We start from the raw sequence: 55983 nt of genomic DNA, 5'->3' as shown, positions 1-55983 counted from the left end.
GAAGCTCTTGGGGGACATGGGCGGATCGTTCAAGTCGTTCTACCTGACCATGGGCGAATGCGATATGGTGGCGGTGGTCGAAGCCCCCGATGACGCCGTGCTCGCCCGTTTTGCGCTGATGCTGGCGACCGGCGGCAACGTCAAGACGCGGACGCTGAAGGCCTTCCCGGAATTCGCCTATCGCGAAATCATCTCCTCACTCGGATAGGCGCCCGCCAGAGGCAAGATATTGCTCGACAACCGACGATCGGGCGCCGCCTGACGGCGCCCGATGTCTGCCGACGCCGACGAGAAGTGCTCCTCCCACCGACGAAGAGCTTTTTTCATCCACATCCCGAAGGCGTCCGGTTAGGATCAAGCCATGTCCGAACCGCATTCACGTTCGCATCTGTGGCCTGGGGTACCGCTCGCGCTCGGCTCCGCCGCCTTGTTCGGCGCGACGCCTCCGCTTTCCAAGCTGCTGCTCGATGCCGTCGACCCGTTCATGCTGGCCGGCCTGCTCTACCTTGGCGCCGGCATTGGCTTTGGCTTGTACACCTTGCTTCGGGGCACCGGAGGCGGCGAGGCGCAGCTGAGCTACAAGGACATGCCGTGGCTGGCACTGGCAATCGGCATGGGGGGCATCGTCGCGCCCGTCCTGCTGATGTTCGGCCTCACGCTCAACACAGCATCGAGTTCGGCGCTGCTGCTCAACCTCGAAGGGCTGGCGACGATGGCAATCGCCTGGCTGGTCTACCGCGAGAATGTCGACCGGCGCCTGCTCCTCGGAGCGTTCGCCATTCTTGCCGGCGCGGTTCTGCTGTCATGGGAAGGCAAGGGGGTTGCCTTCAACCTTGGCGCCCTACTTGTCGCCGGGGCCTGCCTCGCCTGGGGGATGGACAACAATTTCACGCGCAAGATCTCGGCAACCGACCCGGTTGTCATTGCCATGCTCAAGGGATTGGTGGCGGGCGTCGTCAATGTCGGGCTGGCCGTCATCGCCGGCGCCTCGTTTCCAGCGGCACCCATCATCGTGGCCACGGCCGCCGTCGGCTTCTTCGGCATCGGCGTCAGCCTGGTGATGTTCATCCTGGCCCTGCGCCATCTCGGCACGGCGCGGACTGGAGCCTACTATTCGATCGCTCCCTTTATCGGCGCGCTGCTGGCAATCCTTTTCCTCGGTGATCCGCTGACGCTCAAACTGGCGATTGCCGGGTTCTTGATGGGGCTCGGCCTCTGGCTCCATCTTTCGGAGCGGCACGATCACGAACACGACCACGAGGCGCTGGAACACGAGCACAACCATGTGCATGACGAACATCACCAGCATCATCACGACGGACCGGTGAGCGAGCCGCATTCACACTGGCACCAGCATGCGCCGATGCGCCACAAGCATCCTCACTATCCCGAACTGCATCACCGGCACGGCCACGGCTAGATGCTGACTGTCTGGTACAACACGCGCTGCCCGGTCTGCGATGCCGGCATTGCCAGGCAAAAACGGCGGCTGATCGAGGCGGTCAAATCTGGCCGGATCGAGTTCCGCGACATCAATCTCGAGCCGGCGGCGCTTGCCGGCCACGGCACCTCGCTGGAAGACATCCGCCGCCGTCTGTATGCAACCGACGCCGACGGCAGATTGCTGGTCGGCGCCGATGTCGCGATTGCCGTCTGGAAGGCGACGCCGGGCGAGGGCTGGCTGGCGACGCTGCTCGGCAATCCGGTTCTCCTGCCGCTGACGCGCTTTGCCTATGATCGTTTCGCCGATGTTCTCTATGCTTGGAATCGGCGCAAGGGCCGCTGGTAGCTGCGCTTTGGTCGCAAGCCCAGTCAGGCATTCTTGGCGCATATCCGTCCACTTCAATCACTGATGCCGTATTCAGATACATCGTAAGATATATCTTGACTCGATCGGCGCCGGCGCTTTAATTAAGATATATCGTAAGACATAACTCAAGGAGCAATCCATGCATAGACATCATCATTTCGGCGAGCACCCGTTGCGGGCTTTCATGCATATGGCCGGCAAGTTCGGTGGCCGTGGCGGCGGTCCGTTCGGGCACGGCATGAGGGGCGGCGGCCGCGGCGGCCCGGGCGAAATGTTCCGCGCCGGGCGCATGCTGGCCGACGGCGATCTCAAGCTGATCACGCTGTCGCTGCTGGCCGAGGCGCCGCGCCATGGCTACGACATCATCAAGGCGCTGGAAGAGCGCACCAGCGGCGTCTACAGCCCGAGCCCGGGCGTGGTCTATCCGACGCTGACCTTCTTGGAAGAGGCCGGCTATGCCACCTCCTCGGCGGAAGGCAACAAGAAGGTGTTTTCGATCACCGAGGCCGGCCAGGCGCATCTCGAGGAAAACCGCGAGATGATCGACCATGTGCTCGACCATCTCGAGCGCTTCGGTCGCAAGATGGCGAAGGCGCGTGACTGGTTCGGCTGGAACGACGACGGCGAGGAGGGTGGCCGGCGTGGCCGCCACGAAAAGCGCGATGCGTTCCGCGCCGTACGCCACCGACTGCGCGCCGCGCTTAGCGACATCGTCGATGCGCCTGAAGACACGCAGGCCCAGGCGATGAACATCCTGCAAGACGCCGCCGAAGCTCTCGAGGCGCTGTCGCGCCGCTGAAGGCGTTAGCTTCTCCATCGCCGCAAGCGAAAAAGCCCGGAGAGATCCGGGCTTTTCATTGGTCTGGTGAGTTCAGGAATGTGCGCAGGCATCATTCCTTGCCGACATATTCGCTGATCAGCTTTTCATTGCGCGCCTTTTCGATCTTGGCGGTCATTTCGGCCGAAAGGCGCTCGTCGGTGCGGTACTTGACCAGATTCACCAGGCTGCCGGTGAGCAGCAGAATGCCCATGGCCCAATAGCCCTTGGTCGACAGGTCGACAGGAGCCAGCCACAGCGACAGGCTGAGCATGAAATAGGCGGCGCCGACCGATATGCTGTTGAACATGATGTAGGTCTGATTGGCGTTCATGGTCTTTCTCCGTTTGGTTGGTGAAGAATTGGGTGTTGGTGAGGAATCGGTTTTCGTGGGTCAGTGGGTGGATTTCAGTCGGTCGAGCACATCTTGTGCCCGCACCTTGGTCGAGGGGCCGTGGCCGGCGTCCTCCAGCCTGCTGCGAATGGCTTCCTGGCTGAGACCCGCGTCGATCTCGTCCAGAATGCTTGCTTCTTCGAGCGGATCGCTGCGCTCCCTGATGCGGGCCAGCAGCGCCTCGGCCTCGTTGAGGCTCGCCGTCCGGCCGATGGACCGGTTCAGCCGGCGCTGCGCCTTCTGTTCGGCGTCGATGGCGCGTGCCGAGATCATGCCCTGGTTTAGGTCGACGATGCGCCGGTGCGCCTGTTCCAGCGACATGCGCATGCGCAAGGTCTTTTCCACCAGGCCGCGCACGGTGGCGCGGCGGACCTCGCGTTCGTTCTCCAGTTCGGCGATGGCGCCGGCGCCATCGCGGGCGAGGGGCTCATTGCTAGCGGCAAGGGCGCTGCGGGTGCGCTCCTCCAGATCGGCGATGCGGCGGTCGAGCTGGTCGAGGCTGGCCTGTTCGGCCCGCTGACGCACGATCAGCGAGGCGAGTGTCTGCTTGGCCGAAGCGAGGCCGGCTTCGGCATCGCGGATGCGCTGGGCGAGAAGATCGACCGCGAACTGGTCCTTCAGCCGGTCTTCGGCCTTGGCGCTCGCGCCGTCCAGTAATGTCCTGATAAGACTGAGCATTTGTTTGTTCCTCCGGTTATGAACGTTGTTCACAAATGCACTGTAACAGAAAATGAACAGTGTTCAAGGAGAATTTTGAACGCTGTTCACCAACGCTGGATCATGGTAAACACGAGCAGCCTTGCCGACTTGGGGCGCGGGCAGACGGGATTAGCGGAGAACAGGTTTGGCACTGGACAAGGAAGAAATCAGCGAGCGTGTCATCGCCATCGCCGAGGATCTCATCGAGGCGGGCGGGGCGGAGAACCTGAAAGCCAGGGCCATCGCCACGCAGGCCGGGATCGCGGTCGGCTCCATCTACAATCTGTTCCGCGACATCGACGATCTGCACCGCGCGGTGAACATGCGGCTGCTCGACCGGCTGGGCGAGGCCGGCGCCTCGGCAATGGCCGAGTTGGAGAAAGCCGGCGTGACCGATACGCGCCAACGCCTGCTGGCGCTGGCGCGCGCCTATGCCGGGTTCGTGGCGGCTCATCCGGCGAGCTGGCCGGCCTTGCTCGCCTTCAACCGCCGTCAGCTGCCGCACGCGGAGCCGGATGCCTACGAGGCGCGGCTCAGCGCCTTGCTGCAGATCATCGCAAGGGTGCTTGCCGATGGCCGCTTCGGCCTCGACGAAACCCGGCTGCGGATCGCCGCCCGGACCTTGTGGTCAAGCGTGCATGGCATCGTGACCAGCGGCTATGCCGCCAATTCCGCCGGCCGGCAAGCCGATGAGACCTGGGAGCAGGTCGAACTGCTGGTCGCCGTCTTCATCAAGGGGCTGGAACGCGGCGGGACATTCGATCATGCTGAGACAGCACGTCGTGAATCGTGACGGTCGGCACCGGCGATGCCATGGCGCCGGTGCGAAAGTGGAGATTTGAACCATGTCTTTTCTAAAACGACTTTTCGGCGGTGGCGGCGGTGCGGATGCGGGCGAGCCAAAGGGCGCCGCGCCGGCAAAGCAGGTCGAGCACAAGGGCTTCCTGATCAGCGCCACGCCCTACAAGGCCGAAGGCCAGTACCAGACCTGCGGCGTGGTCTCGAAAGAAGTCGACGGCGTGTTGAAGGAGCACAAATTCATCCGCGCCGACCGCTTCGCCGGGCTGGATGACGCCATCGACATCTCGATCAAGAAGGGCACCCAGCTGGTCGACGAACAGGGCGAGAGGATGTTCGGGTAGACCGTCGCTACAGCCTTGGGTCGATCGGCTCGCTTTCCAGTGCCAGCACGCCGAAGACACATTCGTGTATCCGCCGCAGTGGTTCCTTTGCGACAAACCGTTTCAGCGCCTCGTGACCAAGCGCGAACTCCCTCAGCGCCAGGCTGCGCTTGCCGCCCAAGCCACGCTCCCGCAGGCGAACGAGGTTGTCCGGCGCATCGTATTCGGGGCCATAGATGATGCGCAGATATTCCCGGCCGCGCACTTTCAAAGCCGGCTGGATGAGCCCCTTTTTGCCGCGGCTGACGAAGTCGCGCGGTTTGACCACCATGCCTTCGCCACCCGAGCCGGTCAGCGCCTCCCACCAGGCGATTGCTTCCGCACAGGCACTAGCGTCCCCCAGATCGACCGTACGCCATTGTGTGCGCGTGACCACGCCATCGTCGGCAGCCAGGCGGCCTGCAAGCGTCATGTGCCAATCATGGTCCTGGTCGAACCGGACTTGTCCTTCACTGGCGAGCAGGTGAAACGGCGCGACCTTCAGGTCGTTGATATCGGAGACTGGCCATACGTAGGGCGCCCAGGCGCTGGCATATTTGGTCGCGCGCGAAGCCCTGTCATCGAAGCGGGCATTCAGGCCGGCTGCATCGATGCCGCGCGCCATCGCCCGGGCCAACGCCTCGCGGCTGGCCTGGAAGCCGGCCGCCGAGGACGTTGCCACCGGCGCGTACTGGCTTTCAATCAAGCTGCCGGCCTTGGCCGACCAAGGCATGATCTCGGTGTCCAGCAGCAGCCAATCGCTGTTCAATTCGTTCCACAAATCGGCTGCTTCGACGCTGGCGCGGAGACGGGCAAGCAGGCCCTCCGTCATGGCGGCGTCCTTGAAGAAGGAGCGTCCCGTCCGGGTCCAGATTGCGCCGGTCTCGTCTCTTGATACACCGAAGCGGGCGCGCGCCGTCTGCGCGTTTCGGCACAGCGCGACGACTGCCCGCGAACCCATGTGCTTCTCCTCGCACACGACCTCAGCGACGCCGCGTTCGCGGAAGTATGCGAAAGCGTCTTCGGGGCGTTCCAGCCAACCGCTCTCGCTGCTGGTCTTGGATGGCGACATCGTCGGCGGCAGATAGATCAGCCATTGCGGCGACAGCGCGAAGCGGCTCATCACCTCAAGTGCTGCCGACGCGTTCTCCTCGGCCACCACGATGCGGCCCCTCAGTTCGGTATCGATCCAGCGGCGCCCGGAGACATCCTGATAGTCGAGCACGCCGTCGGCGTCGGCCTGTGCCGATTTGCCGATACCGGATCCACCCAATGGACGCACGGATTCGGACCAGGTCCGGATTGCCGGCACCTCGACAAGTTCGCGCTCGGGCCAGCGCAAGGCGGTCAGCTTGCCGCCGAACACGCAGCCGGTGTCGATGCAAAGGGTGTTGTTGACCCATTCGGCCGACAGCACAGGCGTATGCCCATAGATGACGGCCGTCTTGCCACGGTAGGCTGTCGCCCAGTCGGCGCGGACGGGCAGGCCAAATTCGTCGATCCCGCCTGTCGTCTCGCCATAGAGCGCGAATTCGCGGACTGCGCCGGAGCCGCGCCCGATCATCTCTTCCTTGAGCCCGGCATGGGCGATGGCGAGGCGTCCGTCGTCCAGCCAGACATGACTACGCAGGCTATCGAGGAAGGCCGGCAGGGCCTCTCGCAGGCCGCGATCCTGAGTGTCCAGCTGGTCGATGGTCTGCTGCAGGCCGTGAGCGACCGTGACCTTGCGGCCTTCCAACCAGCGGCCGAGTTTGCGTTCGTGGTTGCCCTGGATACAGTAAGCGGTACCCGCCGCAACCATGCTCATGACGATGCGCAGGGCGTCGGGCGAGTTGGGGCCGCGATCGATGATGTCGCCGACAAAGACGATCTTGCGGCCTGCCGGCGGTATGACGACGACCGTTCGGTCGCCGCGCTCCTCGGACCAGGCGACGTTGTAGCCGAGTTGGCCGAGCAGGGTCTGAAGTTCGTCGGCGCAGCCGTGGATGTCGCCTATGATGTCGAACGGACCGCCATCGTCCCGCTTATCGGTCCACAGCGGTTGGCGCGAGACCTTGGCCGCGTCGATGCTGGCCTCGCTGGTAAGTTTCCAGACCTGGCGAAAGCCCTCGCGTTGCAGGCCGCCGAGCCCTTTGCGGATTTCGGTCGTCATGCGTTGGGCCACGCCGGCACCGAACTGTCGGTCGGATCGAGCCGCGTTGCGTGCGACGCAGATGTCGACGCCTGGATCGATGACCACGGCGACCGGCAGAGCATGCCATTTACGGGCCAGTTCGATCCAGGCCTTGCGGTCAGCGGCTCGCACATTGGTGGCGTCGATGACGGCCAGCTTGCGATGCTTGAGCCGTTTGCCGGCGATATCGCGCACCAATTCAAAGGCGTCGGCCGAGACATCCTGATCGGTCTCGTTGTCGCAGACCAGCGCGCGGCAGCGATCCGAGGAGATGATCTCGGTCGGCAGGAAGTGCTTGGCGGCGAAGGTCGATTTGCCCGATCCCGTCGAGCCGATCAGCACGACGAGGGCGAAGTCAGGGATGGCGAGATCGGTCTTGTCGGGCTCTCTCATCGTGTGAACACCGCCATCTGCGTCGGCGCGCCGAGGATAGGGTCCACGGTCCCGATGCCGCTGAAGGCTGCGGCATAGCCATAGGTCTCGCCGATTTTGGCTGCCCAGGCTTCGAACTCAGTCCGGCTCCATTCGAAGCGATGATCGGGGTGGCGAAAAGCGCCTGGGGCCAAGCTGGGAAACAGGGCGTTGTACTCCGCGTTCGGAGTGGTCACGATCACTGACTTGGGCACCGTCTCACCAAAAACGATGCGTTCGATCAAGGGCAACCTGTCTTCGTCGAGATGCTCAATGACCTCGACCAGCACGGCGACGTCGGCTTCGGCCCAGCGGCTGTCCCGGTATGTCAGCGACCCGTGCAACAGTGCGACCCGACCCTCGGGCGGTCCGCCGAACTCGTTCAGCTTGAGACGCTTGGCGGCCCATTCCAGTTCGCGGACTGCGGGATCGAGTCCGAACAGCCTGTGGACCCATCGTTCGCGCACGAGCCGGTATAGCAGCTTGCCCTCGCCGCATCCCAAATCCGCAATGCTGGTTCCGCCAGTCGCCCGAATGGCCTCGACCACAGCGTCCAAACGCAGGTCGTTCAGTCGAATAGGCACCTCCAGAACTTCCTCAGGCGCGCTCCGGGCTTCGGGAGGCAGTGCCTCGCTGGCAGTCTCCGGGGCCAGCCGCTCAAGGGCGATACGGGCCAACGCGCCGCGATTGCGCAGGTAGCGGCGCACGATCAGGTCCTTGGCGGGATGGTTTTCCAGCCAACCCTCGCCCTTGGACAGCAGCTTGTCGATCTCGTCTTCGCCGACCCAGTAGTGCTTTGCGTCATCCAACACCGGGATCAGGACATAGAGGTGGTTCAGCAGACCACTTAGACGGCCTGTGCCGGTCAGCTTCAGATGGCCGTATCGCCGGTCGCCTGCACCAGGCCCGAGGTTCTCGATCGGCGTCAGTTCGACGGTCCATCCCAGGGGCTCGAACAGGCTGTGAACCAGACCCTCACCACCATGTATCGGCAGCGGCGTCACCACGGCCTCCAATGGTAGCTCGCTGGAGGCCAATTCTTGGCGCTCCTTCGATATGCCGGTCATTGCGGTCCGCAGTGTCTTGTTGAGCGCCACCGACAGGAAGGACGATGCCGCATAGGGCCGGTCGTTTACATACTGGTCCAGCAGGCCTTCTGCCTGGCCCTTGCCCCGCACCAGCCCGATCGGGTCGACGTCGAGGAGAAGTGCAGCCTCGCAACGCTCTTCGGTTGCCTCCGGATAGAACAGCCACGCCTTGCCGAAGGCCAGGTCGGTCTCGTGCAGACGATCGGGATGCTTGTGCAGCAGGAAGCCGAGATCTGTGGCCGGACGATGCGTGGTAGCGACGGACAGGAACATCAGCGACCGATAGCGCAGACAAGCAGAATAACCAATGGCGTTGCACGGCTATCTACTGAGTCTCGACTGGATCGCTGTTCGTCTGTTCAAGTGCGTGAAGATATCCAAAGCCAGAACTTTGACTCGAAGGCTCAGTTGCGGCAACGGGCAAGAAAAAGGCAGGCGCCGTGCTGGCGCCTGCCTTTTGTTTTCGGCCAGGGGTGGCGCGTGCGTTACGCGGCGACACGCTCGCCTGCAGTCGCCGCCACCACGGCGTCGACCTTGGCCGTCGCCTTGGCGAGAGCCTCGGTCGCCGCATCGGCGCCCATGGCGACGCCTTCGATGCGGATGACGTCGACATCGGTCATGCCGATGAAGCCGAGCACGCTGCGCAGGTAAGGAATGGCGTGATCGAACTGCACGGCCGCACCCTCGGAATAGATGCCGCCCGAAGCCAGCACGATATAGACCTTCTTGCCGGTGACGAGACCCTTGGGGCCGTTCTCGCCATAGGCAAAGCTCTTGCCGGAGCGGGCAACGTGATCGACCCAGGACTTCAGCGTCGAGGAGATGTTGAAGTTGATGAAGCCGGTGGCGAGGATCACCGTGTCGGCGGCAAACAGCTCGTCCAGCACGGCATCGGAAACACCGACGACTTCCGCCTGGCGCGGGGTGCGGGATTCAGCCGGCGTATAGATGCCGGTCGAATAGTCGGCGTCGATGTGCGGCAGCGGGTTGGCGACGAGGTCGCGCACGACCAACGTGTTGGACGGATCGGCGGCGACGAGCTTCTCGGCGAATTCGGTGGCGATACGGGTCGAGTGCGAGGCGGCGCCGCGCGGGCTTGACGTAACAAGAAGAATGGACATGGCGGTGTCTCCAGTGGAAGTGAATTGTCCCGCCAGATATGGGACTATCGATCCATTCGAAAAACTGGCATATTTTCTATATGATCCATCCATAAAGTGGATACTGCGATGCAACCCAATCCGACACTCGACCAACTTCAGATTTTTGTGACGGTCGCTGAAACCGGTAGTTTCTCGGCCGCTGGCCGCAAGCTCAACCGGGCGCAGTCCGTCATCAGTTATGGCATCGCCAATCTCGAGGCGCAGCTTGGACTGAAACTGTTCGAGCGCGAGGGTACGCGCGAGCCGCAACTGACCGAGATCGGCCGGGCGATGCTGGAGGACGCGCGGCGCATGGTCGGCGTGCTGCAGCGGATCCGCTCGCGTGTCGATGGCCATCATCAGGGGCTGGAGGCCGAAATCGCGCTGTCGGTCGACGCGACGCTGCCCTCGCCGGTGCTGGTGCGGGTGCTGAAGGCGTTCGAGGCACAGTTTCCGACCGTGATGTTGCGCCTGCATATCGGCACGCTGGGCATCATTCCCGATCATGTCCTCAGCGGGCAGGCCGATCTTGGTGTCGGCGGCATGCTGGGCGAGGCCGACGTCCATCTCGTGCGCATCGGCTTCATGTCGATCGTGCTGGCCGCTGCGCCCAGCCACCCGCTGGCCCAGCTGCCAAAACCGCTGGCGATCGAGGATGTGCGCGAACACACCCAGCTTGTCGTCACCGACCAGTCCGAACGCACCAAGGGACGCGACTTCGGTGTCTTTGCCTACCGAACCTGGCGCCTCACGGATGTGCGCACCAAGCATATTCTGATGCGCGAGGGGCTGGGCTGGGGCGGGCTGCCGCGCTGGCTGATCGCCGATGATTTGGCAAGCGGCCGGCTGGTGGAACTCGACCTTGAACCGTTCAGCGAGGCACGCTCGCCGCTGTTTGCCATGCATCGCAACGACAGCAGCCCGAAGCCGGCGGCGGCCTGGCTGATCGACCGGTTCAAGCGAGGGCTCGGCTGCTTCAACGAGTTCGAGCCGGGCGAGGTGCCGGAGGAAGAGCTGGAGACAGCCCATCGATAAGCGCGACGAGGACGCCACGATGGTCTTCGATCGAGCCTCCGGCTTCGATGGCAAGGGCTGCACGGTCGAAGGCGGATGCAAGCAGTGCGGTAAGCGCATCCACCGGTAGTCTCGTCATCGATTGCTCTCGCATCGCCGCGACGAGGCCTTCGCGCAGCGAGCGGTTGCCGTGCCGGTTGTCGATCTCGTCCATCCCGGCGCGGCCGAGCACGGCCGGCCCGTCGAGCAGCAACAGCCGCGTGCGGCCAGGCGTGCGCATGGCGGCGAGATAGGCGTCCGACCCGGCGATCAGCGCGTCGCGGGCAAACAGCGAGGGCGGCGAAGCGCGATCTACCTCTGCCGCGACGGCCTCCGCCTCCTGCTCGACGACGGCGGCGAACAGCGCCTGCTTGTCGGCGAAATGGTGGTAGAGCGCGCCGCGGGTGACGCCGGCGGCGGCGACGATCTCGGGCGTGCCGGTCTCGGCGTAGGGTTTTTCGATAAACAGTTTTCGCGCCGCTGCGATCAGGTCGGCACGCGTCGCTTCGGTTCGATCACGATTGGAGCGGCGCGCGGGTTCTCGTTGCATACATGCAGCCTGTATGTTATTTCAATTTACATGCAGACTGTATGTTATCTGCGGGAGAAAGAAAGATGAAGACGACGAGCTATTATCCGGTGCTGATGACGGGCGACGTGGCCGGCACGAAAGCCTTCTATATCAAGCACTTCAGCTTCAAGCCGCTGTTCGAGAGCGACTGGTATGTGCATCTGCAGTCGGCCGAGGATCGCCGCGTCAATCTCGGCATCGTCCAGGGCGACCACGAGACGATCCCCGAGGAGGGGCGGCGGGGGCGGACGTCGGGCCTGCTGATCAATTTCGAGGTCAGAGATCCGGACGCGGTCTATGAGCGGATCCTTGCCGCCGGCCTGCCGATCCTGTGCAGCCTGCGCGACGAACCCTTCGGCCAGCGCCATTTCATCACCAAGGACCCCAACGGGGTGCTGATCGACGTGATCAAGCCGATCCCGCTCAGCCCGGAGTTCCAGGCGCAATTTGTTGAAGGGTCGGCAGCCTAGGCGGAGAAACGAAGCGCCTCAACCTGCCCTTGCCACCGGTGTCACCGTCACTTGGCTGATGCCGGTCCGCCGCACCACGGTGCACAGCGTCTCGCGGCCGATGCGCTCGGCGTCGAGCATGCGCACGAGATCGTCGACGCCGGTGATCGGACGTCCGTCGATGGCGGCGATGATGTCGCCTTCCTTCAGGCCGGCCTTGGCCGCCGGGCCGTTCTTCTCGACGCTGCGAAGGCGCACCGCCGTATTGCTCGACACTTGCGACAGAAGGGCAGCGCGGCGCGGCAGGTTGGTGGTGTCGGCCGAGACGCCGATGAAGGCGCGGCGCACGCGGCCGAAGCGGATGATTTCGGAGATGACGAAATTGGCGGTGTTGGAGGCAACCGCGAAGGCGATGCCCTGTGCGCCGTGGATCATGGCGGTGTTGACGCCGATCACCTCGCCAGCCGAAGACACCAGCGGTCCGCCTGAGTTGCCGGGGTTCAACGCTGCGTCGGTCTGGATGACGTCGTCGATCAGCCGGCCGGTGGAGGCGCGCATCGAGCGGCCGAGCGCCGAGACGACGCCGGACGTGACGGTCCATTCGAAGCCGAGCGGATTGCCGATGGCGATCGCAATCTGGCCGCGCCGCAGATGCTTGGAATCGCCCAGCGGCGCCACATCAGCAAAGCTGCCGTCGGCGCGCACCAGCGCGATGTCGGTGTCGGGGTCGCGGCCGAGCACGCGGCCTTCGCGCGAGGCGCCGTCCGGCATCGACACGCGCACCGTCTTCGCATCGCCGACGACGTGGAAATTGGTGACGACCAGCCCGTCCAGCGCGATGACGAAGCCGGAGCCATGGCCGCCCTGACCGCCGATGCGCTCGATGCGGCAGACGGCCGGGCCGATGCGGTCGACAGCGTCGGCGACGGTTGCCGAATAGGCATCGAGAAGCGTGTCGTCGGGTTGCAGTTTCGGGGCAGGCAGGGCCATTTTCCGGGGCTCCGTGTCATCAGGCACAAGGATGACTATATGTGCGGAGCGGCCTGTTCGGCCGCGACCTGACCAGATGGCCAGTCGAACCGCCAACTAGCCGTCAGGCGAGTACCAACCCTCGCGCAAGGCAGCGATATCTGGGACATGAGAAACCCAGGAGACCAATCATGAGCGACTTCAATCTGAGCGCGTTTTCCGACGCCATCGCCGATGTCGCGGCAATTGCGGCGCCGGCCATGGCGAGCCTTGCCACGCATCACCATCGCACAGTGAGCGCCTTCCACTGGCGCGACGGCTATTTCGTTACCGCCGAGGAGGCCGTGGAGGCTGGTGAGGAGATCGAACTGACGCTGGCTTCGGGCGTGACGGTGAAGGCCGAACTGGTCGGCCGCGATCCTTCGACCGGCGTCGCGCTGCTGAAACCGGTCGAAACGGTCAACACCGCGCCGCTGGCCAAGGCCGATGCCGTGCGGCCGGGCAATCTGGCCATCACCGTCGGCAACAGCGGTGGTGCAGCACTTGCCGTGTTCGGAACGGTCGGCGAGGTCGGCCCGGCCTGGCGCTCGATGCGCGGCGGCACGATCGACCGGCGCATCAATCTCGCCGTCAATGCCGGCGGCCGCTTCGAGGGCGGCCCGGTGCTCGACGCCAAGGGCGGGCTGATCGGCATGCTTCTGTTCGGGCCGCGCCGGCGGGCATTGGTCATGCCCTATGAGACGATCGAGCGGGCGGTGTCGACGTTGCGCGAAAAGGGCCATGTCGCGCGCGGCTATCTCGGCGCCGGCCTGCATCCGGTGCACAACAGCGACACGCATGGCGCGATGGTGATGAGCCTCGACGACGGCGGTCCGGCCAAGGCCGCCGGCCTCTATGTTGGTGACATCATCGTCTCCTGGAATGGCGAGGCCGTACACGGTCCGCGCGATCTGATCCGCAAGCTCGGGCCGGACAGCGCCGGCACCTCGGTGACGCTTGGCGTGGTGCGCGGCGGTGAACAGCGCGATGTCGCGGTGACGATTGGCGAGAAGCCGCTGAGCTGAGAGGACGGATGGCAGACAGCGCAAGCCACACCATCGCGAGAGGCGACCTGGCGGGCCACCGGTTGACGGTGCTGATCGCGCTCGGCGACGCTGTGCGCGCCGAACGGCTGTCCGCGGCCCTTGCCGCGACCGGCGACCTGCTACCGGTCATGGCCGGCAGCAATTCCAGCTTGGCGGCGGATGTGGCCATCGTCGATGTGGGCAGCCTGGAAGGCGGCATCGACCTCGCGACACCTCGGGTGCTGCTGTCCCGTCAGGCTACCCAGGAGCGGGTGGCCGACAACCTGCTTGCCGTGCTGCCGACGGCGGCCGACGACCTGCTGATTGCCGCTGCCGTGCGGCTGGCGGCGGCGGGCTACCGGATTTCGGGGGGAGGCCGTGCCTTGCCCGACCGGCATGACGATTTCGCTTTCCATGACGGGGATCTGTTCGACGAGGAACCGGCGGACGTCGGCCGGCCGGCGCTGTCGCCGCGCGAGGCGGAAGTGTTGGCGCTGCTCGCCGAAGGCGCGCCCAACAAGGTGATCGCCAGGCGGCTGAACATTTCCGTGCACACGGCGAAGTTCCACGTCGCCGCGATCCTGATCAAGCTGGGTGCTGCCAACCGTACCGACGCCATCGCCATCGCGATGCGGCAGGGTCTGGTGCTCGTTTAGGGTCTATCGATATTCAGGTGATGCCGGTCTGCAAACATCAGCTTCCTGCGCTTCCGGTGCTCACGTACCCAAAAGTACGCTCCGCTCCGGTTCTCGGAACCCGCTGTTTTCGACTCGGCCTGACCTGAATCTCAACAGACCCTGGTCCGGCTTCACCAGTTTCCCGACCCTACGCAGCGTAACCAGCTTTGCATGCTTTCGGCTCTTGCGCTGCGGTTGCCTGCCGCGCAAAGGTTCGCACCTGTCGTGCTGCAAGGGAGGCGGAAAAATGTCGCTCAAGGGAAAGACGCTGTTCATCTCCGGCGGATCGCGCGGCATTGGGCTGGCAATCGCGCTGCGTGCGGCGCGTGACGGCGCCAATGTGACGATCGCCGCCAAGACCGCCGAACCGCACCCCAAGCTGCCGGGCACGATCTATACGGCTGCCGAGGAGATCGAGCAGGCCGGCGGCAAGGGGCTGCCCGTCTTGTGCGACATTCGCGAGGAAGCGCAGGTCGCCGAAGCTGTCGCCAAGACCGTCGAAAAGTTCGGCGGCATCGACATCTGCGTCAACAATGCCAGCGCCATCCAGCTCACCGGCACGCTGGAGACCGACATGAAGCGCTACGATCTGATGCACCAGATCAACACGCGCGGCACCTTTCTGGTGTCCAAAATGTGCATTCCGCACCTGAAGTTGGCTAAGAATCCTCACATCCTGAATCTGGCGCCGCCGCTCGACATGAAGGCCAAATGGTTCAAGAACCACGTCGCCTACACGATGGCCAAGTTCGGCATGTCGATGTGCACGCTGGGCATGAGCGCGGAGTTCGCCAGGGACGGCATCGCCGTCAACTCGCTGTGGCCGATCTCGACCATCGACACGGCGGCGGTGCGCAATCTGCTCGGTGGCGCGACGGTGGTGGCGATGAGCCGTTCGCCCGACATCATGGCAGATGCCGCGCATGCGATCTTCATGCGGCCGTCGCGCGAGGCGACCGGCAATTTCTACATCGACGAGGAGGTGCTGCGCGCCGAGGGCGTCAGCGATTTCTCCGTCTATTCGCCAGGGGCGACCGGACCGCTCGCCGGCGACTTTTTTGTTCCCGACGAGGTGTTCGCCCGGACCGATACCAACATCAAAAGCATCTACTGAAGGGCGCTGCGCGCCCTTATTCCGCGGCCTTCCTGGCCTTGCCCAGACCCATCAGCCGGTCGATGTAGGCCAGCATGAAGGCCGACAGCACGAAGGCGAGGTGGATGATGGTCAGCCACATCAACTGATCGGTCGTGTAGGAGACCGAGTTCAGGAAGACCTGCAGCAGGTGGATGGACGAGATGGCGACGATGGTCGAGGCGACCTTGACCTTCAGCGAGCCGACATCGATCGTGCCCAGCCAGTGCACCTCGCCGTCATTCTCATCGAAACGGCTGATTTTCGTAGCCCGAGATGATCACCATCACCACCAGCGAGGCGACAAGTGCCGCATCGATCAGGCCGAGCATCTTGAGGATGGTGTCGGTATCGCCAAGCGTGAACGCCACGGTGACGAACTCGTAGAGTTTCTTGCCGAAGGACAGGGCATAGATGGCAAGTGCCAGGCCCAGCCCGATATAGAACACGACCAGCAGCCAGCGCGTGGCGAGAATGATCGATTCGATGGCGAGTTCGAGACGTTTCATATTTGGTTCCGGTCTTTTTTGGCACTGTCGTATTTCGAGCAGGCCGCCACGGTTTGCAAGGGCGGTCGTCGAGGGAAACAAAAACCCCGCCGGAGGGGACCGGCGGGGCTCATGTGTCCCGCTGGAGTCGGGACAGGGCAGGGAACGCCCTTCCGAAATCTGAGGTTGTCAATGCGGCTATTCAATGATCTCCACCGAATCGCCGGCTACAATTCTTTTTGAGTGTGCTTCTTCGCGAGCAGGCCCATGCCATCAAAACGGGATGGGCCTGCTCTTGCCTTCGCGATTCCGGAAACCCGCTCAGGCTTCTGGAATCATGCACTAATTCGTGCTGGCCACCGGCGCCACCAGCGAGGTGATGCGGCGGATGGCGACGCGGCGGTTCTCCCTGTTGGGGCCCGATGTATCGACCTTGAGATACTCCTCGCCATAGCCCTGCGTCGTCAGATTCTCCGGCGGGATGCCGAAGGCATTGGTGAGCGCCTCGGCGACGGCTTCGGCGCGCCGGTCGGACAGAGCAAGGTTCGCTTCCGGCTTGCCGACGGCGTCGGTATGGCCTTCGATCAGGAAGGTTTCCGCCGGGTTCTTCTGCAACAGCTTCTCCATGGCGCTGGCGACGCCGTCGAGCTTCTGCACTTCGGTATCGGAGATGGAGGCCGAACCGAATTCGAAGTTCAACGTGTCGAGATCGACGCGGCGGGCAATGTCGCGCACGCGGGCCGAACGCTTGACCTCGTCGATCGAGTAGAGGCGCTGCACCCGCTCCACCGGCGGCTGTTCGAGGAAGGTGTAGTAGTCGTCCGGATCTTCGACATTCTCGGAGTCCAGGATGTACTCCTCGCGCGAGATCGTGAGTCGCATCGGCGGCAGGTCGTCGCCGGGATCGCGCCAGTCGCCATCATCCTCATAGTGCCGCTCGTCGACATAGCTCAGCACATATTCGCGGCCATCCGGCGTGATGCGCGAACGCTGGATGACGTCGCCGTAACGGTTGCGGATGGTGACGATCTGGACGCCATTGTCACGCTCGACGATTTCCCGGGTGCGATCGCCCGACAGATCCTCATAGTACACGTTCCTGGCGCCGCGGTGCATGCGCGGAGCGTCGTTGCTTTCCACGATCGTCTGGTTGTTGAACTGCAGGATGACGCGGTCGCCGAGTTCCCTGACGACGTCGACGCCTTTCGGACGCCGGCGGTCGCGGACGTTCTCATCGGGTGCACGCTCGACGCGCGTGCCCTTTTCCTCCGTCACCGGGGCGATCTTTTCAGGCTGGATTGCCTGCTGGGCCGACTTGTCGTCGGTGGGCGGCGGTCCCTGGTCGACCGGGGCGGGCTTTGGAGCCTGCGCCTGCTCGTCAGTCTGCTGGGCGGGCTGGTTGGCCTGCTCGCCACTCGCATTCTCGCCTCCCTGCTGGCCGTTCTTGCCCTTGCGCTTGCGCAGGACATCCTTCTGGCTATCGAGGATGGGAGTTGCGTTCTTGTCGGCCGGGGCTTCGCCCTGGGCCGCATTTTCACCCTGGGCCGGCTGTTCGCCGGTCACGGGCTGCTGGCCATTGGCGGGTTGTTCGGCCGTCGACGGCTGTTCTCCGGTGGCAGGCTGCTCTCCCGTCACCGGCTGTTCGATGGCAGGCTTCTTGCCGCGCTTCTTCTTGTCCTGAGGCTGTTCGCCCTCGGCAGGCGCCGCCTGCTGCTCGGGCTGAATCGGTTCGGCCTGCGGAACCGGCTCGCCGGCGGGCGCTTGCTTCTTGGCCGGCGCCTGCTCGGCGGGCGCGGCTTCGATCTGCTGATCCTGCTTGCGCTTCTTGCGCAGGGGCTGCGGGTTGTTGTCGTTCGCCGGTGCTGCCTGTTCGGCGGGCTGCTCGGCAGGTGCGGCCTCGATCTGCTGCTGCTGGTCGCGCTTCTTCCTGCGCGGCTTGATCGGCTGCTCTTCGTTTGCCGGAGCCGCTTGCTCGGCGGGCTGTTCGGCGGGTGCGGCCTCGATCTGCTGCTGCTGGTCGCGCTTCTTCCTGCGCGGCTTGATCGGCTGCTCTTCGTTTGCCGGAGCCGCCTGCTCGGCGGGCTGTTCGGCAGGTGCGGCCTCGATCTGCTGTTGCTGGTCTCGTTTCTTCCTTCGCGGCAACTGCTCCTCAGCGGCAGGCGCTGCCTGTTCGACCGGAGCCTGTTCGGTTTGCTGCTGTTGATCGCGCTTCTTCCTGCGCGGCTGCTGTTCCTGTTCGCCCTGCGCCGGCGCAGCCTGCTCCGCTGGCGCGGATTCTGTTTGCTGCTGCTGGTCGCGCTTCTTTCTCTTGGGCTGCTCCGGCTCCCCCTGCTGTTTCTGCGCGCAGGCCTCTGCCGATTCGCCCTCGGCACAGGCTGCTTGCGCCAGGATCAGCGGCGCGGCGGTGTGCTGCAAGGGGCCGAAAGCGGCGCCGCCCTGCAGCGGGTACGCGCCCAACGGCGCGGATGCCATCAGCAGGCCAATTGCTGTGCCTGCCAGAATCCGTGGTTGGCGTTTCATCTCAAATTTCTCCTTGTGGGGTCCCATCCCTGCCCAAACTTTCATCATCCGGATTGGTTCCGGCTTGCGGGCATTACTGGCAACGAAGGACGATTGACCGGCCTTTTGAAGGCAACTTCGTGTTTTTCGTATGGTGCCGGCCGCATTTGCGGCATCGCGCGGCACAAGCCGCTTTTGCGTCCATCGCGGCGCTTGACCTTGGCGTCGGTGAGGGCCACATCGGCACAATGGACGCGCCATTCTGGAAAACCAAGACGCTCGAGGCGATGACGCCGGCCGAGTGGGAATCGCTCTGCGACGGCTGCGGCAAATGCTGCCTGTCGAAGCTCGAGGACGAGGACACCGGCGAAATCTACTGGACAAGCGTCGGCTGCAGGCTGTTCGACGCCGAAAGCTGCCGTTGCGCCGACTATGCCAACCGGCTGGCGCGCGTTCCCGATTGTGTCGGGCTGACGCCGCAGAATGTGCGCACGATCACCTGGCTGCCCAGGACCTGCGCCTACCGGCTGGTGGCGGAGGGGCATGATCTCTACTGGTGGCACAGGCTGGTTTCGGGAAGTGCCGAGACCGTGCACGAAGCCGGCATCTCGATCCGCGGCCGGGTCAAGGCCACGGAGACCGACCTGGCCGAGCCGGACGATTATTTCGACTATATGCTCGACGACGAGCCCTGACACGATTTTTGCCGCAAAGCGGTAGCAAATACCACGCGCCGACCCGGCTTCGCCCGGAACCGGCAAGGCGATCGGGCGTTTGAGTTTCGATCGCCAACCGATGATTTGCCACATGAACCGAAGATGAATGGACGGTTCGCAAAGAGTTCAGACTGGCAAGCGCATTGTTCCCCCATCGGTTCACGAGGACGGGCGAGAGCCCGCAACAAGGAGAGAAAGACATGTTCAACATCAAGACGGCAGCCCTTTCGGCTCTGGTCGGTCTCGGCACGCTGGCCGCCATCCCGGTCACTGCCCATGCCGATAGCATCTATCTCGGCTTCGGCAACAACAATGAACCTCGCATCGGTGTCTACAGCGGGGATGAAGATGGCTATCGCCGTCAACGCGACTGGCGCCGCCGTGGCTGTTCGCCGGACCGCGCCCTCGACAAGGCCGAGCGCATGGGCCTGCACCGTGTCCGCATCGCCGATATCAGCCGCCGCACCGTGAAAGTTGCGGGCCGCCAGTATGGCGACCGCGTGGTGGTCGTGTTCGCCAACGAGCGCGGTTGCCCGGTCATCTATCGCTAGGTTCCGGCCGAAGATCGGCTTGGGCATGATCTTCTGCGAAGATCAGCCTTGAAGCACGATCTTCTACGAAAGATCTGCGAAGATCAGCCTTGAGTAGCAGAGCCCCTTTCCGTGAGAACGGACGGGCGCGGCTCAAAAAACCCCGGAGGATCAGTCCCCCGGGGTTTTTCATGTCTTGCACCGATCCGAACTGATCAGCCCGCGACCTGGCCACCACGGATCAGGCGGGGTCGGGTGGCGCTCACTTCAGCTCGAAGGTGACGGTGACCTGCACCGCATAGGAATTTTCGCCGGCCTGCACCGGAACCGCCGCGCCCGCGGCATCGAAGGCCTTGGCGTTGATCGGCATCGGTGGCGGGGCGATGTTCTGGTCGGTGATCTCCAGCACCCGCCCGATGCTGACGCCCGCGGCTTCAGCCAGGGTCTTGGCCTTGGTCACGGCGTTGGCGACCGCCTTCTTGCGGGCCTCGGTCACGGCGGCGGACGGATCCTCGTTGGAGAAGGCGATGCCGCCGCCCTGGTTGACACCGAGCGACACCGCCTTGTCGAGGATATCGCCGGTCTTGTCGATGTCGCGGATACGCACCGACAGCGTGTTGGTCACCTGGTAGGCGACGAGCTCGGCCTCTTGGCTGCCGTCCGGCTTGTTGGTGTAGTTGTAGCGCGGGTTGATCTGGATGCCGGCCGTCTGCAGGTCGCGATCCTTGATGCCGGCCGATTTCATCGCCGCGATCACCGCGGCCATGGCACCGTTGTTGGCATCGAGTGCGGCGCGCGCCGTCTTGGCCTCGCGCATGACGCTGAGCGTCAGCAGCGCCAGATCGGGCGCCGCGGTCGCCTGGCCTTCGCCCGATACGATGATGCGGGGCGCAGGCTGCGAATCGGCGGCGCCGGCCATCGCCGGAAAAGCAAGCGCGGCGGCGAGCGCCAAGGGCATGAGTGTCAGCGGCAAAAGATGTCTGGTCATCAAAATCTCCTCGGTCTGCGATCCAGTCGCATCTGGCAACTAGGGCGCGAATATGGGCTGATTTGGGCGATCGCGGCCAGCCCGCCCGGAAAGCCTTGTGCCGGCCGGGGAAAAACACTAATCCAGCCGCGTGGGGCCTGTAGCTCAATGGTTAGAGCCGGCGGCTCATAACCGCTTGGTTGGGGGTTCGAGTCCCTCCGGGCCCACCATTATCGTTATTTATCAATGACTTAGCGCCATTTCCGCCCTTCGGTTAGCCAAGCCCCGGTGGCGAACCTCCGCGCATCGCTTTGATTTTGTTGACTTACGGTGGGCCGCTGAGGACTGTCGGTTGCAACGGAGGCGGAATGCACCGCAGGCGCCAAGAGGCGCGCTGAGATCAAAAGCTCGATCGCGATGGGGTCTGAAGCTTCCCTTGGCTAGCGGTCCACTAGCGCGCGGCTTGCATCGATTGGCGGGGCAAAGATTGGCTGCTTGCTAGTGCGGACCTCTTGAGTGTCTGTTTGGAATGACCGCAATGGGGCCGGAAGCAGACGGGCAGCTTTGAGGCTCGGATTTTTAGAAGCGGACCTTCAGGCTCGTCGCGCGCATCGACTTGATCTGACCCGAACCGGTCATTGCCACTGCACGACGGCAGCGTCGCTAAAGCGTGAAAAAGCGAACATCTGGAAAGTCCGCTTCCGGCCCGCCGAAATTGTGCCACGATCCCATTTTCAGGGAACTGGGTCTTCAGGCATCCAGGCCGATCGCTGGCCAAACCATCGACCAAACATTGGAGTGGGTGGCGATGCTTCCCCCGGAAAGTCACTTCCGCAGTGTCGCTATAGATTCCTCGAGCAACTTGATTGCTTCAGCTCGGCTATCGCTATCCAGGGTGGCGACATCAACCTCAAGCCGAAGTCCCTTCTGGATGTGGCGAACCACTCCGGCGCCACTGGGTTGATCGTCGCGGATGCCAAGCACCCGATAGGATGGCACGAGATGTGAGAAGCCCTTGATGGCCAAGGGCGGCAGTTCTTCAGCCTCTATTTCATCTTTGACGAGTGCATAGGTTTCATGCGCCAGCAGAATGCCTCCCAGATCGGCATGTGCCTGAAGGCGCGACGCAAGATTCACTTCGCCGCCAATAATCGTGTAGTCCATCCGATCCTCACTGCCGAAATTGCCGACAGTGCAGTAGCCGGTATTGATGCCCATGCGGAGATGGAACGGCAGTTCGGCGCCAGCGTTGGCCCATTCTGCGTGCAGCCCCTGCATCCGCCTCTGCATTGCGATCGCCATCCTGACGCATGCAAGCGCATCTTCCTTGGTGCCCTTTGACTCGGGATCGCCGAAAAACGCCAAGATAGCGTCGCCAATGTACTTGTCGACCGTTGCGCCGTGCTCTAGCGCGATCTTCGCCATCTCGGTCAGATAATGATTGAGCAATCCCGTCAATTCTTCTGACTCGAGCTTGTCGGTCGTTGCGGTAAAATCAGCGATGTCCGAAAAAAACACCGTGAGCTTCTTTCGCTTCGATGATATCTCGACATTCTGCCTGCCCGAGAAGATGGACGCGTAAACCTGCGGAGAAAGATATTTCGACAGCTTGCTGGACAAGGATTCGAGCATCCGGTTTTGCTCGCCCACACGTTTGCTCGCCTCCTCTGCTAGCTGCTTGGCCGCCTCCGTTGCCATGTGCAGCCGGGCGTTCTCCAATGCGATCGAGGCGAGTTGTCCGAAACGCTTCAACAGCTCGACCTCTTCCTCACCGAATTCGAGAGCGGAAGCGTCGTCATACGCAATTCCAAGCACTCCGACGACCATCTCGCCAGACTTGAGTGGCACGCCCATGATTGCCCTGATAGTCACGTCCAGCTGAGCCGCCGCGGCGGCGCGCCCAGACCAGTTTTGATAATCATTGATCAGAAGCGCTTCCCCTGTATGCCAAACCGCACCAGCCACTCCCTCACTCCTGCTTAGCTTCTGTCCGATGTGGGTTGTGTACACGCCCACCCCGACCATACGTTCGAGAGCCTCACCCGACTCGTCAACGAGATAAACGTAGCCATGCTCAGTCCCGAGCAATTGAGCAGCTCGAGCCGTGAGGTCCGATAAAAGTTCTGCGAGGTCCAGCCTAGCGATAAGGCCGAGCGACGTGTCGTGCAAGGCACCGAGATAATCGCTTTGACGGCGAAATCGCCGGGCCAGATTCTCCTGCTCCTTGCGACGGTTCTCCAGATCTCCGAGATTCGCACCCAGCTGCACGGTCATGCTGTTGAACGTCGTTGCCAGTGTTCCGATCTCGTCTCCAGATTCGATCTGCGCGCGCGCCGCAAGATCGCCCCTGCGCACCCGATCAGCCACATTCGTCAATCGCTGCACGGGTCCGGCAATACTCTCTCGAAATATCAAGCCAAGGAGCAACCCCAGCAGGACCGCCGCTGCGCCGACGGACAGTATTATCCTTTGTGCTCCTTCGAGCTGGTCCCTCCCGCTCCCAAGATCGATCTGCAGGCGCCGCTGCTCCTGGGTGGCAACCTTGTCCAATAGTGCAAGCATTCTTTCGGCAATCGGGACAGCTTGCGTGCGGAAAAGATAAAGATCCTCACGGGCATGCTCGCCTTCCACCGCCTCGAACATTCGAGCTGGAAGCTCCAGGAAAGCGGCGCGGCTTTTGGTGATCTTTTCGATCAATGCATTCTGGTTGGGCGAAAGTACTGTGCTGCTCTTGGCGATGTCGGACCATGCCGTTTCGTTGATGGTCAGGTTGGCTTCGTACTCGTATTTGAAACTGTCCCTTCCGGTTGTCACGTAGCCGCGCAATCCGGCTACCATTGCGTAAAAAGAGCTCTGAAACGACGCCAACTCGACGAGAAGCGCCGTGTTTGCTGGGCTTGGCTCCTTGTTTTGCTGGGCCAGCATCACCCCCTTGGCCGACGCCACGATATTGCCGATGAGCGGGTTGGCATCCATCACAAGAATCTTGAGCGCCGGCTCTCTGCGCAGCTGATCATCGCGCAAGTCGAAGAGTTGCTCGGGCAGTGGTTGCCATGCCGAGAATTGCTCGCCGATTTCCTGCATGCCCAGCTCAGCACTGCTGCTCCCGGTGATGGCCACCGACTCGCCTTTTGCGTGCAACAGAACGTCTAGTTCATGCATGTCAGACAGGAACGCTTCATTGGCCGAGCGGTAGCCGTCCCGATAAGATTCATCGCCCAGGGCCAGGTAGCCCCTGACTTCGCCCAGCATGCGCAGCAGATTCGCTTGCGCCCGTGCCGATGCAACCGCGCTCGGTGCGCTCAAATTCGTCGTTCTGTTTATGTTGAGGACGGCTTCTATGCTGCCCAGATAGTTCAACCCGACGACGAGCAGCATCAACGCAACAAGAATACCAAAGCCAACGGTCAGCTTTCCGCCAATGTTGAGCTTTCGTAAGGCCGGCGCGACAGCTTGAGTCAGCTTCTGCCAGGGGGCAAGGTACACTGGGTGACTCTTTGCAATCACCGGATCCTCAGAGGTCATGCCCTCTACCTCCTCCGGGCGCGGCTGCTCACTTCTTACGATGCCAGTTCGCGATATTCCACGTTTCGGCATCCCAAGGCGTGGGATCGTAGCCGACAATATCGTTACCCAAGCCTGAAACATACGCCCACTCGACCAGCGGAACGACCGCGGCGTCGCTGATCAACAGATCGTTCATCGCAACGAAGAGTCGGCGGCGTTTCTCCGGATCGACCTCGGTCGCCGACGCCTGGAACAGCGCATCGTAGTCAGCGTTGCAATAGCGGGCCCAATTCGACCCCGACCAGTTGTTCTGCTTCTGGGCGGCTTCGGCGCAGGTCCAGCCGACCATGTAGCTGCCAGGGTCAGGGCTCTTGCCTCCATAGGCAAATTCCTCGATGTCGGAATAAAAATGTCGCCTGGTGTTGGTATTATCCGGGGTCGATCCCAGGAAAATGCTGGAGTCGATCAACTTGCTTTCCATCCGAACTCCAATCGCTGCGAGGTCAACCTTGATAATTTCCTGGGTTGCCTCGCGCACCGTGTTCAGACTCGTCTGAAACGCCAACGTCAGCGGGACACCACCCTTGTCGCGCATGGTGTCGCCGTCGCTGTCCCGCCAGCCAGCCTCATCGAGCAACGCGCGAGCCTTGTCCAGATTGAATTCCCATTTCGTATTTTGCGAAACGAAGGGAGCCGGCGCCACCAGGAGGTTAGCCGAGGGGCGGCCGGTTCTACCGTAAAGCTCGGCAATTTTCTGGCGGTCGATCGCGGCGGCCAGGGCCTGCCGGACACGCCTGTCAGTCAAGATCGGATGAGGGAACTGCGTGCTCGAGCGTTCACCATCGGCCGTCTCCCTGCCGGGATCGGTGAAGTTGAGCATGACGCGCTCAACATAGGACCCCCAGTACAGGAAGACCTTCCCGACGCCTTTGGTTTCAAGCCTTTCTAGATCGGCCTCGCCCACCTGGAGGTTCCAAGCGTAGTCGACGATCCCTTCGCTCAAGACGGCATTGGCCGCGGTTCTGGCGTCGCCTCCGCCTTGCAGCGTCACCTCCTTGAATTCCAGGCCGTCACGATCGCGATATTCCGGGTTTGGCTCGAAGATAATCTTGACCGTGTTGACGACATCTTCGCCAATGAGCAGAACATCCTCCGTGCGGAATTCCTTGAGGCGGTAAGGGCCCGTACCTACCGGCGCTAGGTTGACTGGAGCGTCGGCGGCGTTCTTGTTGTTGTATGGAGCAAATACGTGTTCCGAGATAATCATCCCCTGCACGCCGACAAAGGGAAGTGACCATGCGGGATTGACGTTCTTGAACGTGACCTTCACCGTCAGGTCGTCAAGCGCTTCGACCTTCTCGACCGACTTGTACGACCCGGCGCTCGACGAACCTACGTCCTTGTCGACGATATAGGCGTAAGTGAACAGGACATCCTTCGCCGTGAAGGGTACGCCGTCGGACCATTTGACATCCGGCCTGAGCTTCCACGTCACCGACCTACCGTCGGGAGCGACCTGCCCATTCTCGATCGACGGAATCTCGGCAGCCAGAAAGGGAACCAGGTTGCCCCCGATATCAAAACTCGCCAGCGGCTCATAGACTATGCGACTGGCAGTCTGATCCTTGATGCCGGGTGCCAAATGCGGGTTGAGGGTGCTCGGCGCTTGCCACAACAACAATCTCAGCGTTTCGTTGCTCAACTCCGCCGGCAGTGCATGTTGGGGGACATTGACAAGGAGAGCCGCGACTATCGCCAAGAACAACGCGCGTATCGAATTCAACGCGTGCGGCGACGCTACCCGCTGCTGGGATACTTCTTGCATTTGCTCCTCCCACCCTAATGGCTTCCAGCCGCAGTTCTGAAGCCGCCTGCAGGCCCCTTCCTTACTCCCCCACGGCGCAAGTTGATCCCAATGCGAGCTCTTGGCAACATCAATTGAGGCTGCACCTGAAGCCCACTCGAATGCGGTAGTTCGCCGGCAGGAGGAAGAGTGGCAGCTCTTGGCGCAACTGGGCCGTTTCGAAAGCCACGGCTCGGCGCCACCCCCCGGAGCTGGCGTCTGTTGCGGTCCAGCAGCCGGGCATGCAGCGGCCCCCATGCGCCAGCGGCCGATACTGCCTGTGCGCGCTATCCGGGCGATTAGCGGTCAGGGCGGATGGACTTTGATGTCGCCGTAGGATGCCCCAGTCGGACGCTCGCAACGTGCTCCAGCGCCCAGCGAGCCTCTCCCCGTGGAGGGACCAGACCTTCAGCGACGCGACGCTGTGAGAGGTGGGGGGAGACGGTTAGCATCCGCTTTTGCGCCATGACGAAGCGTTGCGGCAGGCAATAACCGAGAAGCCGATCGTCGCCGAGGGCAATCGCTCAGATGACGAGTAACGTGATTGGCGCCGGCACACGATGGTAGGGTAGCGCCCGGGGAACACGTCGCATCCGAAGTCGCATAGTCTGCGAATGGGATCTTGATCGCTCATAGCTCGCCCGCAATGGCCAACTGACGTCGTCGTGGGCCTCAGTGGTTTTGAACGGCCGAGATGGATTCTTAGGCAGGGCAGGGTTCACCGTGGGATTTTCGGATCGGTCGGGGCCGGATCGTGCTCGACGATTCTCTACTCGCAGAGAAGCGACCTCGCTGCGGCGGCGGCCACCGGAGGCGAAAGCGGTGAGCAGTAGAGTGGCCTTGCCCCTGCTGCAGCCAAAAAGCCAAGCCTGCAAAGCGTCCTCTTTATCGCTGCGGAGATTGTATACAAAAACAAAGAAAGATGTTGACAATCTTGTGATCTAGGTTTCCCCTAGGGTATCCGCGCAGCCGACGAGCAAAACACAAAGCGCGATAACCAGAAGGGGAAATGCCAGAATGATCAACCGACGCTCGACTCTCAAATCGATGGTGCTTGGCGCCGTCTCCGCTCTCGCTATGACCGCCGCGGGCATGCCGTCCGCGCAGGCCCAGAACAAGGAACTCAAGATCGGTTTCGTTGGCGTCACCAGTGGTCCGGCTGCCGCCTGGGGCACCTCGAACGTGCGTTCAATGCAGACGCGCGCCGCCTGGATCAACGAGACTGGCGGCGTCAAGATCGGTGACGCCACCTACGACATCAACATCGTCACCTTCGACGATCAGAAAGACCCTAAGCGCGCCATCGCCGGCATGGAGAAGATGGCGCAGGAAGGCATCCACTATGTTGTTGGGCCGAATGTCGATGACGGTGCTGCCGCCGTGCGTCCGGTCGCCGAGGCCAACGGCATCATCTATTTCCCTTACGCCTTCCCGAAGTCGCTCTACGAGAAGCCTGCTTCGAATGCCGTGCTCGGCATGATCGCCAACTATCAGTCTGGCCCGGCGATCTACAAATACCTCAAGGAAAACAAGGGCGTGAAGACGATAGCCTTCGTCGCCGCCAATGAATCGGATCCGTTGAGCCAGCGCGACGGCGGCGTCGAGGCGGCCAAGGCGCTCGGCCTCGAGATCGTCGCCCAGAACGACACTTACCAGAACGATACCCGCGACTTCACGCCGGTGCTCACGCCGATCGTTGCACTGAAGCCCGACCTGCTGGTGCTGTCCGGCGTCGCGCCAGCCAACGCGCCGTTGCTCATCCGTGCCGCCCGAGAGCTTGGTTTCGAGGGCCTGATCTCGACCGAAACGGCGCAGGACGCCAAGGTTCTGGAGGAAGGCGCCGGCGAGTACGCCAACGGCTTCATCTCCGTCGGTGGCGCCTCCACGCCGGAGATCGCCTCGGACGCGATGAAGGAATTCGTCGATCGCTACACCAAGATGTTCGGCGAATACAATGACGAGTCCAACACAAAGGTCTACGCGCTCGAATACATCATCGAAACGCTGAAGGCCAACCCGGCTGCGATCGACAATGTCGATGAGTTCAAGAAGACCATCGACACCTTCTCGGCGCCCAACCCCTACCTGAATGGCGACGCCAAGCTGAGCTATGTCGGCACGACCTCCTTCGGCCAGAAGCGCCAGCTCGCGGTGCCCATGGTGGTCAACGAGTACAAGGACGGCGCCTTCCAGACCCTCTTCGTCGGCACGGTCGACTAGGGTTAGGTTCCAGCGGTTATTTCCTCCCGCGTTGCCGGGGGCCCGGGGCATGTTTCCGGGTCCCTCGGAAGATCGAAGGCGTCCATGGAACAGGTCATTGCTAACGGATTCTACCTCGGCGCCCAATATGCGCTGATCGCATTGGGGCTCACACTCATCTTCGCCTTGATGAATGTCCTCAACTTTGCCCACGGGCAGATGTATGTGCTGGGCGGCTTCATCACCTACACAATATACGGCCAGCTCGGGCTGCCCTTCGTGGTCGCCCTGCTGGCGTCCGGCGTCACTCTCGCCGTCATCGGCGCGCTGATGGAGAAATATCTTTTCCGAACCGTCATCAAGCGAAGTCTGCGCGAGGAAAGCACAATGCTGCTGGCAGCTGCGACGGCCTTCTTCTTCGACGCCGTCATCCTGCTCATCTTCGGCGAAAAGCAGCGCGGCGTACCCAAGATCGTCAAAGGCGTTTTCAACGAGGGCGGCATCATCATGCCCTATGACCGTATGGTCGTCGGCGTGCTCGCACTGGTCTTCATTGCGGCCTTCGTCCTCTACATGCAGTACAGCAGGGTCGGGCGAGCCATGCGGGCGCTGGCCCAGGATCGGGTCGCCGCGCAATTGATGGGCGTCCACGTCGACCGCTATTCGATGATCGGCTTCGCCATGGGCGCCATGCTGGCCGGCATCGTCGGCGGCCTTTTGGTCACCATCACCGGCGTCAATTCCGGCATCGGTGGGCCGATCTCGATCAAGGCCTTCATGATGGTGATGATCGGCGGTGCCGGCGTCGTCGGCGGTGCGATCGCCGGCGGCTTCATCCTCGGTATGATGGAGTCAGTCGGCCTCACCATGCTGCGCGAATATGGCGACGTCACTTACCTCGTCATCTTCGCCGCGCTGATGGTGTTCCTCTCAATCCGCCCCAACGGGCTGATGGGCAAGCCGTGGGGTTGATGGTGCCATGACGCGTAGCATGAAAATCGCCTCGGTTGCCGCCTTTCTGGCGATCGTCTTCGTCGCCGTGCCGGTTCTGATCTCGACGAGCGGTCGGACTGACCTTTTTTATACGTTCACCTCGGTGGCGCTGCTCAGCATCGCCAGTGCCGGCGTGTGGCTTACCTTCTACATCGGCCGGATTAACATCGGCCAAGGCGCCTATGCGCTGATGGGTGGCTACGTCTCGGCCATACTTGTGGTGACCCATGGCTGGTCGTTCTGGCCGACGCTGCCGGTCGCCGGTCTGTTCTGCGCGGCGGCAAGCGTCCTTATCGGCCTGCCGATCCTGCGCCTGCGCGGCGTCTACTTCGCCATGGTGACACTGGTGCTGACCGAGGTCGCGCGGCTTCTGGCTCTGGCGCTGCCGATCACCAACGGTGCCAAGGGCATGGTCAGCATCCCGCTGCCCGGGGCGCTGTCGGCCTTCGGCCTCACCATCATCCCGGATTTCGCCACCTTGCATAATCCTCGGCTGGCTTTCTACCTACTGGCGGTCGCGCTCATGGTGGTCTGCTTCGCGGTGGTGTACCGGCTGGTTCATTCGCGCGTCGGGAAGCTCTGCCAGTCGCTCCAGCAGAACGAGGAGCTGGCCTCGTCGATCGGCGTCAGCATCGCCTATCTGCGCGTCATCGCCTATGCCGTCTCGTCCTTCTTTGGCGGCGTAGCCGGCGCGATCTTCGCGGCCATCTCGCAGTCGATCTATCCGTCGAGCTTCACGGTCATCGACTCTGTCAATTTCATGCTGAACTGCTTCCTCGGCGGGCTCGGCTACGTATTCGGACCGATGCTCGGCACGCTGGTGCTCTATTTCGGCTGGGACCTCCTGTTCCAGACCGGCCGGTTTCAGCTGCTGATCTACTCGACCTTGATGATCGTGCTGATGCTGTTCTTGCCCAATGGGCTACTCAGCCTCGCCGCCACGACCCGGAAGAAGGGGTGAGCCATGGCCGATCTGCTCGAAGTCTCGGCTCTGACGAAACGCTTCGGCGGTCTCGTCGCGGTCAACAATATTTCCTTCTCGGTGCGCGAGAAGGAGATTCTGTCGGTCATCGGTCCCAACGGAGCCGGCAAGTCCACACTTTTCAAGCTGATCTCGTCGTTCCTCAGGCCGACATCGGGCGAAGTGCGCTTAAAGGGTGAGCGCATCTCCGACCTCGCGCCGCACATCGCCGCGCGCAAAGGCGTCGTCCGGACGTTTCAGGAAACGACGATCTTTAGGAACATGAGTGTGCGCGAGAACGTCATCATCGCACACCATCTGCGCTCCACGGCGAGCCTGCTCGGCTTCTTCCTCGGCACCGGCGCGGCCAAGGCCGACGAGGCAGCCTTCGGCATGTCGGCCGACGAGATTCTGGCGCTGCTTGGCCTCTCGTCGCTCGCCGGCGAGACCGCCCGAAACTTGCCGCATGGTCACTTGCGGGCCCTCGGCATTGCCATTGGCCTCGCCACGAACCCGTCGATCCTGCTGCTTGACGAGCCTTTCGCCGGGATGAACCACGAAGAGACGATGAGAATGGTGGCGATGGTTAGACGGTTGCGCGAGCTCGGCCTCACCATCCTTCTGGTCGAGCACGACATGCCTGCCGTCATGAAGATTTCTGATCGCATCGTCGTCTTGAATTTCGGCGAGAAGATCGCAGAGGGAACGCCGGCGGAAATCCAGAATAACGACAAGGTGATCGAGGCTTATCTCGGCAGCGAAGACGAGGCTATCGGCCTATGAACCAGATCCTGAAATTCGCTAATGTCGAACTCTACTACGATCACGTCTACGCGCTGAAAGGCGTATCGCTGGAGGTCAACGAGGGCGAGACTGTCGCGCTGATCGGCGCCAACGGCGCCGGTAAGTCATCGATCCTTCGCGCCATCACCGGCCTGCGCAAGATCAAGTCCGGCGAGATCCACTACAGCGGCCGACGCATCGACGGTGCCGCCCCCGATGCCATCGTCAAGATGGGCATCGCCATGGTGCCGGAGGGACGCCGCGTCTTCCCCTACATGTCGGTCAAGGACAATCTGCTCATGGGCGCCTTCACCCGCTCCGACAAGGCCGAGGTCGCCGCCTCGCTGGAGATGGTGCTCGGCCGCTTCCCCCGCCTCAAGGAGCGATATTCGCAAGCCGCCGGTACGATGAGCGGCGGCGAGCAGCAGATGCTGGTAATCGGCCGCGCGTTGATGGCCAAGCCGCGCCTGCTGCTGCTCGACGAGCCGTCGCTGGGCGTCGCGCCGAAGCTCGTCCAGGACATTGCCCGCTCGATCGTAGCGATCAATCGCGACGAGAAGGTCAGCGTTCTGCTGGTCGAGCAGAACTCCCGCATGGCGCTGCGCATTTCCCAACGCGCCTATGCTCTGACGACCGGCAGCGTCGCGCTGAATGGGAACTCCGCTGATTTGCTGACCGACGAACGGGTCAAGCATCTTTATCTCGGCGGCGAGATTTGAGGCTGATCGCATGCGCATACTCGTCATCAATCCCAACACGACCGCGTCGATGACCGCCAAAATCGGCAAGGTCGCAGCGAGCGTCGCTTCTGCCGGGACCGAAATCATTTCGGTGAACCCCGTCGACGGTCCGCCGAGCATCGAAGGCTATTTCGACGAAGTCTTCGCCATTCCTGGGATCATCGCCGAAATGAACAAGGCGGCGGCCGTCGACGCCTATGTCATCGCGTGTTTCGACGACACCGGGCTGGACGCGGCACGTTGCGCCGCCGAGGCGCCGGTCATCGGCATCGGCGAGGCCGCCTTCCACCTTGCCAGCCTCGTCGCCGGCAAGTTCAGTGTCGTGACGACGCTCGCCCGCTCCGTTCCAGCGATCGAGCACAATCTGGCGAAATACGGCCTCGCGTCGCGCTGCGCCAAAGTCAGGTCGTCGGAGGTTGCCGTGCTCGATCTCGAACTGCCGGGCTCGGACGCCAGGTGCAGAATCTCGGACGAGATCGCGCGCGCCATCAGCGAAGACAGGGCGGAGGCGATCGTTCTTGGCTGCGCGGGCATGGCCGATCTGGCAAGCAGCCTGTCACAGGAACACGGCGTTCCCGTACTCGACGGTGTCGCCTGCGCGGTCGTCTTGGCAGAGAGCTTGTTCAGAGTTGGTTTGCGGACGTCGAAAGTCGGCGGCTACGCTGCTCCCCGCGGCAAACGGTTCTCGGGCATCTACGAATCGCTGTCCCCGGCCGGCGCTGCCGAAGCTGTTGTTTCGCCGACCGGGCCTGGCCTTACGAATTGAGGTCCTGTGTCCCGGGATTGACCGCCGCGCAAGCCATACTAGATTGCAGCGACCGTTAGGCGGTTTGGGATAGATCTGGCACGGTCGTGCCTGCGCGTTGAAGAGCATGCTGACAGTACTCAGGGAAGAAGACCGCGACGAAAAACCGGCAGCCCGCTGGTCGCCGATATACTATGGCCTGAGAGATGCCATTGTCAGCCATCGTCTCGCTCCTGGCACCAAGCTGCCGGAAGATGAGTTGGCGTCGATCTATTCGGTGAGCCGCACCGTCATTCGTGCCGCTCTGCAAGCTCTGGCTCATGACCGGTTGGCGCGGCTGGAGCCAAACCGCGGCGCCTTCGTGGCCCAGCCGTCGAAGGTGGAAGCGCGCGAGGTATTCGAGGCACGGGCGCTGATCGAACCCAAGGTGGCTTGGCTCGCCGCGAAGGCAGCAGTGTCATCCGACATTGCGCAGTTGCGGCGGCATCTCGAGAAGGAACATGAGGCGCTTCACGCCGGCCGGGACAGTGAGGCGATCATGCTGTCGGCACGTTTCCACGTCGGCATCGCCGAGATCGCCGCACACTCGGTGTACACCAACTTCGTTCGCGACCTTGTCTCTCATTCTTCCCTCATCATAGCGCTCTATTGGAAAAGGCGCGACGCGACCTGTGAGAAACACGCCCATCACGCGCTGGTCGATGCAATCGAAGCAGGGCGCAGTTCCCAAGCGGCCGAGCTGATGACCAGCCATCTGGTCGACCTCCTGTCGGGGCTCGACCTTACAGACAAAATAGAAAAATCAGACAACCTCTCGGATTTGCTTCGTCCGTAGAGCGGGAGCAATGCTGCACCCGAGCAGCCGCCGATGTCCGCAACTGCGCCGCTACTGACCAATATGCGACGCGACCGACATCATCGCCTCAGAGTTCGGGTGGGCGCCCAAGCCGCCATCGAAAACCTCGGAGAACGTCCAGCGAACGACGCCGTTGCGGTCGAGCAGGAACTGGCCCATGAGCTGGCCCACGCCGGTCGCCATCATTTGCTGGTCCGCTTCAGTGATATCGTAATTGTCTTTTTTGTTCAGATATTCGAGCGTGGCAAACGGATCCATCGGCTCCGGCATCTCGCCCGGCACGTTGACCCGCATCGCCTTCACATCGCTCATCGAAACCTTTTGCGGCCATGCGCTCTCGTCTTCGGTGATCTGCATATTCGGCAATCCAAAGGCGCGGTGTGAAGTCCGCTCCGGATCGGATGCAGCAAGCAAACCAACCATCGGATGGTACCGGAGATAAAGGCGCGCCCGCTCGATGGGCGTGTTCACCACCGTGAGGCTTTCGATGCCCTTTGCGTTAAGGGCTGGTGTGAGCAGCGAAACCGTCGCGATATGACGCCTGCAAAACGGACAATGCAGACCTCGATACAGCCCAACCAGCACTGGCTTCTCGCCGCGGAAATCGTCGATAGCTATCTTGCCCTCGCGGGTAATCGCGTCGAGTACGAAATTGGGCGCCGTTTCGCCAAGTTGCAGCGGGCCTATGTCGAGACGTTCTGACATGCTGATCCCTCCTCGCGGGTCAATCCGCAACGGATGTGCGGGCGGGTGGCTTGAGCCCATGTTGCGGCACATATGTCCTTGGGCATGCTGAAATGGCGGTCGGCCTTAGGACGGCGTCGAGGTCAGCTTCGATAGTCCATTTATAGCACGGAGGGCAACGCTTTACACTAAACAGATTGACCGCTTACGGCCCAAACCAGCCTCGCTCATACCCTTATGGTCGACAAGCGTTCATCGACCCCTTTTTGTGGGAAAACGAGACACCACTTGCATGGAAAATTAGTCCTCCTCTTGATCCTTAGGTTCGCCAGACCATACGAGAGAATACGAAGTAAATGGGTTGGCGAACCATCCGCTAACGTATTGATTTCCTATAAGAAATGCTGACCCTCAGCGACCAACATAATCGTTATCCGTCAATAGCTTACGAAGCGGTTCGCCAAGGTCGATGGGGAGCTGGTTCAGCCGCTCACCGAAGGGTATTTATCTTAGACCGAATGGCAGCTTCGCGCCGCATGTCGGTCGTCGAGTAGGCCATAGCCGCATCCCAAAAGCAGATGAGGTGGATGGCTCCCGCTCCCGGCATCACAGTGCCACAGTGGGTTTGCTGTCAGGCAACCCGAGCCAAGGAGCCATCCGCCATGCAGATTACCACCGTGGGCCTTGATCTGGCCAAGCGCATTTTTCAAGTTCACGCCGTCGACGCGTCTGGAGACGTTGTCGTTCGCAAGGCACTGCGCCGATCGCAAGTTCTGCCGTTCTTCACCAAGTTGCCGCCCTCACTGATCGGCATGGAGGCGTGCGGCACATCGCATCATTGGGCTCGAGAGTTGACGGAGCTCGGCCATGAAGTCCGCCTGATGCCACCGTCCTACGTGAAGCCCTATGTGAAGCGCGGAAAGAATGATGCGGTGGACGCGGAAGCGATTTGCGAAGCGGTGACACGCCCGACCATGCGTTTTCGTCGTGATGAAGTCAGCCGAGCAGCAAGCGGCCCTATCGCTTCACCGCGCCCGTAATCTTCTGGTCAAGCAGCGTACGCAACTGGTGAATATGATCCGCGGCCTGTTGGCCGAGTTCGGCATCGATATTCCCGAAGGTTTGGAGCGGGCGCTTAGGCTGGCGCGCCAGATAGCCGCGAAGAAATCCACATTGGACGTACCGGCAATGGCACTGCAGATTCTGTGTCTCCTGTGCGAGCAGGTGCTCGACACCCATGCCCGGCTCCAGACCATTGACCGGTCGATCCTTGCCCAGCAAAGAACGAATGAAGTGGCACGGCGTCTATCGACCATACCTGGCATTGGCCCGATCGGTGCCACTGCGTTGGCGGCCTCGGTTGCTGATCCGAGTCGGTTCCGCTCGGGTCGAGAGTTTGCCGCCTGGCTCGGGCTGACACCTTCGCAAAACTCGAGCGGCGGAAAGGACCGTCTCGGGCACATCACCAAGATGGGCGACCGGTACCTGAGAAAGCTCCTTGTGATCGGCGCGACCTCTCTGATCCGACGGGCAAGGCATAAGCCCGAGGCTGCGGATCCGCGCCTCCTCGCGTTGCTCGCCAGGAAGCCAGCGCGCGTGGCGAGCGTAGCCATGGCAAACAAGATGGCCCGCGTGGTGTGGGCTATCATGGCGCGCGGCGAAACCTATCAAGCGCGTCATGCTCCGAACCTTGCAGCGTAAGTTGCGCAGAAGATGAGACACTGAAGCAGAAATCAGATCGAGCCGATCAATCGGCTCTATGAGGTTGTAAGAGCGACGCGATGTGATGGCGAGACCGGTCAGGTCGGGAACAGGGATAACCCATGCGATGTCGGAGGCATCATAGCCTGCAAAGCAGATTGGGACCTTGTTCGCCGACCCCATCAGGGCCAGCAGCTTCGAACGGCTGCATAAACAGGCCGGACAGAAGACTGCACCCGACCAATGCGCCAGAACAGCGAATTACCTCTTGCAATGTGGGAGCCATCCACAGAAGACATCCGAGTGAACAGGCGAGCTCGTTGCGCCAGAGGCTGCCATTGGTTTACCGCTTGCCGCCCGCCGTCCTTGCGGCAACCGGCAAGCGCCGCAGCGATAGCATCGCTGCGGCACCGATAAGCGGACCGGGAGCAAGCAGCAGGAACGCCCAGCGCCAGCCGCCAAGCAAGGCCGCGACGTGCGGCACCGACCAGATGGCAAGCACGGTCAAGGCAAAGCCGAGCCCAAGCTGCACCGACACTGCGGTGCCGACGAAGCGCCTGTCGCCAAGCTCCGTCACCGCCGCCGAAAACTGCGCGGAATCGCCTATGACCGAAACACCCCAGACCACGATGACCAGGACGAACAGCCAGAGCGGTCCGTCGAAGACGAAACCGACGGCCATCGCGCAAAGACCCGATACCATCATCATCCCGGCAGTCGTCAGGCTGCGGCCGAAGCGGTCGGACAGCACGCCGCCGAGCAGGCAGCCGCCGACACCGGCAGCGATGGCCAGGAACGTCAGCAGCGACGCCAAGGCAGGCGAAGCGTGCTGCTGCGCCTCGAGCCCGGCGCGCGCATAGGCGAGCAGCCAGGCCCACATGGCGTAGAGCTCCTACATGTGGCCAAGATAGCCGATATTGACCAGCATCAGCGACCGGTCGCGGAAGATGGCGCCGATCTGGCGTGAGTCGAACACGGCCTTGCCGAACGGATACGGCCCCTCGTGGGCGAAGAACCAGAAAAGGAAGGAGCCGACGACGGTCGCAGCTGTTGCGGCCAGCACTACCAGTCGCCAGTCGAACGAGCCGGTCAGCGCCCGGAACAGATGCGGCAACGCGGACCCCAGCGTCAGCGCGCCGATGACGGCGCCGAGCGCCAGCCCTCGGCTGCGCACGAACCATGTCGAGACGAGCTTCAGTGCCGGCGGATAGACGCCGGCCAGCGCGACGCCGGTGACGATGCGCGCGGCGACGAGGCCGGCCGGGGACGGCTGCAGCAGCAGGCTGGCATTGGCCGCCGCCGCCAGCAGGGCGGACATCGCCATCAGCCGGTTCAGCCTGACGATATCGGGCAGATTGACCAGGCTGGACGCCAGCGCGCCTGCGACGAAGCCGATCTGCACACCATTGGTCAGCCAGGCATCGATGGCCCCGGATAGGCGCTCACCGGCGCTGGCGCACATTCTTATAGCGCCGGCGACGCTACCTATTACAGATATTCAGGGGTGCGGCTGGGAAGGCTCCGCCTGTTCGAGAAAGACGAGCTTCCCGTCCAGTTGCGAGATGACGACAGCGCCATTGTCGAGGGGGAGCACATCGACCGGGCGGGTCAGCCCATCGAGAAGCACCTGCCTTTTTCCTGAGACGAGGTCTAACCCGAGAAGCCTGCCGCTGCCAGAAGCCCAGCCATCCGACTGATCGAAAGTGCCGTGCTCGAGGACCAGCATCTCGCCCTTTGCATCGAAGACGACATCGACCGGAGCATTCAAGCCGACCGCCTCGATGCGGGCGCTGCTGGCCTGGGCGGCCCGCGGCAGCGAGACGATACGGCCGCTGCCGGCAACGAAGGGAAATCCGCCGAACAGGGAAACGTAAAGCCTGCCGCCGTGCACGGCGAGGCCGGTCGGAACCGCGTCGAACTCGTATTTTTGCTTGTCGCCGAACTCGGTCGGCGACAGGGCGGTGAGGACCTGGCCGCTGGTGCTCAGCCGAGCAAAGGCGAAGAGCTGCGTCCGGCCGCTCCCGTCGGCCAGAAGGCGTTCGACGGAGTTCCGCGCGGCGTCGACGACATAGAGCGTGTCGCCCGACAAGGCGAAGTCGTACGGGTTCCAGAAGTCGTTGCTGACGACCCGCGTGACGGCGCCCTCGTCGACCTCGAGCATCGCGTGGTCGTTGGGGTCCTCGTCATGGTCCGCCGGCGTCCAGCCCTGGGCGACGAGATAGCCGCTGCCATGGCGCTCGACCCGATAGGGCCCGGTCGGGTCGCCCATGACGTCGGTGCCATGCGTCAGGACCGGCCCGAAAGCGGTGAAACGGCCGTTCGGGGTGCGCCTGTAGAGGCGGCCGTCGGCGAGGTCCGTGACCAGAAGCGCATCGCCGTCGCGTGCAAGACCGGCGAAGATCGCCCCCGGCTTTCGCACGATTTCGACTTCGTATCCCGACGCTGCCTTCGGCTCCGCCGACCCTTGCGTTGCGATCGCCATAAGCGAAAGGGCAATCAATCCGGTGAGCGCACGCATCGAAAGCCTCCGTTGGCGGCGAAGCGAAAATCAGGGTCGTAGGCAAGCCGGTGGGTGGTGCTCAGGCGGGTGGGGTCGCTGTTCCACGCGCCACCGCGAAGCACTCGATACTTTCCGGCGATCTCGGGCGGTGCTTCGCCGCCGTAAGGCGCATAGAAGTCGCGGGTCCATTCCCACACGTTGCCGACGAGGTTGAGCAGGCCCTCCCTGCTCGCCCCTAGCGCAAATGACCGGGCGGGTACCGTCATGTCATGGCCGTCGCTGGCGTCACGTCCATAATTGGCGCGTGTCGCGTCGACCGGCGCATCGCCCCAGGGAAAGCGCGCTCCTTGCGGCCCGCGCGCCGCGCGTTCGTATTCCTGCTCGGATGGCGGCTTCAGGCCATAGTGCGCGCAAAACGCCACTGCATCGGCAAAGCTGACGCCGACGACCGGGTGGTCGGGCAGGCCGAGGACCGGATGCCGGTCGTAGAAAGCGGCGCGATGTCCCGTAGCCGCGACGAAGCGGCGGTATTGCGCGTTGGTGATCTCGGTCTGGTTCATGGCGAAGGCCAGGCCTTCGACGACGTGTCGCGGCCGCTCGTTTTCATCACCCGTGTCGTTGCCGAAGGCGAACGGGCCTCCCGGTATTTCGACAAGCGGGTTGTCCGCAATAATATCCTCGCCGGCCACGGCACCTGCGGTCCACAGGGGTGCCGCGACAGCGAGAAGCATCCTAGAAGTCAACACGGTCCTGGCTCTGGCGATCAAACAGGAACACCCGTCCGGGCGCAAAGCCGACCTCCACCATCTGATCGAAGTCGCCTACAAAGTCCTTGTCGGCGCGAACAGTGACCAAGGCCGCTCCTGCGCGCAGGGTGACCAGCGTGCTTTCGCCGGTCAGTTCGACCGAATAGATCGGAGCCACGATATTGGTCTTTTCGCTTCCGGCAGGAAGGACGTGGATGTCCTCCGGGCGAGCGCCCAGTACAGCGCTCGCAACGTTCGCGCTCCCGAGGCCGTCGACCCTGACGCCGCCGAGGCTCGTGAAGACCCCGTCCTTGACCTCACCGTCGATCAGGTTCATCGGCGGCGAACCGATGAAGCCCGCGACGAAAAGAGTCCGCGGGTCGTTGTAGATCTCCTTCGGCGTGCCGAGCTGCTCGATCACGCCGTTGTTCATCACCGCCACCCGGTGAGCGAGGGTCATCGCCTCGATTTGGTCGTGGGTGACGTAGATCGTCGTCACCTGCAGTTCGTGCTGGAGGTGCTTGAGTTCGGCTCGCATCTGGACCCGCAGCTTGGCGTCGAGATTGGACAGCGGTTCGTCCATCAAGAAGACCTTTGGTGTGCGGATGATGGCGCGGGCCAGCGCGACGCGCTGGCGCTGCCCGCCGGAGAGTTGCTTCGGCAGCCGGTCGAGCAAGCCGTCGAGCTCGACGCGGCGCGCCACCTCCATGACCATCCGGCGCCGCTTGTCCTGCGGCACCTTGCGGATCTTCAAGGGGTAGCCGATGTTATCGGCGACGCTGAGGTGGGGGTAGAGCGCGTAGGACTGGAAGACCATCGCGACGTCGCGATATTTCGGCAGCACGTCGTTGACCCGGTCGCTGCCGATGAAGATCTCTCCGGCCGTAACCTCCTCGAGGCCGGCGACCATGCGCATGGTCGTGGTCTTGCCGCAGCCCGAAGGTCCGAGCAGGACGAGGAACTCCTTGTCGCGCACCTCAAGATTGAGCTCGCTAACCGCGGTGAAGGTGCCGAATTTCTTGACCACGTCCTGGAAGATGACCGAGGCCATGGCTCACCCCTTGACCGCGCCGAACGAGATGCCGCGAACCAGATGCTTCTGGACGACGAAGGCGAAGATCATGATCGGGATGCAGGCAGTGAAGCCGGCGGCGCTGATTTCTCCCCAATAGGTGTTGTACTGGGTGACGCGCCCGGCAATGCCGATCGGCAGCGTCTGTGACCGTTCGGTCAGGGTCAGGATGAGGGCGAGCAGGAACTCGTTCCACGAAATGATCAGGCAAAAGATGGCTGTGGCCGCCAGCCCGGGACGGGCGAGCGGCAAAGCGACATGCAGGAACGCGCCCCATTGAGTGTCGCCGTCGACCATCGCCGCCTCCTCGAGCTCGACCGGCAGGTCCTGGAAGTAGCTCTTCATCATCCAGGTTGCGAAAGGCAGGTTGAACGCCGTATAGGCGATGATCACCGCAGGCTTCGTGTTCAGCATGCCGAGATGGTTGAAGGCGATGTAGAGCGGAATGATCGTCACGATGGGCGGCATCATGCGCGTCGACAGGATCCAGAAGGAGATCTGGTAGCGCCATCTGCCCGGATATTGGAAACGGGCGAGCGCATAGCCGGCCAGGGAGCCGAAGACGACCGAGACGAGCGTCGTCGAAACTGCGATGATCAGGCTGTTCAATGCATAGATGAGGAAGGGCCGCTCGACGAAAGCGGCGTGGTAATGTTTCGATGTCGGATTGGCGGGGATCCATTGCGGCGGTATCGAGAAGATGTCGATGTCGTATTTGAACGAGTTGGCCGCGATCCAGTAGACCGGGAAGAGGGTGACCACTAGCGCAACGGCGATCGTCGCATAGGCGGCGATGCGCTGGATTCCGATGCTCTTTCGGCGGTGCGCCATAGGTCCTCTAGTCGGCTAGCCGCATGCGCTTGATAAACCAGGTGCTGAACGCGACGGTCGTGAACAGCACGAAGAGCGAGATGGCGGCCGCGTAGCTGGGGTCGGCGAAGCGGTACGCCACTTGGTAAATGTAGAGACTGAGCGTCTTGGTTCGGTCCGCGGGGCCGCCGCCGGTCAAGATGAAGACGAGGTCGAAGAGCCGCAGAGCGTCCATGATGCGCAACAGCAGCGCGATGGCGATGACCGGCTTCAGGAACGGCAGCGTCAGATCCCAGAACTGCCGCCAGGCGGAGGCGCCGTCAATGGCTGCTGCCTCGTAGGGCTCGTCCGGCAGGCTGGCGAGCCCGGCAAGCATCAGCAGGAACATGAACGGCGTCCATTGCCAGACGTCGGCGACGATCACGGCGAACATGGCGAGCCTGACGTCGCCGGCCCAGGCCTGGAGAGGCAGGCCGACCCGGAACATGATCTCGTTCAGCACGCCGAATTGCGGCTCGTAGATGAGCTTCCAGGTGATCGCGACCGCAACCGGCGGCAGCATCATCGGCAGCATCAGGACCGTTTTCAGGAAATTCAGGCGCCGGATGTATCGGTCGAGCAGCAAGGCGAGGCCGAGGCCGAGAAGGAACTCGGCGCCGACGGCGAAGACGGTGAACACTAGCGTGTTCCACAGGCCGACATGAAACTGCTCGTCGGTGAGCAGCCGCAGAAAATTGTCGGCGCCGGCGAATTGCCAGGGCAGGTCGGGGTTCGGGCTGATCCGCGTTGCCGCCGCAATGATCATGTAGATCGACGGGAATATGGTGAGCGTCAGGAGCAGGATCATGGCCGGCGCAAGCATCAGCACGCGCAGGTGGTGCTCAAACCACCGCTCGAACGAATTTTCGAACTTCGCACCGACGGAGACGGTCATCGGAAGTTCTATCCGTCACATTGGGTCCATCATAGCATGGCGAACCCTGGAGCCAAACCCGGCGCGGCCCGCGATTGTGATCGTTCGAACTGAACCCGCAAGATGGAGCGGCATCTGCGGATACCGCTCCACTTCAATAACCATGCGGCCGGCTACTTGATGCCGGTTATCTCTTCGACCGCGGCCTGGGATCTCTTCAGCGCCTCCTCTGGTGTCTCCGTACCGGCTACGGCTTTGGAAAGCTCGATCCCGAACGCGTTCTCGATCTCAGGCCATTTCGGATGACGCGGACGCGGCGTCGAGGCCTCGATCGCTTGCATGAGCACGGGATAATGCCGGAATTTTTCCTGGCTGGTCAGGCTGGGATCGGTGAAGATCGATTTGCGCACCGGTGGGTTGCCGCGCTGGGCCGAGATTTTCATCTGTTCCGGTGAGGTCGCCCACAGCATGAAGTCGAAGGCCTCCTGCTTGTTCTTCGCCGCGGCCATGATACCCATCGTCCAGTGGCCAATTTCCGAGCTGCCCGGTTTGGTGCCCGCCGGGATCGGCGAGTAGGAGATCTTGCCGACCATCTTCGACTGGCTGGGGTCTTCGAAGGTCGCGACCCAGTTCGGCCAGTTGATCGACGAGGCTGCGGTGCCCGCCGCCAGGGCCTGGCCGACCTCGTTGGCGTTGTAGCTCTCGACACCCTTAGGCGAGACGTCGCGCAGCGCCATGAAGGTCTTCATCGCAGCGGCGCCATCGGGCGTGTCGATCGTCACTTTTGTCCGGTCAGCGTTGAACATGTCGGCGCCATAGGACCAGAAGATCGGCATGAAGTCGGCGACGACGGGGTTGCCTTGGCCGCCCCGGAAGACGTAACCGAAATAACGACCGCCGCCTTTTGCGGAGAGTGCCTTGGCTGCCTTCAGCACATCGTCCCAGGTCTTCGGTGCCTCAACGCCGGCTTCCTTGAACTTGGCAGCATCATAGAAGAACATCTGCGCGTTTCCGACATAGGGCAGGCACACATAGGGGCCCGTATTGTAAGGATTGCGGCAGATCGCCAGGGATTTCGACAGGAAGTCGCTGTCCGGTCCTTCGAGCCCTGCCTTCTTGAAATAGGGCGTCAGGTCCTCAAGATGCGCGTTTTCCGCGAAGAACGGAATCCACGGATCGTCCATCAGAACGATGTCGAAGGTGCCCGATTTTGTCTGGCCGGCATTGGCCGCCTGTTCGAAGACGTTGCTGTAGGGAGCCTGGACGATCTCGACTTTGGTGCCCTTCAGCTTTGCATAGTCGGCAGCGGCCGCTCTCAGGCCGTCGCCCTCGCTTCCCGAGGGAACGAGCACGGTTATGTCAGCCCACGTGTTCGTCGCCATCAGCGACGACAGGGCGAAGATTACAGAGAAGATAAATTTTCTGACCATCGTATTCCTCCCTTTTCCGCTCCAGCCTGTCGGACGGGCCGATGCCAGAACCGCTCGCACGCGTTTGACCGTTCACGAAGCGCGCGAACGCTCCGTCGCAATCGGCAACGTTTGAAAGGAGTGTGTGCGAACGGGGCAGGGGGCCACTTGGACCGCCAAAGCATCAATACAGCGGGCAACTCGTGGGTCGTCACAACCCACATCTCCCGCAGGTGCACCGAGGTGCGCTACCGCTATCTTATCAGCTTGGCGGCTTCAATTGAAGGGGATGCGGGTGAAGGGGATGCGGGGCTCCACGGTGTGACGAATGTGCCCCCGTCGGGTCAGTATGAGATTGTCGGTCCCTGCTGTGGCGGCACTGGCCAGGAGCGCAAACTCAACTCGCTCCCGAACTGTCGCCCGGCGATGTCGTCATTCTCGACAATGTCGGCTTCCACTGGAACGAGCGTGCCGCACAACCGGTTCGCCAAAGGGGCGCCTGGCTCCTGTTCCTGCCGCCATACTCACCAGATCTCAATCCGATCGAGATGGCCTACTCAAAACTCAAGGCACGGCTGCGAAAGAAGGCGGCCAGAACCTTCGATGCACTCTGCCAGGCTCTCGGCCATATCTGCCATCTGTTCGAGTCAGCCGAATGCAGGAACTTCTTCAAAGCTGCCGGATATGAGGCCAATTAATCGCGACACGCTTTAGTTCCCAGCCAGGGGTCTGGGACAGATAGCCCTCGGCTGCCTCCTGCGTTAGCGGCGCGACGCCGCCGCGGCAGGGCGTACAGGTTTTCCGAGCAATATCATCGGTCATGGCAACCTCCCTTCGTGCTCATTCCGGATGGGCCGACAGCATCGCTGCCCCACGAACAGGTTCCAGTGCCATCGCCTCGATATAGCGCGGCCCTAAGAACCTCTCAATCCGGTCACTTGACGATTGCCAAGGCTGCTCCAGAATCACGGCATGGCGCAGGACATAGGCATTGGCGATGAGGTGATGCTCACTGTCACCATTTTGAAACTACTCGGGAACGGCCGAGCGAGCGTTAGCATTCCCTCGTATAGTTTCCCTTTCTCGATCGAGCCGCCACCCAAGGCCAAGCGAGGCGACAAACTGCAGATCACTGGCGAAGTCACCCACGTTGACCACGATGCCGACAAGGTGACGGTCAAGATCGGCGGCGTGGTTAAGGTAGACGCCGACAGGGTCATCCTCCTAAAGAAATATCGCCCACCACTGCGTCGAACGCCGCTGGGCGATCGGCCGGATTGACCATCCAAGCCGGGTCGCGAAGCTACCCGCCCTCCCGATCGAATTTGACCGATACGCCGCGCACCGCCGCCTTTTTAACGATAAGGCCCTCTAGTCTAGACACAGGCGCGATAGATAGCAGGCTTGTGCAACAGCTTGTTGCACATTTGCGGTCCTCAATTCAGCGCTCTGCGGAGAATTGAGGTGGCAATCTCCGCAATTGTGCGGACATTATCTCTTGTGTTTGCGGAGAATAAGTCCGATATTCTCCGCATGGTGTGCGGATAATGAACTCCTATGTCCACGAGCAACCGGACTGGCCACGGTTCCGGTGGAGCCATGACGTGCTCGCGGCGCCGTTGGCAGCGGTGCGTCACAACCAGGGCCGGCTGATCGGCCGCATGGAGGGGCTGGGCTTCCAACTCCGGGCCGAGGCCGTTCTGCAATCCCTGACTGAAGAGGTCCTCAAGTCCAGCGAAATCGAAGGCGAACGGCTCGATCCCGATCAGGTTCGCTCATCGATCGCGAGGCGGCTGGGCATGGATATTGGGGCCCTTACACCTGCCGATCGCAATGTCGAAGGGGTGGTCGAGATGATGCTCGACGCGACGCAGAACTATCGCGCCGCCCTGACCGAGGAGCGCCTGTTCGGCTGGCATGCGGCACTCTTCCCGACCGGCCGCAGCGGCATGACCAAGATCACCGTCGGCGCATGGCGCACGGGAGAATCCGGGCCGATGCAGGTCGTTTCGGGTCCGGTCGGGCGCGAGCACGTCCACTTCGAAGCGCCGAGCGCCGAGCGTCTCCCGGCGGAGACGCGGGCCTTCCTGTCGTGGTTCAACGAGACGGACGGCATCGACCCGGTCATCTTCGCCGCCGTCGCTCATCTTTGGTTCGTCACGATCCACCCATTCGAGGATGGAAACGGCCGCATCGCGCGTGCCATAGCCGACATGGCCCTGGCGCGTTCGGAGGGGAGCCCGCGGCGGTTCTACAGCATGTCTTCCCAGATACGGGTTGAACGGAAGGCTTATTACGAAACCCTCGAGCGGACCCAGAAGGGCGACCTCGACATCACGCCGTGGATCGCCTGGTTCCTGGAGTGCTTGGATCGCGCCTTCGAGGGTGCAGAGACGATCCTCGCCTCGGTTTTGCGCAAGGCCCGGTTCTGGGACGCCCACACCGGGGCTGCGCTCAACGACCGCCAGCGCCTGGTCATCAACCGTTTGCTCGGCGGGTTCGAGGGGAAGCTAACCTCATCCAAGTACGCAGCCCTTGCTAAGTGCTCGCAGGATACGGCCGCGCGTGACCTTGACGACCTATCCCGCCAAGGCATTCTCGCTCGCGATCCGGCAGGTGGGCGGAGCACTAGCTACAGTCTTATCGCCAGCACAGCCGACGCATTGGGTGCGATCGCGCGCTGGACCCTGGCCTATGCTGATATGGCCGTGAGAGATGGACCAAAAATGCTCAGTCCGGAGGAGGGCCGCATCCGAACCGAGCGCATCCAGGCTATAGGCGAGGAAATTCAGGAGCTCGGTCGAGACCCCAATGCACCGCCGACTTACGCGGACTTTGAGGCGCGGTTGCGGGCCCTGCAGGAATTCGGCTTCCATCCCGATGGGCGTCTGGTCTCTGCGGTGGCGCAGGCCATCCACCGGGGGCTCTAGCTGTGAGCATTCGATAGGTTGTCCATTCGGACCGAACCGAGGAGACTGGAGTTACCAGGCTTCAGCACTCACCGGAGGGTCCGAATGAACATCCACAAGAATGCCCGTTGACGCCGTTGCGTCGAGAGGAGATGGCTCTTTCGGTCATTGAGGGCCGTCTTTCCCAAGCCCTTGCTGCGCGGGTCCATGGTGTGTCGGCCAAGATCGTGGCGCGGTGGGGGGAGCGGTTCAAATCCGCGGGCCGGGCCGGCATGGTCGATCGCTCGTCGCGACCCAGGAAGCTTTACCGTCCGACCGAGGCCGCCACTGTCGGAGCGTATTGTCGCGCTGCGGAGCCAGCGCCTGACCGGCAAGCACATCGTGGGGTCTCGCCGGCCACCGTCAGCCGGGTGCTGAAGCGGACTGGCCTGTCGCGGCTGAAGGATATCGAGCCGGCCGAGCCGGTGCGCCGCTACGAGTGAGCCCATCCAGTCGAACTCATCCATCTCGATATCAAGACGCTCGGCCGTTTCGAAGCGGTCGGTCACCGCATCACCGGCGACAGAACCAGGCAAAGTTCGAGGCGAGGCAACAGGTGGGGCGCTGGATGGGAACATGTCCATGTCTGCATCGACGACGCCTCACGTATCGCCTTCACCGACATCATGCCCGACCAAACCGCCCTCGGCGCGGTCGCCTTCCTCAAAGCAGCTGTTGCCTACTATGCTAGCCTTGACGTCACCGTCTCGCGCGTCATGACCGACAATGGCCCCTGCTACACATCCTTCGCCTTCCGCGACGCTTGCCGGGAACTCGGCCTCAGGCCACATCCGCACCAGACCATACACGCCAAAGACCAACGGAAAGGCCGAGCGCTTCATCCAGACCGCCCTTAGAGAGTGGGCTTACGCACGCGCCTATGAAACCTCAGATCGGCGTGCCAAAGACCTTCCAGTCTGGACCACATGTACAATTGGCACAGGCCCCATGGCAGCCTAGGCTCAAAGCCGCCGATCAGTCGCCTCGTTCACAATCAGGACAACCTGTTGAGGCTCCACATCTAGCCATGGGCAAGTTGAGCAGCACCTCTCGCGCCGGCCTATCAAGCCCATATCGCCGTTGTGGTGATTATCCTTGCGCACATTCGAGTCGATACGGATGGCTAGGTATCCGCTGACATGCCGATTGTACAAGGCAAGTGAAAAAACTACCGGGCAATCAAAGCAGACATTTCTGGACTGTTTGCCGACCGAGGCAACGCATAGTCAGCTGGATAAAGGCCCCCGGCGCTAATTCTGGTCGGCCATGTCAACCAAGTCATCCGGTCTATCTTGTCAGTAGGATGCCGCCCTGAGGCTGGCTGGAAAGGTTTTCTTTCTCCTACCCGTCGCGCGGAGGGCGGGAAGGCAAAAGTGAAACTCGCGAAGCCACTCATTTCAGAGGGTATATTGGTCTGAGCGTGCCTAGGCATGATCCAAAATGCCCGTGGGTACTGCGCGGGATTGTTGTGCATCAAAAACACGATGGAAAAAATCGTCATATCTATCAGATACTTGGGCGCCCATGGTGGAGTGCTGGGGCTGCTAACTGGGGTATGTAGAAAGTGACTGCTCATGAATTTCCACGCTTGGGCATGATCGCATCTGCTCAGTACTCCGACGTCCCGATCAACCACGGATTCCGAACGCTCATCTTTCTCGCTGGCGCCCCTCGGAACGGCTGAACGGCCGCTCTGCTACTCTGGCGGAGACGCCGTTTCGAAGATGCACGCAAGGCAGGCTGGCGGAAATCCAGGGTCTGAGCTGCGCCGATGGCGCTTGCAAGGACGACGGGAGAACACCATCTAAAGGTTGATAGCGAACAAGCTGGAAACGTCGGTTCGAGTCCGGCGGCCCGGACCAATCAGGGTTTCGTCTAGGGGTTAGGACGCCACACTTGATAAACGCCGCTCCCTTCCGGTCGAGCGGCGTTTTCGTATGTTCTGTAAAAAGCGAACGAACGGCCCGCCTTGTGAAAGGGCGAGCCGTTCTTTTCGGATTTGTCATTCCCTGACGGCTGGGTAGGGTCAACTTGGCCTGCTGCCCTGTCCACTGAACCGGCAGCAGGCCAGAGAGACGCACTCCGGCGGGCTTTTTTTGCGCGACTTCGATAAACGACGGATGAACCTGCGATTGTAGGCCTATCTTCCAGCAGCCGAGATGTGCAACTCGGCTTAACGATCGATCTCTCCGAACACGATGTCGAGCGAACCAATGATCGCGGAGACATCGGCGATCATGTGGCCCCGACACAAGAAATCCATTGCCTGCAGATGGGCGAAGGAGGGTGCTCGGATCTTGCACCGGTACGGAACATTGCTGCCATCGGAAATCAGATAAACGCCGAACTCACCCTTCGGTGCTTCAACCGCAGCGTATGCCTCTCCGGCGGGCACGTGATGCCCTTCCGTGTAAAGTTTGAAATGATGGATCGTCGCTTCCATCGAGCGTTTCATCTCGGCACGCGACGGTGGCGTGATCTTTTGATTTGGAAGTGCGACCGGGCCCCGGCCTTCCGGCGACCGTAATTTTTCCAGGCATTGCTTCATGACCCGCACCGACTGGCGCATTTCCTCCATGCGGACGAGATAGCGGTCATAGCAGTCCCCGTTCTTGCCGATGGGAATGTCGAAATCCATCTCGGGGTAACATTCATATGGCTGCGCCTTGCGCAAATCCCAGGCTGCGCCCGATCCGCGTACCATCACGCCGGAGAAGCCCCAAGCCCAGGCATCGTCAAGACCGATCACGCCGATATCGACGTTGCGTTGCTTGAAGATGCGGTTGTCTGTGAGCAGCACTTCGAGATTGTCGCAGACCTTGAGGAACGGGTCACAGAAATCCCAGATGTCGTCCAGAAGCTTCGGAGGCAGATCCTGATGCACGCCGCCGACCCGGAAATAATTCGCGTGCATGCGGGCGCCTGAAGCGCGCTCGTAGAAGACCATCAGCTTCTCGCGCTCGGCAAAACCCCAGAGCGGCGGGGTCAGCGCGCCGATATCCATGGCTTGCGTCGTCACATTGAGAAGGTGCGACAGAAGTCGGCCGATTTCGCAAAAAAGGACACGGATGAGCTGTCCGCGCCGCGGAACCGATATTTCGAGCAGCTTCTCGGCGGCGAGGCAGAATGCATGCTCCTGATTCATCGGCGCGACGTAGTCGAGCCGGTCGAAATAGGGCAGGGCCTGCAGATAGTTCTTGTGCTCTATTAGCTTCTCGGTCCCGCGATGGAGCAGGCCGATATGCGGATCGACGCGCTTGACGACCTCGCCATCGAGTTCAAGCACGAGCCGCAAGACACCATGCGCGGCCGGATGCTGCGGTCCGAAATTGATGGTGAAGTTGCGAATTGCGGCCTCGGCCATGGCGATCCTTCCGGCCTCGTAGTTCGCAGTCGATCTCGAATGCCCGATGCAAAGTGCGGCGCCTGACCGACGATCAAATCAAGTCAGTCGTCTGGGCCATCGTCACCGATGTTGGCAGCGACCACATGCGACGAATCCAGCCCGACCGCTGCCGACACCGACACGGCAGGTGGCGTCGCATCGATCGAACTTTGCAGGATATACCACTCTTCCGAGCTCGTTTGGGTAATCACGGCATCGACCTCCGATCTAATTTCCTGAGGCAAATCCTCGATGTCGATGACCGCTACGCTCGTGAAGTCTGATCACACAAAGTTGCCGGAGCCTGGGTTACATCTGGGGGAAGTTGCGCGCCCGGGGATTGAGCGTAAACTGGCGACGCCACGCCGAGTGCCAAAAGGACGGCGATTGTCGTCAGCATGCGCATGATCTTTCCGTTCCCGTTTGCTCGAAGGAGGATCATCTTGATGGCAACAAAGAGAATCCCTTAGTTGTGGCCCTCGGGCTGCTACAGATATGGCCAAATGGTGAAGCCGTGCCTCGGAGCTGTTGCCTTGGACATGTAAATCGTGAGACCGGTAATTTTGCTGGGGTAGTGTCTACAGGGATTGGCAGCAAGGTCCGATCCAACACGGTCGTTTTCGTCATGGACGCGACGATCGAATGGATTACCTCGATCAAGGGGCGGAATTTACCCCAGCAAAATTACCGGTCTCCCCCCGAGGATGGGCCGAACGCCCTGCCAGGAAACTCAGGCTCTGATGAGATAGCAGGGCTCCGAAAGCTCACGGCTTCGGAGCAGGTAAGGTACCGATCCGCATCGGCGCCACTCCATTCACCGCACGGGCGCCAACCGGCGCCCCCCTTATCCCTCCACTTGGACTTCTTTCCATGCTCGTTGCGCAGATTAGCGACTTCCATGTCCATCCCGTTGGCCAAATGGTATATGCTGGCATCGACACCAATGCCATGACGCGGCGCGCCATTGCCACGATCGCTGCCCTGGACCCTGTTCCCGATTGCGTCCTCGTCACGGGCGATCTTGCCGATAGCGGGGGCCTGGACGAGTACGGTCTCGTGGTTGATATCTTGTCCCGCCTGGCAATGCCGGTATTCGTCATTCCGGGCAATCACGACCGGCGCGAGACGATGCGCGACGGCCTCGCCGCGGCCTATCCCTATCTGCGCCAAGCTGAGGATTTTCTGCATTACGTTGTCGAGGATTTTCCAGTTCGGCTCATCGGCCTCGACACCGTGGTGCCGGGAAAGGTCGGCGGTGCTATCTGCGCCGCACGAGCGGCTTGGTTTGCCGATCGTCTCGCTGAAGGCGACGGTCGCCCGACGCTGGTCTTCATGCATCACCCACCCTTCGTTACCGGTGTCAGCGGGATGGACGCGACGATGTGCCGAACCGACAGCGCATTCGCGGGGCTTGTCGAAAGCCATCCTGAAATTGAATGCGTGGTCGCCGGCCATCACCATCGCCCCATCATCCGTCGCTGGGCCGGCACGGTCGGCTTCGTTGTGCCCGGAGTGGCGCATCAGCTGGCGCTTGATCTTCGCCCGGGCCAGCCCATCCGATTTATCCTCGAGCCTCCGGGCTTTGCGCTCCACGCCTGGTCGCCCGAGACCGGCTTGGTCTCGCATGTCGCGCCAATCGGCGACTACGGACCGAGTCGCGATTTTTGAATTCCGGTTGTCCGTGGAAGCTCGAGAGATGAGCCGCTACTGCTGGCCTCGGCGGAAGCGGAGGCCGGAACGCGCATCCAAACAGCGCCGTAGTGACGGTCCGGAGGCGGCGTAAATGCAACGGAGGCGCCGCGCCGGCTGTGCCGGCGTTCGCCCTCGCCTCGCCTGCAGCGGGAATAGCGCTGCTGGCTCGCCCGGGTTCGGTCATCGTCAATTACCAGATCACGCACGATCAGCACGGGAAGGAGCCGGTGAGCGACAGCGCAGCGTTCGGCGTCGTTTTGGTCTTCGGCCTATTGGTGCTCAACTGGCTGGCGATCCGCTATATCGATGTTGTCGCCTGGCTGGCGAGCTTCTGATGCGCACGCCGTTCCACCCCCCGGTGCGAGGAACGGGAGAGCACCAAGGACGGCGACGAAATAGCAGGGCGGTACAACCCGCCCCAACCGAAGCCGCGTTCTCGACGACATGGTTACTGTGACAAGACGAACAGGGTATAGGCTATCAGGCAGCAGACTGGTCGCGGAAAGCCCCAGCGTCATGAAGCCGATGAACGAAGAGCACCTCGCGGTTCTACGCAGGCACATGGTCGAGATGATTGCGATCCATGCCGACCTTGCAAGCGAAGAACTCGGCAAGGCAACGCTCGATGAGCGGGTGATGGCAGCGATGCGGCGGGTCCCGCGGCATCTCTTCGTGCCAGCCCCGGTCGCGCCTTATGCCTACCAGGACATGCCGCTGCCGATCGGCTTCAATAAGACTGTCTCGCAGCCCTTCATTGTCGCTCTGATGACCGATCTCCTTGCTCCCCAACCGCACGAGGCAGTGCTCGAGATCGGCACCGGCCTGGGCTATCAAACCGCAATCCTCGCGGAACTCGCCGAGCAAGTTTGGAGCGTCGAGATCATCGAGGAATTCGCAAGCCATGCCGAGGCTCTCCTGCAAGGCCTCGGCTCCTCCAATGTGGGCATTCGTGTCGGAGACGGGTCTCGCGGCTGGCCTGAGCACGCCCCATTCGACAAGATCCTGGTCACCGTGGCGGCTGAGCGGGCGCCGCCTGCTTTGCTTGGGCAGCTCATACCAGGGGGGCGCCTGGTGCTGCCTGTGGGATCTGAAGAAGTGCAGTTGCTGACGGTCATCGACAAGGATGCGGCAGGGCAACTCAAGGCTCGGAAACTCATCCCGGTTCGGTTCAGTCGGCTCGAAACGGTCTAATGAGGGGTGCGGCTGCGCGGAGCCGTGCCGGAAGATCAGGATAACGCGCGCCGCATCGATCACACGGGCGCTGGATGGCATCGCCGATCTTTTGACATCCATGCCGCAACGCTACTCGTCGAGCACGCCTGCAGCCGCCGGTCGCAGCCGCTGGCGATCATGCCGGCGCGGTCGTATTGCGCGCTTCTCAAAGACCCTTATCCAGCCTACTGTGTGCCTACCAGAGGGCGGGTCGCTCATCTGGGAAATGACGGCCAAAGGCTCAAGGAATTCGCCCAGTGGCAAACACGTAGCGGGCAGGAGGTAACGATGGATCTCAAGGACAGGCGCCTCTGGTACGGCGTGGTAGCCGTGATCGTGGTATTGGTCGTGATTGCGTATGCGGCTGGTTGGTTTGGCGGCACACCGATACCAGCGCCGCAGCAGTGAGAGCGATCGTCATTCTCGCTTGGCGGCAGCTGACTGCTCAGTCTCTAAAGGTCGAAGGAAGGGACACCTGATTGGCTGTTTCGCTGGTTCGGCTACCATCCTGACGACGCACAGCCTGGACCGTTTTTGAGATGGCTTCCGCTCAATTTGTTGGAGGACCGGTCCTTGGATCGCGCGCAATCCGCAACACTCCGCCATTGGGCCGGGTAACTTCGATAGTGGTTTCGACACGGACAAACTGCGATCCTACGGAGTAGCCAGGCGCCAGGTCGTGCCGGAAGTCGTACACTGGAGCCACAAGGGCCTAACGACCAGGCGGAGAACTCGCATCGGCCCGGGCCTTCGGCGGTTTCGAAGCTAACTGCCACTCCCTTGATCCCGCTGCCCGGCCAGCAATGGAGCCGGGCTACTCCAGCACAGACTCTGCCCGTCGATCACCTCGATCACACGGACTCCAGACCAACATCGTCGAACAGCCGCGCATTTGACCGCGTTCGCCAAATTAATGGCCGGATCTTTGCGAAGCCTCCACATCTGCGTGAACGAAGCCCTCCAGGCATCATCGTGATTGGACTTCACGATCCGTTGGAGTCACGCTGGCCTCAGGGTATAAGTAGGAAATGGGTGGACCAACTATTGTTCGAATAGGAGGCCAACATGAAGCACCAGACGATCGAGCAACTGCAGATCGTCGCCGAGATTGATCAGGGCTACCCGCGCCAAGCCATGTCGCGCAGCGAACGTCTTGAACGCTGGGCAGAGCTCCTCGAACGGAACCCTGACCGGCGTCTCTCGACACTGCCTCAGACCGAGTATCAGCCGGTTAGAGCACGCGTGGCCATGCGCGGCGACGGCTCGCCGATCTCAGTCGCTTTGGAGGATCCTGTCCTCCGCGCCGCCGGGTTGGAAAACGACAACTACGGCGAAGCGAAGCGGTTCTTCGAACTGACCGACAGGCAATTGCATGAGATCATCTGCTATTGTCATTTTGGCGCAACGGTGACCGCCGCAACGGCCGCCCGTCACATCCGTGCGGTGCGTACCGGGAGACAGCCCGGCATGTTCGCTCGGTTGCGCGACGCGTTCGTCGGATAAAGCCAGCGCCGTTTCGCAGCATCATTTTTGAAGCGGCTCGCATGGAAAGCCGCCGCCGCAGCGCAGGCAAGCGCTCCCCACGCGGGGAGGCTGCGTTGCATGAGGGATGGTGCGGTCATGATTATCCAAGGTCCTTTTCGCGAGCGGCGTCGAGGTCTGCTGGGCTGAGCTGCACCGTTGCGCCGAACTCTGCAGGGCGATTGCCGGCAGGTGAATGAACGCGCCGACGCGTCGCCAGGCAAGCCTGGAGGATCCCCTCAATCGATTCCTCGTCGTGATCAACGCGGTAGTCTCCTGCAGGTTGCCACGCCTCAAAACCCGGCAGCCGGAACGCGACGGTCTGCGTGGTGCGAGTGGCCATGGGTGCGGCTTTTCGCAGGAGCACGCCGACGCCCCTCCTGCATCTTTTCCATCCGAACCGGAAAGATCCCAATGCCAGTACATCCGTGGTCAGCGCTGCCAATACATCCGTGGCCAGCGCCGTGGTTCAAAGGCTCGAACAGAGCGACATGCGCGCCGGATAAGCGCTATACATTCGCTGTCGAAAATTCGGTGCTTCATGGCGGGTCGAAGGTCGCGGACCTATGTCGATCGGGACCGCGAAAGCAAAATCGGCCAAATCCTCACGATCAGTATATATGTCTCGGTGCACATTCAATCGAGACTCAATAGGTTTGGTTCGTAATTGCGCATTAATATAGTCTGTTGTCGGAAAAATTAAGAGGGATGAATTACAATAAAATTGCTTATAGCTCCCCCTTTCTGATGGCCAAAAGTGCCGGTACCAATGACTGATTTACATTTCAAATATTTTAGGTTTGAGGAATTAAAAATTTGGCACTCCTATCAATCGAGTGCCAAAGGGGCTATGTTAAGTGTTGCAGTCGCTCTATGTGCGGCGGCAGAAAGAACCCCCAATGAAATTCCGACCACTCCACGACCGCGTCGTCATTCGGCGCGCTGAAGGCGACAACAAATCCAAGGGCGGAATCATCATTCCCGACACCGCTAAGGAAAAGCCTCAGGAAGGCGAAGTGATCGCCGTCGGCCCAGGCTCACGTGACGAAAGCGGCAAGCTGATCCCGCTCGACGTCAAGGCCGGCGACTTCATCCTGTTCGGCAAATGGTCCGGCACCGAGGTCAAGATCGACGGCGAGGATCTCCTGATCATGAAGGAGAGCGACATTATGGGCATCGTCGAGAAGACCAAAGCGGCCAAGAAAGCCGCCTGACCGGGCGATTTCCGATCCCGCAATTTCAAGACTGAACTGGACGTAAAATCGTGTCTGCCAAGGAAATCAAATTCGCTACCGATGCCCGCGACCGGATGCTGCGCGGCGTCGAGATTCTGAATAACGCCGTCAAGGTGACGCTCGGCCCGAAGGGCCGCAACGTCGTCATCGACAAGGCCTATGGCGCGCCGCGTATTACCAAGGACGGCGTTGCCGTCGCCAAGGAAATCGAGCTTGCTGACAAGTTCGAGAACATGGGCGCGCAAATGGTGCGTGAGGTTGCTTCGAAAACCAACGACATCGCCGGCGACGGCACCACGACCGCGACCGTGCTTGCCGCGTCCATCCTGCGTGAAGGAACGAAGTTCGTGGCCGCCGGTATGAATCCGATGGATTTGAAACGCGGCATCGACCTCGCTGTTGCCGCAGTGGTCAAGGACATCCAAGCCCGCGCCAAGAAGGTCAAGTCATCGGACGAGATCGCCCAAGTCGGTACGATCGCCGCCAATGGCGACGCAACGGTTGGCGAGATGATCGCCAACGCGATGAAGAAGGTCGGCAATGAAGGCGTCATTACGGTGGAGGAAGCCAAGACCGCCGACACCGAACTCGACGTCGTCGAGGGCATGCAGTTCGACCGTGGCTATCTCTCGCCCTACTTCGTCACCAATGCCGAAAAGATGCGCGTCGAGATGGAGGACCCTTACGTCCTCATCCATGAAAAGAAGCTCGGCAACCTG

Annotated in this window: 51 protein-coding genes, 1 tRNA gene and 5 pseudogenes (2 of these 57 running past the window's edge); 33 read left to right on the top strand and 24 right to left on the bottom strand. The window is 61.9% G+C overall.

The window, feature by feature from the left end:
- From ACSQ3Z_RS19665 to ACSQ3Z_RS19650, 4 genes are all read left to right on the top strand, one after another.
- Positions 1 to 208: the 3' portion of a GYD domain-containing protein gene (locus tag ACSQ3Z_RS19665; RefSeq protein ID WP_120014599.1), read on the top strand. Its footprint begins 86 nt before the window's first position; the window shows 208 of its 294 coding nt (coding positions 87-294); its start codon lies beyond the left edge, outside the window; it ends in the stop codon at positions 206 to 208.
- A 153-nt stretch (positions 209 to 361) separates the two neighbouring features.
- The gene (locus ACSQ3Z_RS19660; RefSeq protein WP_436172958.1) at positions 362 to 1420 is read left to right on the top strand and encodes a DMT family transporter; all 1059 of its coding nucleotides are present in this window, start codon (positions 362 to 364) and stop codon (positions 1418 to 1420) included.
- Positions 1421 to 1789 carry a thiol-disulfide oxidoreductase DCC family protein gene (locus ACSQ3Z_RS19655; protein ID WP_436172957.1) on the top strand — a complete coding sequence of 123 codons (369 nt, stop codon included), beginning with the start codon at positions 1421 to 1423 and terminating at the stop codon, positions 1787 to 1789.
- Positions 1790 to 1949: 160 nt separating this feature from the next.
- Positions 1950 to 2609: a PadR family transcriptional regulator gene (locus ACSQ3Z_RS19650; RefSeq protein WP_436172956.1), complete on the top strand. Its 660-nt coding sequence runs from the start codon at positions 1950 to 1952 to the stop codon at positions 2607 to 2609.
- A gap of 91 nt (positions 2610 to 2700) precedes the next feature.
- Here the strand turns inward: ACSQ3Z_RS19650 and ACSQ3Z_RS19645 are convergent, their stop codons facing one another.
- Together ACSQ3Z_RS19645 and ACSQ3Z_RS19640 are read right to left on the bottom strand one after the other, a co-directional pair.
- Positions 2701 to 2961: a YiaA/YiaB family inner membrane protein gene (locus tag ACSQ3Z_RS19645; RefSeq protein WP_436172955.1), complete on the bottom strand. Its 261-nt coding sequence runs from the start codon at positions 2959 to 2961 to the stop codon at positions 2701 to 2703.
- Positions 2962 to 3021: 60 nt separating this feature from the next.
- Positions 3022 to 3699, bottom strand: a complete 678-nt coding sequence (locus ACSQ3Z_RS19640; protein WP_436172954.1) for a PspA/IM30 family protein — start codon at positions 3697 to 3699, stop codon at positions 3022 to 3024.
- A gap of 166 nt (positions 3700 to 3865) precedes the next feature.
- On the opposite strand from ACSQ3Z_RS19640, the gene ACSQ3Z_RS19635 reads away from it, so the two are divergent.
- On the top strand, positions 3866 to 4513 hold the full coding sequence (locus tag ACSQ3Z_RS19635) for a TetR/AcrR family transcriptional regulator (protein WP_436172953.1): 648 nt from the start codon (positions 3866 to 3868) through the stop codon (positions 4511 to 4513).
- Between the two features lie 52 nt (positions 4514 to 4565).
- Positions 4566 to 4862: an HlyU family transcriptional regulator gene (locus tag ACSQ3Z_RS19630; RefSeq protein WP_436172952.1), complete on the top strand. Its 297-nt coding sequence runs from the start codon at positions 4566 to 4568 to the stop codon at positions 4860 to 4862.
- A gap of 7 nt (positions 4863 to 4869) precedes the next feature.
- On the opposite strand, the gene ACSQ3Z_RS19625 is transcribed toward ACSQ3Z_RS19630, so the two are convergent.
- From ACSQ3Z_RS19625 to ACSQ3Z_RS19615, 3 genes are all read right to left on the bottom strand, one after another.
- A complete protein-coding gene (locus ACSQ3Z_RS19625) occupies positions 4870 to 7446 on the bottom strand; it encodes a polynucleotide kinase-phosphatase (RefSeq protein WP_436172951.1) in 2577 nt (858 codons plus the stop codon).
- Positions 7443 to 8825 (bottom strand): 3' terminal RNA ribose 2'-O-methyltransferase Hen1, encoded by a 1383-nt coding sequence (locus ACSQ3Z_RS19620; RefSeq protein WP_436172950.1) that lies wholly within the window; start codon positions 8823 to 8825, stop codon positions 7443 to 7445. The genes ACSQ3Z_RS19625 and ACSQ3Z_RS19620 overlap by 4 nt, the downstream gene beginning before the upstream one ends.
- Positions 8826 to 9037: 212 nt before the next feature.
- Positions 9038 to 9673, bottom strand: coding sequence for an FMN-dependent NADH-azoreductase (locus ACSQ3Z_RS19615; protein WP_436172949.1), 636 nt, complete (start codon positions 9671 to 9673; stop codon positions 9038 to 9040).
- Between the two features lie 108 nt (positions 9674 to 9781).
- Between ACSQ3Z_RS19615 and ACSQ3Z_RS19610 the strand changes: the two genes are divergently transcribed.
- On the top strand, positions 9782 to 10729 hold the full coding sequence (locus tag ACSQ3Z_RS19610; protein WP_436172948.1) for a LysR family transcriptional regulator: 948 nt from the start codon (positions 9782 to 9784) through the stop codon (positions 10727 to 10729).
- Here the strand turns inward: ACSQ3Z_RS19610 and ACSQ3Z_RS19605 are convergent.
- The gene (locus tag ACSQ3Z_RS19605; RefSeq protein WP_436172947.1) at positions 10671 to 11297 is read right to left on the bottom strand and encodes a helix-turn-helix domain-containing protein; all 627 of its coding nucleotides are present in this window, start codon (positions 11295 to 11297) and stop codon (positions 10671 to 10673) included. The genes ACSQ3Z_RS19610 and ACSQ3Z_RS19605 overlap by 59 nt on opposite strands.
- Before the next feature lie 65 nt (positions 11298 to 11362).
- Between ACSQ3Z_RS19605 and ACSQ3Z_RS19600 the strand changes: the two genes are divergently transcribed.
- Entirely contained in the window at positions 11363 to 11788 is a 426-nt protein-coding gene (locus ACSQ3Z_RS19600; protein ID WP_436172946.1) for a VOC family protein, read from the top strand.
- An 18-nt stretch (positions 11789 to 11806) separates the two neighbouring features.
- On the opposite strand, the gene ACSQ3Z_RS19595 is transcribed toward ACSQ3Z_RS19600, so the two are convergent.
- On the bottom strand, positions 11807 to 12757 hold the full coding sequence (locus tag ACSQ3Z_RS19595; RefSeq protein WP_436172945.1) for a S1C family serine protease: 951 nt from the start codon (positions 12755 to 12757) through the stop codon (positions 11807 to 11809).
- Positions 12758 to 12927: 170 nt separating this feature from the next.
- Here ACSQ3Z_RS19595 and ACSQ3Z_RS19590 point away from each other — a divergent pair, with 170 nt between their 5' ends.
- The 3 genes from ACSQ3Z_RS19590 to ACSQ3Z_RS19580 all read left to right on the top strand — a co-directional run bounded on the left by ACSQ3Z_RS19590 (position 12928) and on the right by ACSQ3Z_RS19580 (position 15591).
- The gene (locus ACSQ3Z_RS19590) at positions 12928 to 13800 is read left to right on the top strand and encodes a S1C family serine protease (protein WP_436172944.1); all 873 of its coding nucleotides are present in this window, start codon (positions 12928 to 12930) and stop codon (positions 13798 to 13800) included.
- A gap of 8 nt (positions 13801 to 13808) precedes the next feature.
- The gene (locus tag ACSQ3Z_RS19585; protein WP_436172943.1) at positions 13809 to 14456 is read left to right on the top strand and encodes a response regulator transcription factor; all 648 of its coding nucleotides are present in this window, start codon (positions 13809 to 13811) and stop codon (positions 14454 to 14456) included.
- 268 nt (positions 14457 to 14724) lie between these two features.
- Positions 14725 to 15591 (top strand): SDR family oxidoreductase, encoded by an 867-nt coding sequence (locus ACSQ3Z_RS19580; protein ID WP_436172942.1) that lies wholly within the window; start codon positions 14725 to 14727, stop codon positions 15589 to 15591.
- A gap of 16 nt (positions 15592 to 15607) precedes the next feature.
- Here the strand turns inward: ACSQ3Z_RS19580 and ACSQ3Z_RS19575 are convergent.
- A pseudogene (locus ACSQ3Z_RS19575) lies at positions 15608 to 16118 on the bottom strand (TIGR00645 family protein).
- A gap of 321 nt (positions 16119 to 16439) precedes the next feature.
- Positions 16440 to 18617 carry an OmpA family protein gene (locus tag ACSQ3Z_RS19570; protein WP_436172941.1) on the bottom strand — a complete coding sequence of 726 codons (2178 nt, stop codon included), beginning with the start codon at positions 18615 to 18617 and terminating at the stop codon, positions 16440 to 16442.
- Between the two features lie 227 nt (positions 18618 to 18844).
- Here ACSQ3Z_RS19570 and ACSQ3Z_RS19565 point away from each other — a divergent pair, with 227 nt between their 5' ends.
- Complete coding sequence (locus ACSQ3Z_RS19565) at positions 18845 to 19291, top strand: YcgN family cysteine cluster protein (RefSeq protein ID WP_436173944.1); 447 nt, start codon at positions 18845 to 18847, stop codon at positions 19289 to 19291.
- A gap of 221 nt (positions 19292 to 19512) precedes the next feature.
- Complete coding sequence (locus ACSQ3Z_RS19560) at positions 19513 to 19863, top strand: hypothetical protein (RefSeq protein WP_436172940.1); 351 nt, start codon at positions 19513 to 19515, stop codon at positions 19861 to 19863.
- 241 nt (positions 19864 to 20104) lie between these two features.
- Here the strand turns inward: ACSQ3Z_RS19560 and ACSQ3Z_RS19555 are convergent, their stop codons facing one another.
- Positions 20105 to 20830, bottom strand: a complete 726-nt coding sequence (locus tag ACSQ3Z_RS19555) for an SIMPL domain-containing protein (RefSeq protein ID WP_436172939.1) — start codon at positions 20828 to 20830, stop codon at positions 20105 to 20107.
- A 133-nt stretch (positions 20831 to 20963) separates the two neighbouring features.
- Between ACSQ3Z_RS19555 and ACSQ3Z_RS19550 the strand changes: the two genes are divergently transcribed.
- A tRNA-Ile gene (locus ACSQ3Z_RS19550) sits at positions 20964 to 21039 on the top strand.
- A gap of 595 nt (positions 21040 to 21634) precedes the next feature.
- Here the strand turns inward: ACSQ3Z_RS19550 and ACSQ3Z_RS19545 are convergent.
- Positions 21635 to 24334: an adenylate/guanylate cyclase domain-containing protein gene (locus ACSQ3Z_RS19545; protein ID WP_436172938.1), complete on the bottom strand. Its 2700-nt coding sequence runs from the start codon at positions 24332 to 24334 to the stop codon at positions 21635 to 21637.
- Between the two features lie 28 nt (positions 24335 to 24362).
- Positions 24363 to 26141 carry a peptide ABC transporter substrate-binding protein gene (locus ACSQ3Z_RS19540; RefSeq protein WP_436172937.1) on the bottom strand — a complete coding sequence of 593 codons (1779 nt, stop codon included), beginning with the start codon at positions 26139 to 26141 and terminating at the stop codon, positions 24363 to 24365.
- Between the two features lie 1035 nt (positions 26142 to 27176).
- Here ACSQ3Z_RS19540 and ACSQ3Z_RS19535 point away from each other — a divergent pair.
- The 7 genes from ACSQ3Z_RS19535 (at position 27177) to ACSQ3Z_RS19505 (ending at position 33415) form a co-directional block, all read left to right on the top strand.
- Positions 27177 to 28379, top strand: coding sequence for an ABC transporter substrate-binding protein (locus ACSQ3Z_RS19535; RefSeq protein ID WP_436172936.1), 1203 nt, complete (start codon positions 27177 to 27179; stop codon positions 28377 to 28379).
- Positions 28380 to 28463: 84 nt separating this feature from the next.
- Positions 28464 to 29330 carry a branched-chain amino acid ABC transporter permease gene (locus ACSQ3Z_RS19530; protein WP_436172935.1) on the top strand — a complete coding sequence of 289 codons (867 nt, stop codon included), beginning with the start codon at positions 28464 to 28466 and terminating at the stop codon, positions 29328 to 29330.
- A 19-nt stretch (positions 29331 to 29349) separates the two neighbouring features.
- The gene (locus tag ACSQ3Z_RS19525; RefSeq protein ID WP_436172934.1) at positions 29350 to 30312 is read left to right on the top strand and encodes a branched-chain amino acid ABC transporter permease; all 963 of its coding nucleotides are present in this window, start codon (positions 29350 to 29352) and stop codon (positions 30310 to 30312) included.
- 3 nt (positions 30313 to 30315) lie between these two features.
- Positions 30316 to 31095 carry an ABC transporter ATP-binding protein gene (locus ACSQ3Z_RS19520; protein ID WP_436172933.1) on the top strand — a complete coding sequence of 260 codons (780 nt, stop codon included), beginning with the start codon at positions 30316 to 30318 and terminating at the stop codon, positions 31093 to 31095.
- Entirely contained in the window at positions 31092 to 31814 is a 723-nt protein-coding gene (locus ACSQ3Z_RS19515) for an ABC transporter ATP-binding protein (RefSeq protein ID WP_436172932.1), read from the top strand. The genes ACSQ3Z_RS19520 and ACSQ3Z_RS19515 overlap by 4 nt, the downstream gene beginning before the upstream one ends.
- 10 nt (positions 31815 to 31824) lie before the next feature.
- A complete protein-coding gene (locus ACSQ3Z_RS19510) occupies positions 31825 to 32601 on the top strand; it encodes an aspartate/glutamate racemase family protein (RefSeq protein WP_436172931.1) in 777 nt (258 codons plus the stop codon).
- A gap of 106 nt (positions 32602 to 32707) precedes the next feature.
- Positions 32708 to 33415, top strand: coding sequence for a GntR family transcriptional regulator (locus tag ACSQ3Z_RS19505; RefSeq protein ID WP_404284981.1), 708 nt, complete (start codon positions 32708 to 32710; stop codon positions 33413 to 33415).
- Positions 33416 to 33466: 51 nt separating this feature from the next.
- On the opposite strand, the gene ACSQ3Z_RS19500 is transcribed toward ACSQ3Z_RS19505, so the two are convergent.
- Positions 33467 to 34141, bottom strand: a complete 675-nt coding sequence (locus ACSQ3Z_RS19500; RefSeq protein ID WP_436172930.1) for a peroxiredoxin-like family protein — start codon at positions 34139 to 34141, stop codon at positions 33467 to 33469.
- Between the two features lie 641 nt (positions 34142 to 34782).
- Between ACSQ3Z_RS19500 and ACSQ3Z_RS19495 the strand changes: the two are divergent.
- Positions 34783 to 35821: pseudogene (locus ACSQ3Z_RS19495) on the top strand (IS110 family transposase).
- A gap of 343 nt (positions 35822 to 36164) precedes the next feature.
- On the opposite strand, the gene ACSQ3Z_RS19490 reads toward ACSQ3Z_RS19495, so the two are convergent.
- From ACSQ3Z_RS19490 to ACSQ3Z_RS19455, 8 genes are all read right to left on the bottom strand, one after another.
- The gene (locus ACSQ3Z_RS19490; RefSeq protein ID WP_436172929.1) at positions 36165 to 36701 is read right to left on the bottom strand and encodes an MFS transporter; all 537 of its coding nucleotides are present in this window, start codon (positions 36699 to 36701) and stop codon (positions 36165 to 36167) included.
- 12 nt (positions 36702 to 36713) lie between these two features.
- On the bottom strand, positions 36714 to 37283 hold the full coding sequence (locus ACSQ3Z_RS19485; protein ID WP_436172928.1) for an MFS transporter: 570 nt from the start codon (positions 37281 to 37283) through the stop codon (positions 36714 to 36716).
- Between the two features lie 36 nt (positions 37284 to 37319).
- A complete protein-coding gene (locus ACSQ3Z_RS19480; protein ID WP_436172927.1) occupies positions 37320 to 38339 on the bottom strand; it encodes a ScyD/ScyE family protein in 1020 nt (339 codons plus the stop codon).
- Positions 38318 to 39052: a formylglycine-generating enzyme family protein gene (locus ACSQ3Z_RS19475; RefSeq protein ID WP_436172926.1), complete on the bottom strand. Its 735-nt coding sequence runs from the start codon at positions 39050 to 39052 to the stop codon at positions 38318 to 38320. Before ACSQ3Z_RS19475 ends, ACSQ3Z_RS19480 begins: the two co-directional genes overlap by 22 nt.
- Before the next feature lies 1 nt (position 39053).
- The gene (locus ACSQ3Z_RS19470; protein ID WP_436172925.1) at positions 39054 to 40118 is read right to left on the bottom strand and encodes an ABC transporter ATP-binding protein; all 1065 of its coding nucleotides are present in this window, start codon (positions 40116 to 40118) and stop codon (positions 39054 to 39056) included.
- Between the two features lie 3 nt (positions 40119 to 40121).
- Complete coding sequence (locus ACSQ3Z_RS19465; RefSeq protein ID WP_436172924.1) at positions 40122 to 40970, bottom strand: carbohydrate ABC transporter permease; 849 nt, start codon at positions 40968 to 40970, stop codon at positions 40122 to 40124.
- 7 nt (positions 40971 to 40977) lie between these two features.
- Positions 40978 to 41883 (bottom strand): carbohydrate ABC transporter permease, encoded by a 906-nt coding sequence (locus ACSQ3Z_RS19460; protein WP_436172923.1) that lies wholly within the window; start codon positions 41881 to 41883, stop codon positions 40978 to 40980.
- 152 nt (positions 41884 to 42035) lie between these two features.
- Complete coding sequence (locus ACSQ3Z_RS19455) at positions 42036 to 43292, bottom strand: ABC transporter substrate-binding protein (protein ID WP_436172922.1); 1257 nt, start codon at positions 43290 to 43292, stop codon at positions 42036 to 42038.
- 371 nt (positions 43293 to 43663) lie between these two features.
- Between ACSQ3Z_RS19455 and ACSQ3Z_RS19450 the strand changes: the two are divergent.
- From ACSQ3Z_RS19450 to ACSQ3Z_RS19435, 4 genes and pseudogenes are all read left to right on the top strand, one after another.
- Positions 43664 to 43969: pseudogene (locus ACSQ3Z_RS19450) on the top strand (transposase); the annotation flags it as partial.
- A gap of 274 nt (positions 43970 to 44243) precedes the next feature.
- On the top strand, positions 44244 to 44552 hold the full coding sequence (locus ACSQ3Z_RS19445; RefSeq protein ID WP_436172921.1) for a hypothetical protein: 309 nt from the start codon (positions 44244 to 44246) through the stop codon (positions 44550 to 44552).
- A 266-nt stretch (positions 44553 to 44818) separates the two neighbouring features.
- Positions 44819 to 46201: a Fic family protein gene (locus ACSQ3Z_RS19440; protein WP_436172920.1), complete on the top strand. Its 1383-nt coding sequence runs from the start codon at positions 44819 to 44821 to the stop codon at positions 46199 to 46201.
- An 84-nt stretch (positions 46202 to 46285) separates the two neighbouring features.
- Positions 46286 to 47244, top strand: a pseudogene (locus tag ACSQ3Z_RS19435) (IS481 family transposase).
- 1148 nt (positions 47245 to 48392) lie between these two features.
- Here ACSQ3Z_RS19435 and ACSQ3Z_RS19430 read toward each other — a convergent pair.
- Entirely contained in the window at positions 48393 to 49583 is a 1191-nt protein-coding gene (locus ACSQ3Z_RS19430) for an NADH-quinone oxidoreductase subunit D (protein WP_436172919.1), read from the bottom strand.
- A gap of 83 nt (positions 49584 to 49666) precedes the next feature.
- Complete coding sequence (locus tag ACSQ3Z_RS19425) at positions 49667 to 49816, bottom strand: hypothetical protein (RefSeq protein ID WP_436172918.1); 150 nt, start codon at positions 49814 to 49816, stop codon at positions 49667 to 49669.
- Between the two features lie 658 nt (positions 49817 to 50474).
- Here ACSQ3Z_RS19425 and ACSQ3Z_RS19420 point away from each other — a divergent pair.
- The 5 genes and pseudogenes from ACSQ3Z_RS19420 to ACSQ3Z_RS19400 all read left to right on the top strand — a co-directional run bounded on the left by ACSQ3Z_RS19420 (position 50475) and on the right by ACSQ3Z_RS19400 (position 54011).
- The gene (locus tag ACSQ3Z_RS19420; protein ID WP_436172917.1) at positions 50475 to 51272 is read left to right on the top strand and encodes a phosphodiesterase; all 798 of its coding nucleotides are present in this window, start codon (positions 50475 to 50477) and stop codon (positions 51270 to 51272) included.
- Between the two features lie 140 nt (positions 51273 to 51412).
- Positions 51413 to 51631, top strand: a complete 219-nt coding sequence (locus tag ACSQ3Z_RS19415) for a hypothetical protein (protein WP_436172916.1) — start codon at positions 51413 to 51415, stop codon at positions 51629 to 51631.
- A gap of 181 nt (positions 51632 to 51812) precedes the next feature.
- Positions 51813 to 52487 (top strand): protein-L-isoaspartate(D-aspartate) O-methyltransferase, encoded by a 675-nt coding sequence (locus ACSQ3Z_RS19410; protein ID WP_436172915.1) that lies wholly within the window; start codon positions 51813 to 51815, stop codon positions 52485 to 52487.
- Positions 52488 to 53145: 658 nt separating this feature from the next.
- Positions 53146 to 53252 (top strand): annotated as a pseudogene (locus ACSQ3Z_RS19405) (IS6 family transposase); the annotation flags it as partial.
- A 321-nt stretch (positions 53253 to 53573) separates the two neighbouring features.
- Positions 53574 to 54011, top strand: coding sequence for a hypothetical protein (locus ACSQ3Z_RS19400; protein ID WP_436172914.1), 438 nt, complete (start codon positions 53574 to 53576; stop codon positions 54009 to 54011).
- Between the two features lie 121 nt (positions 54012 to 54132).
- Here ACSQ3Z_RS19400 and ACSQ3Z_RS19395 read toward each other — a convergent pair whose 3' ends face one another.
- Positions 54133 to 54372 (bottom strand): hypothetical protein, encoded by a 240-nt coding sequence (locus ACSQ3Z_RS19395; protein ID WP_436172913.1) that lies wholly within the window; start codon positions 54370 to 54372, stop codon positions 54133 to 54135.
- 556 nt (positions 54373 to 54928) lie between these two features.
- Between ACSQ3Z_RS19395 and ACSQ3Z_RS19390 the strand changes: the two genes are divergently transcribed.
- Together ACSQ3Z_RS19390 and groL are read left to right on the top strand one after the other, a co-directional pair.
- Positions 54929 to 55243 carry a co-chaperone GroES gene (locus ACSQ3Z_RS19390; RefSeq protein WP_436172912.1) on the top strand — a complete coding sequence of 105 codons (315 nt, stop codon included), beginning with the start codon at positions 54929 to 54931 and terminating at the stop codon, positions 55241 to 55243.
- A 50-nt stretch (positions 55244 to 55293) separates the two neighbouring features.
- Positions 55294 to 55983, top strand: the start of a protein-coding gene (gene groL, locus ACSQ3Z_RS19385; protein WP_436172911.1) for a chaperonin GroEL. The gene runs 954 nt beyond the window's last position; 690 of the gene's 1644 nt are visible here — the first part of the coding sequence; its start codon is at positions 55294 to 55296; its stop codon lies off the right edge, out of view.

Origin of the sequence: Mesorhizobium sp. LjNodule214 (assembly GCF_964252735.1) — a bacterium.
Taxonomy (GTDB): Bacteria; Pseudomonadota; Alphaproteobacteria; order Rhizobiales; family Rhizobiaceae; genus Mesorhizobium.
Note: the sequence above shows the minus strand (reverse complement) of the source record. Positions and strands in the feature narration are given on the sequence as shown.

Coding starts and splice junctions, on each gene's coding strand:
- ACSQ3Z_RS19595 (WP_436172945.1), bottom strand. CDS start 12,757: ATGGCCCTGCCTGCCCCGAAACTGCAACCCGACGACACGCTTCTCGAT.
- ACSQ3Z_RS19440 (WP_436172920.1), top strand. CDS start 44,819: ATGAACTCCTATGTCCACGAGCAACCGGACTGGCCACGGTTCCGGTGG.
- ACSQ3Z_RS19605 (WP_436172947.1), bottom strand. CDS start 11,297: ATGCAACGAGAACCCGCGCGCCGCTCCAATCGTGATCGAACCGAAGCG.
- ACSQ3Z_RS19610 (WP_436172948.1), top strand. CDS start 9,782: ATGCAACCCAATCCGACACTCGACCAACTTCAGATTTTTGTGACGGTC.
- ACSQ3Z_RS19615 (WP_436172949.1), bottom strand. CDS start 9,673: ATGTCCATTCTTCTTGTTACGTCAAGCCCGCGCGGCGCCGCCTCGCAC.
- ACSQ3Z_RS19410 (WP_436172915.1), top strand. CDS start 51,813: ATGAAGCCGATGAACGAAGAGCACCTCGCGGTTCTACGCAGGCACATG.
- ACSQ3Z_RS19510 (WP_436172931.1), top strand. CDS start 31,825: ATGCGCATACTCGTCATCAATCCCAACACGACCGCGTCGATGACCGCC.
- ACSQ3Z_RS19530 (WP_436172935.1), top strand. CDS start 28,464: ATGGAACAGGTCATTGCTAACGGATTCTACCTCGGCGCCCAATATGCG.
- ACSQ3Z_RS19420 (WP_436172917.1), top strand. CDS start 50,475: ATGCTCGTTGCGCAGATTAGCGACTTCCATGTCCATCCCGTTGGCCAA.
- ACSQ3Z_RS19505 (WP_404284981.1), top strand. CDS start 32,708: ATGCTGACAGTACTCAGGGAAGAAGACCGCGACGAAAAACCGGCAGCC.
- ACSQ3Z_RS19580 (WP_436172942.1), top strand. CDS start 14,725: ATGTCGCTCAAGGGAAAGACGCTGTTCATCTCCGGCGGATCGCGCGGC.
- ACSQ3Z_RS19485 (WP_436172928.1), bottom strand. CDS start 37,283: ATGTGCGCCAGCGCCGGTGAGCGCCTATCCGGGGCCATCGATGCCTGG.
- ACSQ3Z_RS19540 (WP_436172937.1), bottom strand. CDS start 26,141: ATGCAAGAAGTATCCCAGCAGCGGGTAGCGTCGCCGCACGCGTTGAAT.
- ACSQ3Z_RS19480 (WP_436172927.1), bottom strand. CDS start 38,339: ATGCGTGCGCTCACCGGATTGATTGCCCTTTCGCTTATGGCGATCGCA.
- ACSQ3Z_RS19660 (WP_436172958.1), top strand. CDS start 362: ATGTCCGAACCGCATTCACGTTCGCATCTGTGGCCTGGGGTACCGCTC.
- ACSQ3Z_RS19570 (WP_436172941.1), bottom strand. CDS start 18,617: ATGAAACGCCAACCACGGATTCTGGCAGGCACAGCAATTGGCCTGCTG.
- ACSQ3Z_RS19535 (WP_436172936.1), top strand. CDS start 27,177: ATGATCAACCGACGCTCGACTCTCAAATCGATGGTGCTTGGCGCCGTC.
- ACSQ3Z_RS19520 (WP_436172933.1), top strand. CDS start 30,316: ATGGCCGATCTGCTCGAAGTCTCGGCTCTGACGAAACGCTTCGGCGGT.
- ACSQ3Z_RS19655 (WP_436172957.1), top strand. CDS start 1,421: ATGCTGACTGTCTGGTACAACACGCGCTGCCCGGTCTGCGATGCCGGC.
- ACSQ3Z_RS19460 (WP_436172923.1), bottom strand. CDS start 41,883: ATGACCGTCTCCGTCGGTGCGAAGTTCGAAAATTCGTTCGAGCGGTGG.
- ACSQ3Z_RS19590 (WP_436172944.1), top strand. CDS start 12,928: ATGAGCGACTTCAATCTGAGCGCGTTTTCCGACGCCATCGCCGATGTC.
- ACSQ3Z_RS19475 (WP_436172926.1), bottom strand. CDS start 39,052: ATGCTTCTCGCTGTCGCGGCACCCCTGTGGACCGCAGGTGCCGTGGCC.
- ACSQ3Z_RS19525 (WP_436172934.1), top strand. CDS start 29,350: ATGAAAATCGCCTCGGTTGCCGCCTTTCTGGCGATCGTCTTCGTCGCC.
- ACSQ3Z_RS19630 (WP_436172952.1), top strand. CDS start 4,566: ATGTCTTTTCTAAAACGACTTTTCGGCGGTGGCGGCGGTGCGGATGCG.
- ACSQ3Z_RS19555 (WP_436172939.1), bottom strand. CDS start 20,830: ATGACCAGACATCTTTTGCCGCTGACACTCATGCCCTTGGCGCTCGCC.
- ACSQ3Z_RS19585 (WP_436172943.1), top strand. CDS start 13,809: ATGGCAGACAGCGCAAGCCACACCATCGCGAGAGGCGACCTGGCGGGC.
- ACSQ3Z_RS19545 (WP_436172938.1), bottom strand. CDS start 24,334: ATGACCTCTGAGGATCCGGTGATTGCAAAGAGTCACCCAGTGTACCTT.
- ACSQ3Z_RS19565 (WP_436173944.1), top strand. CDS start 18,845: ATGGACGCGCCATTCTGGAAAACCAAGACGCTCGAGGCGATGACGCCG.
- ACSQ3Z_RS19600 (WP_436172946.1), top strand. CDS start 11,363: ATGAAGACGACGAGCTATTATCCGGTGCTGATGACGGGCGACGTGGCC.
- ACSQ3Z_RS19455 (WP_436172922.1), bottom strand. CDS start 43,292: ATGGTCAGAAAATTTATCTTCTCTGTAATCTTCGCCCTGTCGTCGCTG.
- ACSQ3Z_RS19430 (WP_436172919.1), bottom strand. CDS start 49,583: ATGGCCGAGGCCGCAATTCGCAACTTCACCATCAATTTCGGACCGCAG.
- ACSQ3Z_RS19470 (WP_436172925.1), bottom strand. CDS start 40,118: ATGGCCTCGGTCATCTTCCAGGACGTGGTCAAGAAATTCGGCACCTTC.
- ACSQ3Z_RS19500 (WP_436172930.1), bottom strand. CDS start 34,141: ATGTCAGAACGTCTCGACATAGGCCCGCTGCAACTTGGCGAAACGGCG.
- ACSQ3Z_RS19560 (WP_436172940.1), top strand. CDS start 19,513: ATGTTCAACATCAAGACGGCAGCCCTTTCGGCTCTGGTCGGTCTCGGC.
- ACSQ3Z_RS19515 (WP_436172932.1), top strand. CDS start 31,092: ATGAACCAGATCCTGAAATTCGCTAATGTCGAACTCTACTACGATCAC.
- ACSQ3Z_RS19620 (WP_436172950.1), bottom strand. CDS start 8,825: ATGTTCCTGTCCGTCGCTACCACGCATCGTCCGGCCACAGATCTCGGC.
- ACSQ3Z_RS19650 (WP_436172956.1), top strand. CDS start 1,950: ATGCATAGACATCATCATTTCGGCGAGCACCCGTTGCGGGCTTTCATG.
- ACSQ3Z_RS19400 (WP_436172914.1), top strand. CDS start 53,574: ATGAAGCACCAGACGATCGAGCAACTGCAGATCGTCGCCGAGATTGAT.
- ACSQ3Z_RS19645 (WP_436172955.1), bottom strand. CDS start 2,961: ATGAACGCCAATCAGACCTACATCATGTTCAACAGCATATCGGTCGGC.
- ACSQ3Z_RS19625 (WP_436172951.1), bottom strand. CDS start 7,446: ATGAGAGAGCCCGACAAGACCGATCTCGCCATCCCTGACTTCGCCCTC.
- ACSQ3Z_RS19490 (WP_436172929.1), bottom strand. CDS start 36,701: ATGTGGGCCTGGCTGCTCGCCTATGCGCGCGCCGGGCTCGAGGCGCAG.
- ACSQ3Z_RS19390 (WP_436172912.1), top strand. CDS start 54,929: ATGAAATTCCGACCACTCCACGACCGCGTCGTCATTCGGCGCGCTGAA.
- ACSQ3Z_RS19640 (WP_436172954.1), bottom strand. CDS start 3,699: ATGCTCAGTCTTATCAGGACATTACTGGACGGCGCGAGCGCCAAGGCC.
- ACSQ3Z_RS19465 (WP_436172924.1), bottom strand. CDS start 40,970: ATGGCGCACCGCCGAAAGAGCATCGGAATCCAGCGCATCGCCGCCTAT.
- ACSQ3Z_RS19395 (WP_436172913.1), bottom strand. CDS start 54,372: ATGGCCACTCGCACCACGCAGACCGTCGCGTTCCGGCTGCCGGGTTTT.
- ACSQ3Z_RS19445 (WP_436172921.1), top strand. CDS start 44,244: ATGGCGCAGGACATAGGCATTGGCGATGAGGTGATGCTCACTGTCACC.